Below are 44244 nucleotides of genomic sequence, written 5' to 3' on the forward strand. Positions count from 1 at the left end.
CGAGTTCGACGTGCTGCTCTCGCACATCCGCGACACCACCGTGCACGCCGCCGGGGAACCGTTGCGCCTCGCCGACGAGCCGCTCGGCGAGGACGTGCACGGCGACGAGATCGAACTCGCCGAACTGTACGAAGGGCTGCGGCCCGGCCGCACGCTGATCGTCACCGGTGAGCGCAGCGACATCCCGGGCGCCGCCGGGGTCACCGCCGTCGAGGTGGTGACCGTGGCGACCGCCGATCCGGCCGTCGACCCGCACCTGCCGGGCGACCGGGTGCACACCCGGCTCACCCTCACCGCCCGGCTCGCCCACCGCTACCGGCGCGGGACCGTCCGCATCCTCGGCAACGTCGTCGAGGCCACCCACGGCGAGAGCCGTGAGGAGGCGATCGGCAGCGGCGACGCCGACCGCGCCGGCCAGACCTTCGCGCTGTGGCAGTCCCCGCTCACCTGGCTGGCGGACGACAGTCCGCTCGGCGCCCGGCCCGTGCTGGAGGTCCGGGTCGACGGCGTGCTCTGGCACGAGGCCGACAGCCTCGCCGGACGCGGCCCGACCGAGCGGGTCTACATCACCGGCACCACCGCCGACGGCCGCACCACCGTCACCTTCGGCGACGGCGTGCACGGCGCCCGGCTGCCGAGCGGGCACGAGAACGTCCGCGCCCGCTACCGCTTCGGCACCGGCAAGGCCGCCAACGTCCCCGCCGACCGCGTCACCCAGCCGCTGTCCCGCCCGCTCGGCGTCACCGCGGTCACCAACCCCCGCCCGGCGACGGGCGGTTGCGACGCGGACGGGCCGGGGCTGACCCGCCGGACGATCCCGCTCGCCGTGTCCGCCCTGGACCGGCTGGTCTCCGCCGCCGACTACGAGGACTTCGCCCGCTCCCGGGCCGGCATCGGCCGGGCCGCCGCACGTGAACTCTTCGACGGGCGGCGGCGCGTGCTGCACGTGACGGTGGCGGGCACCGACGACGTGCCCCTCGACCCGGACTCGGACACCCTGCGCGCCCTGCGCGGCGCCCTGACCGAGTACGGCGACCCGGGCCTCCCCGTCCGGGTGGACGTCCGCGAACTGGTCCTGCTGCTGATCTCCGCGAAGGTGAAGGTCGCTCCCGACCACACGTGGGAGATCGTCGAACCCCGGCTGCGCCGGGCCCTGCTGCGCCGCCTCGGCTTCGAGGGGCGGGAACTGGCCCGGCCCGCCCGGCTCTCCGAGGTGCTGGCCGCCGCCCATTCGGTGCCCGGCGTCGACTACGTCGACGTCGACGTCTTCACCGGCGTCCCCGCCTCCGCGGGACCGGCCGAACTCGCCGAACTGCTCCGCGACCCCGGCCCGCCCAGGGCGACGGTGGCCGCGCCCGCGGCGGCGTTCGACGAACGCGTCCACACCGTCCTCGCCGAGGACGGCGAGACCCTGTCGTCCGTCTGCGCCCGGTACGGCATCCCGCTCGCCGAACTGCTCCGCCTCAACCCCGGCATCACCGACACCCGGCGCCTGCCGCGCGGCCGGTCGGTGCATGTCTTCCGCGGCATCCGCCCGGCCCGGCTCGCCCTGCTGTCGCCGCGCACCGCCGACACCCTGATCCTGACGGAGGTCAAGTGATGTCCCCGGACGTCCGGTTCGAGAGCGCGGGACCGCCGGCGTCCCGCAACCCCGACTCCCTCGCCGACCTGCTGCCCCGCTGGCACCGGCTGCGCGACGCCGAGGAGGGCGAGCCACTGCGCGCCCTGCTCGCGGTGATCGCCGAACAGCTCGACCTGGTCCGCGACGGCGTCGAGCAGGGCTACGAGGACCTGTTCGTGGAGACCGCGGCGCCCTGGGTGCTGCCGTACCTCGGCGACCTCGTCGGCCACCGCACCCTGCCCGGATACGAACGCGTCCTCACCACCGGACTGCACACCGGCGGCCGGCCCGCGCTCGCCGAAGCGGTCGCCCCGCGCGCCGCCGTGGCGGCGACCGTCGCCAACCGGCGGCGCAAGGGCACCCTGCACCTGCTGGAGGAGATCGCCCAGCAGGTGGCGGGCTGGCCCGCGCGGGCCGTGGAGCTGTCCCGGCACGTCGCCCACCACCAGCCGGTCAGGCTGGGCGCCGCCGGTCACCGTGCCGCCCGCGGCCGGCTCGCCGACCTGCGCGACGGCGCGGCCCTCGACCCGGCCGGGGGCCCGTTCGGCGGCACCGCCCGCACGGTGGACGTACGGCGCGCCGACTCCGCGCGCCGGCAGGGCGGCTGGTCCCCGGCAGGCGTCGGCCTGTACGTGTGGCGGCTGAAGGCGCACTCGCTGACGTCCTCCCCGGCGTACTGCGTGGACCGCGCCCGCCACCTGTACACCTTCTCCATCCTCGGCAACGACACCCCGCTGGTCACCAAGCCGTTCCCGGAGCCGTCGCCCAGCCACCTCGCGACCATCGACAACGTGCCCGCGTTCATCCGGCGCAGGCGGCTCCGGGACCGGCTGCTCGACCACTACGGCCCCGGCAAGAGCTTCGTCATCCGGCGCGACGGCGAGGACCGGCCCGTACCGCCGTCCGACATCGTCGTCGCCGACCTGTCCGACTGGCGCTACCGACCCCGGCGCGGCCAGGTCGCAGTCGACCCCGAGCTGGGCCGGATCGCGTTCGGCGCGCGGTCGGCGCCCCGGCAGGGCGTGTGGGTCGACTACCACTACGCGGCCGCCGCCGACATGGGCGGAGGCGAGTACGACCGCCCCGACCGGATCGCACGGCCGGACGCCGCCCTCTACCGGGTCGGACCGGGCGAACCGTACCGGCAGATCATGGACGCCTACCGGGCCTGGCAGCACGACCGGCGGGCCGGACGCGCCACCGGGCCCGAGGGCATCATCGAGATCACCCACAGCGGCGCCCACCAGGAACAGCTCGACTTCGACCTCGACCCCGGCGACCGGCTCCAGCTGCGCGCCGCCGAGGGCACCCGGCCCGTCATCCGGCTGCTCGACTGGTACAGCAACCGGCCCGACGCGCTCAACATCCGCGCCGCCGCCGAGGACCGCGCCCCGCACGAGCGGCCCCGCGTCGTCCTCGACGGGCTGCTCGTCGCCGGGCGTGGCATCAACGTGACCGGGCCGATGGGCGCCGTCACCGTCCGGCACTGCACCCTCGTGCCCGGCTGGTCGCTGGAGCCCGAGTGCGAACCGCACTCGCCGGAGGAGCCCAGCATCGTGCTGGAACGCACCACCGCCTGCCTCCGGATCGAGCACAGCATCCTTGGCACCATCGAGGTCATCGGCGACGAGGTGAGCGAGGACCCCCTCGCCATCCACCTGCGCGACAGCATCCTCGACGCCACCGCCGACGACCGCGAGGCGCTCTCCGCGCCGGACTGCCGGCACGCCCACGCCGTGCTCCACCTGCACCGCACCACCGTCATCGGCGACGTGCACACCCACGCCGTGGAGATCGCCGAGAACTCCGTCCTCACCGGCCGGCTGCACGTGGCCCGCCGCGGCACCGGCCGGATGCGGTACTCGTACGTCCCGCCGGGCTCCCGCACCCCGCGCAGGCACCGCTGCCGGCCCGACCTGACCCCGGGCGTGCGGCCGCTGTTCGTGTCCCGGCGCTACGGGACGCCCTGGTACGGGGTGCTGTCCGACCGGTGCGCCGAGGAGATCCTGCGCGGCGCGGACGACGGCGCCGAACTCGGTGCCTTCCACGACCTGTACCGGCCGCAACGCGAGGACGGGCTGCGGGCGCGGCTCGCCGAGTACACGACCGCGGGCACGGACGCCGGGATCTTCTTCGTGACGTGAGCCGCGGCATCACCGACTCCAAGCGCTCTTTCCCGAACCAGGGGGACTCCCTTCATGCACGCTGACCTTTCCCGCCTCACGTTCCGTCCGGAACGGCACTACGCGGCGGTCGTCGCCCAGCAGGGCCGCGTCCAGCTCGACGCCGACACCAACGAGCAGACCGCGATCCAGCTCCACCAGACCCGCACCCTCGCCGCCGACCTGATCGGACCCCACGGCGGCCCCCGCGACGCGGCCGGCTTCCGCATCGACTACGTCGGCGGCCGGCACGACCTCGACACCCTGCACATCCACGGCGGCCGCTACTACGTCGACGGCATCCTGTGCGACGCCGACCGTCCGGCACCCGGCGTCCCCGTCCCCGACGAGGGCGACCAGGAGGCCACCACCCCCGAGACGCCCGCCCACTGGACGTACTGGGACCAGCCGGACGCCTTCCTCGACCCGGAACGCCCCGGCGACCGGCTCCCCTCGCCCGCCTCCGCGCCCTTCGTGGTCTACCTCCAGGTGTGGGAGCGCACCGTCACCGCCGCCGAGGACCCGGCGCTGCGCGAGGTCGCCCTCGGCGCCGCCATGCCGGACACCGCCGCCCGCGTCAAGGTCGTCTGGCAGGTGCTGCCGCTGCCCCTCGGCGCGCTGGAGATCGAGGAGAGCGAACCGTCCAAGGAGACCGTTCGGGCCGCCTTCGCACGCTGGGCCCGGCGCCGGTCCGCCCCCTCCGCCCGGCTCGCCGCCCGCGCCGAACGGCCCGGCCACGCCGACGAGGACCCGTGCCTGGTCAGGCCCGACGCCCGCTACCGGGGCGCCGAGAACCAGCTGTACCGCGTCGAGGTGCACGCGGGCGGCGAGGCGAAGGACGCCACCTTCAAGTGGTCCCGCGAGAACGGCTCCGTCGTCCTCCCCGTCGACGAGATCGACGGCACCTGGGTGCACCTGGCCACCCTCGGTCACGACGACAGGCTCGACCTGGACGTCGGCGACCACGTCGAACTGACCGACACCGCCCACGCCTCCCGCCTCGACACCCTGCCGCTGCTGCGGGTCGAGGAGCTCGACCTGCCCGGCCGCCGCGTCCGGCTCTCCGCCGAACCCGCGCCCGGCGTCGGCCGACTGCCCCACCTGCACCCCTTCCTGCGCCGCTGGGACCACCACGCGGGTCCCCGGCGCAAGGGTCGCACCACCGCCCTGCGCGGCGGCGCCGTCCCCGTCACCGAAGGGGAGTGGCTGGCCCTGGAGGACGGCGTCGAGGTGTACTTCGCCGCCGGCGGCACCTACCGCACCGGCGACCACTGGATCATCCCCGCCCGCACCGCCACCGGCGGCGTCGAGTGGCCCACGGACACCGCCCGCCGCCCACTGCTCCAGGCCCCCGCCGGAATCACCCGGCACCACGCCCCGCTGGCCCTGGTCAAGGGCGAGCACGGCGCGGTGGACCTGCGCCTCGCCTTCGCCCCGCTGGCCACCGGCGTGCCCGCCGCGGACGAGGCCGCGCTCGCCGCGGAGGAGCAGGCCCGCCGCGAGGAACAGGCCGCCGAGGCCCAGTCCGCCGACACCCCGCCCCAGCCCGGCGCCGACCCGGGCGACACCACGCGAGGAGACCAGTGATGGCCAGACCGATCAGCGCGTCCACGATGGTGGAGATCCTGCGGGCCGAGGGCCTGACGGTCCACGAGGTCCGCAACTGGCGCACCCACAACCGCAACGGCAAGGGCCCCTGGGGCCCGGTCAACGGTGTGATGATCCACCACACCGTCACCTCGGGCACGGCCCGTTCCGTCGACATCTGCTACGACGGCTACTCCGGGCTGCCCGGCCCGCTCTGCCACGGCGTCATCGACAAGAAGGGCCACGTCCACCTCGTCGGCAACGGCCGCGCCAACCACGCGGGCCTCGGCGACGGCGACGTGCTGCGCGCCGTGGTCAACGAGACCGCGCTGCCCCCGGACAACGAGGCCGACACCGACGGCAACCGGCACTTCTACGGCTTCGAGTGCGTCAACCTCGGCGACGGCAAGGACCCCTGGCCCGAGGCGCAGAAGGAGGCCATCGAGAAGGTGGCCGCGGCGATCTGCCGCCACCACGGCTGGTCCGAGCGGTCCGTCATCGGCCACAAGGAGTGGCAGCCGGGCAAGGTCGACCCGCGCGGCTTCACCATGGACGGCATGCGGCAGCGCATCCGCGAACGGCTGCGCGGCGGGGGCGGGACCCGGCCCGCGCCGACGCCGCCGAAGCCCGCCTACGAGCCGTTCCCCGGCAGCGGGTTCTTCCACGCCGGGCAGAACTCGCCCATCATCACCGCCATGGGCCGCCGGCTGGTCGCCGAGGGCTGCGGCCGCTACGAGGAGGGCCCCGGCCCCGAGTGGTCGGAGGCCGACCGCCGCTCCTACGCCGCCTGGCAGCACAAGCTCGGCTACCGCGGCAAGGACGCCGACGGCATCCCCGGTCGCACCAGCTGGGAAAAGCTGAAGGTGCCGGACGTGCGGAACTGAGCAGTTCCCTCTCGGGGCCGGGGTGAGATGCCGCGGCCGATCGGGGTGTGGGGGAGTGGCGGCCGGTCGCACAGCTCCCGCACCCCTGGGGGCGGGGTGACGCGGCGCGTGTGGTGGGTGCGGGGTGCCGTGGCTGGTCGCGCGGGGCCTCGCACCCCTGGGCGCCGAGGGGGCGGCTCTCGCGCGGCCCCCGGCCGGCCGGGCCCCCGCCGGCGCGGACGCGGGGACGGCTACGCCCGTGCCCCCACAGTGAGCTGTGCACCCCGGTGGTGAAGGCGTCGGCGACCGCGTCCGTCACCCCGGCGGGGGAGCGTCGTGCGGAGCCGCTGCCGCCGGCACCGACCCGAGCCTCCTCACCTTCACCCCGATCACGGATCGATCGGACGGAGTGAGAACGTTTCGGGAGTCCGGAAGTCACGCCACAGGGCTGAACAGCACCTCAAGCTGGAAGAACGACTCGGGCCTCTTCGGCGGCCTGGTGCCGGTAGCAGCCGGAGCGGAAAACCCCCAGGATCCGGCACAGCCGCTCGACGCCGAAGTCGGCGCGGTTCTCGGAGATGAAGTCCCAGCGGGGGGCCTCACTTCACCTCCCCGGCGAGACAGGCGGCCGCCCGGCGCAGGATTTCGCGCTCCAGTCGTCACTCCTTTTCGGCCTTCGCAAGCCTGGCGTTCCCTGTCCGCAGCCGGGTCAGCTCGGCGGCCTGACTCTCCGGGCCGCTCCCGCCTTGGACGGTCGGCATCTCCTCGGGACCGCGCGTCCTCGGCCGTACCGGTCCGTGCGCGCTCCGGGGCGCAACCGACGCCTGGCCCGCCGACCGTACCGGCCGGGGGACAAGGGGGAGGCGGACGAGGCCTTCATCAAGGTCGGCGGAAGGACCCGCCACCTGTGGCGGGCCGGCGTCCGGGACGGGACGGTTCCGGACACGCGCGTCCGGAACCGCCCACGACGGGCAGCGGCCGGGTACCTCCTCCAGGCGCCGCCGCCCCCCCCACGGCACCGTCTCACCGGCAGTCGGCAGTCGGCACCTGGCACCGCGACCGGATGACCGGTCGCTTCACCGCCTGTGACGAGGTCGCCGGTCTGCCTGCCACGGCCCGGGTGGGCTCCGTGCCTCCCCGGCAAGGCGACGACGCCGGGAAGTGGAAGGAAGCGGAGCGGGGCCGTGCCCGGGGAGTGCCGGGACGGTCCGCTCCGCTCGGTTCCTTCACGTGGCGGCCGGTGCTTTCGGCGCCGTCACGGGGGCCAGGCGCTCCTCCAGCGCGGAGCGGTAGGAAGCCAGCCGCCCTGTCCGTCCGATGGTCAGCGCTCCGACCAGCCGGCCCGCACGGTGGTAGCTGATCTCCAGTCGGCGGCCCGCCAGGTCGTGCTCCACGACCCGCGTCTCGTCGGCGACGCCGGGCAGGCCCACCGAGCGGATCCTGGCGCCGTGCAGGTCCGACCAGAAGGACGGCACGGCCGCGAACGGCCCGGGTGCCCGGGCCGGGTCCTGCGCGGCCAGGAGCGTGGCGGCGGCCGCCGCCCCCTGCTCGACGGCGTCGGTCCAGTGGCCGAGCGCCAGGCGTTCACCGTCGGCCAGCGGCTGCGGCACGCGCGCCACGTCACCGGCCGCCACCACGTCGGGCACGACCGAACCGTCGGCGCGCAGAACGCGCAGACGGGGGTCGCAGTGGACGCCGCCGTCGTGGGCGAGGCCGGAGCCGGCCAGCCAGCCCGTCGACGGCACCCCGCCCAGCGCCAGGACCGCCGTGTCGGTCCGGACCGTGGTGCCGTCGCGGAGGCGGACGCCGGCCAGCCGGCCGTCGGGCCCGGTCAGGAAGCCCTCGACGGTGGTGCCGGTCCTCAACACGATGCCCGCCTCGCGGTGGAGCGCGGCGACGTAGGCGCCCGCGGTGGTGCCGATGGCGCGCTCCAGGGGCTGGGACGCGGCTTCGACGAGCGTGACGTCCAGTCCGCGCTCGCGGGCGGCGGCGGCGATCTCGCCGCCGAGGAATCCGGCGCCGATGACGACGAGCCGCCCTCCCGCGGCCAGCGCGGCCCGCAGGGCGAGCGCGTCGTCCCAGCCGCGCAGGGTGACCACGCCGGCCGGTGGCGGGGGCTTCGCGGCCGGCCAGCCGCGGGCGGCCGATCCGGTGGCGATGACCAGCCCGTCGTACGGCAGCCGCGCGCCGTCCGCGAGGGTGACGGCCCTTGCCGCGAGGTCCAGGCGGACCGCCGCCTGCCCGAGCCGCCAGCGGGCCTCCAGCCCGTGGGGCACGGGCAGTTCGGTGCCGGGCGGCCGGTCGGAGGCGGTCAGCACCCGCTTGGACAGCGGCGGCCGGTCGTAGGGCGGATGCGGTTCGTCGCCCACGATGGTCAGGGCACCGGTGAAACCCCGCTCGCGCAGGGTCCGGGCCGCCCGCAGTCCGGCGAGCGAGGCACCCACGACGACCAGTTCGCGACGGTCTCCGGCTCTCATGAGGCGGCCGGTGGGGCGGCCGGCGAGACGGTGACGGCGCGGACCGGGCAGACGGCCGCGGCCTTCTCGGCCTTGTCGAGCAGCGTGTCGGACGGGGCAGCCTCGTGGACGAGGCGGTCGTCGTCGTCGAAGGAGAAGATTTCCGGCGCGGCGAAGACGCACTGTCCGTGGCTCTCGCAGAGGTTCATGTCCACGGTGATCTGCATGGTCGCTCCGTAGGGGTCCGGTGATGGTCGTCGGTGCGTGCGGTGCACGCGGTGGGTGCGGATGTCAGCCGACCGGGGGGTTGAAGCGCGAGTAACCGGGGCTGGTCCACCGCAGCGGCGAGGCGGCGGTGATCTCCCGTACGGCTTCGACGGAGAACTCGACCAGGCGTTGCGCGCCGGGCACCGTGGCGATCTCCTCGGCGTCCCACACGGTGCGCGCGGTGCCGGACAGGTGCAGGGTGGCGCCCGTCTCCCAGTCCGGGACCAGGATGCCCGCCGACGCGTTGAGCAGCAGGTTGCCCAGGGTCAGGAACATGGCGTTGCCGGCGTAGTCGGGCCAGCGCAGCAGGGTGGGGGAGGGTACCTGGACGAAGCCGGGGTTGCCGCCGCGGTGGGAGGCGTCCGCGTCGCCGCGGTCGGAGGCGGTGGCGACGAAGAACGTGTCGGCCGCGCGCACCGCCTGCTGCTGGGCCGGGCTGAGTTCGGTGCCGTCGGTGACGGTGCGGTCCGCCGCCCCGTCCTCGCCCGGCCCGGCCCGGCGGTGGTCCCGCTTCTGCAGGTACTTGGGGCAGTTGGCGATGACCTGGTCGAGGTCGACGCGCAGGCCGGCGCCCTCCCGGCGGGCCCGGCCGTTGATGCGCATCCGGCGCCGGGTGGCGGGCTCGATGGCGATCATCCCGATCCGGACGGCCGGTCCGCCGGTCAGGGCCTCGGCCAGCGGGTCCCCCGGCAGGGGCAGGGCGTCGATCATGACGGTGCGGGGGTCGGGCACCCGGAGGAACCCGGCATCGCCCGTCAGTTGGGTGGCCCAGACGCGGCCGTCTCGGTCGGCGCCGCCCAGCACGATCAACGGCTGTTCGGCGAGGAAGTCCTTCGCGACGGGCGGGATGCTCTCGCCGATGCCGCCGAGTGAGAACTCCGCCTGCCCGGTGAGGCCGGCGCGTTCCTGCACCGCGATCTCGCCGCTGTGATACGTGGCCACGGTATGTCCTTTCCGAGCGTGCCGTCTTGCGGTCGTCCGGCGTCCACGGGGGGTCGGCCGGGGTGCCGACACCCCGGTGGGCCGGAGGATTTCCTAGAAGAAGCCGCAGGTGGGGGCGCCGGGGGTCGGGGCGTGGGCCGGGTCGGCACCCGTGGGCGCGTAGATCTCCAGGCGGATGCCGTCGGGGTCGGTGAAGAAGATGCCGCCGGAGACGCCGTTCTCGCCGTGGGGGACGACACCGTCGTAGGTGAACTCCGCGCCCAGGCCGCGCAGCACTTCTTCGGTGGCCCTGACCTCCTCGACGGTCCCGACCTGGAACGACAGGTGGTGCAGCCCCGGCCGGTCGGTGGTGAACGAGCCCGTGCTCTGCTGCCACAGCGTCACGAGCAGCCGGTCCTCCCGGCCGAGGAACGCCCAGCGGCGGCCGTCCTCCTTGCCCTCCGCCATCACGTCGAAGCCGAACACGGCGCGGTAGAAGGCCAGGGAACGTTCGAGGTCGGTGACGTTCACTCCCACGTGCCCGGTCTGCAGGGTCTTCGCCTCAGTCATGGTCCCTCACATGCGTTCACTCAGTGTCACGAGCCCGTCTCGTAACCAGTGAAAAGAACTTTAGGGGTTAGAGGGGAGGGCGTCAACCGCTGATCAAGCGATGACCGGTTACGGTGGTCGTGTGACTCCGCCGTCATCGCCGAGGAAGGACGCCGCACCGTGCCGCCAGTTCCGGGGGTCGACCCCCGCCCCCTGACCGACGAACCGCTCGGCATCGACCTGCTCAACACCCGCTGGATCGACGCCGCCGGCCGTCATGACCTGCTGGACTCGCTCGACGGGCTGGCGGCCTGGCTCGCCGGCCCCCTGGTGAGCCGGGCCCTCGGTGGCGCACCGGCCCCGGTGGACCACGACACGCTGCGGCGGCTGCTCCAGGCGCGCGCCGCCCTGGACCAGGCGATCGCCGACCCGCAGCGCCCGGACGCCGACGCCGTCGAGGCCCTCAACGCCGTACTCGCGCACGGCCGCAGGGGACTCCTGCTGCGCCCCGACGGGCCGGACACCTACGTCGAGGTGGAGACCCCCTCCTGGCTTCCCGCGTGGCGGGCGGCCGAGGACTACCTGCGACTGCTCGCGGAGCGGCCCGAACGGATCCGGTCCTGCGGCAACCCCGAGTGCATCCTGTACTTCTACGACGTCTCCAAGAACGGCACGCGCCGCTGGTGCTCGATGGCCGGCTGCGGAAACCGGGCGAAGGCACAGCGCCACTACGCACGCCAGAAGAAGGTCTGACCGCCGGGGGCCGGGCCTTCTCGTGCGGCGCGATCCCGCGGGGGCGTCAGGGCGCGGGCGGCGGGGCGCCGGAGAGCTCCACCTCACCCGAGCCTCGGCCCCCGCACCGTGGCCGAACCGGAGGAAGCCGGCGATCTCGCCCGGCGTGCCGAGGGGGCCGGCGGCTCCGGGGCCGGGGCGTCCTCGCGGCCGGCGTTGGTGTGCTCGGGCGCGAGGTGGGCGACGGCCGTTCGGGTGGCACCCCGGCGTCGGCACCGGCCGTACCGTGACGTCAAGTCGTCGGAAGAGCGAGCTGTACCGACGAGTACGACGCGCTGACGTCACGCGACGGGCAACCACCGTGCGACCCGCTACCCGCCACGAGCGAACGGCCCGGCAGCATGAAGCCGGACGAACGCTCGCCGTTTGCGGCTGGTGACAGCGTTCTCACCGGCACCCCGGCCACGTCGCGGTCTTCGCCGAGGTCGTCGTCACCGACTACCAGCGGTTCCTCAACCACCGCCGCTCGCTCCGACTGGAGATCGAGTACAGCGAGGTCACCCCCGAGGAGTGGGCCGACTTCGAGGAGCACTTCGACAAGCGCAAGGTCGGACTCGGCGACTGCGCCCGCCCTTACGGCACCCCCCGCAACCACGAGCACGCGTGCATCCGCCGCCCGATGCTCCAGGTCGACCCCAAAATGCTGCCCCGCCTCGCGGAGATCAGAAGGACCTCCTCCTTCGCCGCGAACGGGCCCAGGAGGAGAGCTGGCTCGGCGAGGCCGAAGGCATCGACCCGACCCTGACCTTCCTCCGTGCCGAGCAAGCCGAGGCCGCACGCCTCGTCAGGAGACCGGTCACCGACCTCGGCATCCCAGCCCCGTCCTGAGGAGGCGCAGTGATCCGCAACGAAACCCGGCCCTGCGAAGGGCACAGACCTCGCGGGAGCCGCACCAGCCGGTCGTTCTCCACGGCTGCCGACTGGTCGACCACGTCACCACGGCTCCCCTCAGGGCGTGATCTGCCTGCACACCTCGGCAGCCAGCCCGTCAGCGGCATCGAGCACGGCGGACAGAACGCCTGGGGTCATGCCGGACATGGCGAACAACCCGTGAACCCGCACCGCGAAGTCCGCAGGGGCGGCCGGGAGCTGTGCCGCGGCCTGAACAGCTCCCTTTTCGTTCAACACCCAGCAACCCGCGTGAGCATGCAGGCCCTGCACAAGAAGCCCCACCGCGCGGAAGAGGCAGCCGGCGACATAGAAGGCGTCTCCACGAGCCGCTCCCTTGCGGGCGTTGGCCAGGGTGAAGGGAGCCTCCCACCGCACGTTGGCGATCAGTGCCTCGCGCAACGGCTCCGGATAACGGCGAGTCTTCTCTTGCAGGGCCCGCAGTTCACCACCGGGATCAGCGAGAACGCGTCCGACGGCCACCTCGCCGACATAGGCATGGGAGTACACCCCAAGCGGGTGACCGGCCTGAACGCCTACCTCGAAGCGCCCCGCCTGGCACTCTTCCCAGATCCGGTGAACGCGATCCAGATCGCGGTAGATCCAGTCGACACGGCAACCGTCAACGGTCAGCCATGCTCCACCGTCCACCCACGGCCCCCAGCCGCCCGGTTCCGTCACCTCGACCGATTCGCCAGTCAGCTCGGACGCGAGGAGACGCAAGGCAGCAGTGTCCAGCGGCGGCCGGTAGTACAGACCCAGATCGAAATCGGAGTCGGGCCGGTGTGTTCCCCTCGCTCGGCTGCCGCCCAGACACACGCCGACCACTCCGCCGACGTCGGTCAACCGATCCGCGATCTCCATCAAACGATCCACAGCCCAGAGTCTGCAGAACCAGATCACTCACTGCGACCCCATTTCTCCTCACCCTCCGCCCTCGGGCCCACCCCTCCGGGTGAAGTGCAGGGAGCCTCCGCCACCTTGAAGGCGCAGGTCAAGGAGCTGGTGTGACCGGTGCTCGGGTATCCAGCTCAGGCGGCCCTTCTCGTCAGTCGGGGCGAGGAAGTGCAGGCCGTGGCCGCGGTGCTTGCCGGAGTGGTTCCGCCGGTCGGCCTTGCCAGTGCGACGCTGGGTGCGGATGAGGGTGCCGTCGATCAGGACCACCTCCCCACCCTGCTGCACGACCTTCTTCGAGGCGCGGTCCAGGCGCGGCGCCTGGGCGGCGAGCAGCCCGATGAGTTCGTCGCGCCAGCGGCGGACGGTGGACTCGGACACGTCGTTTCCGCCGGCCATGTCGGCCAGACGCTGGTCATGGCGCAGCACGGCCGGCACGATCACCGCGATCTTCCCCGGCGGCAGGATCCGCCACCTGGACCGAGTCGCCTCCGGATGACGCCTGAGCAGGTCGGCGAGGTGGTCGACGGTGCGCGTGGACAGCGGCAGACGGCACTGATGGTCAAGCGGGCAGGTACCCTCGGCATACTCTTTGGTTTTCGTCACGCAATTCTAACGGCCGTCGGGGGCAACGGGGTTACTCGTGCCGCACCACTCCGGGCTGCTCCTGTCGGGCTCGCCCCGAGGGCCGACGCCAGTCAGCAGGTCCGTGGGGTGTCGCCGTCCTGATCGGCCGAGTGAAACAGTTCGATGACACGTTCCTCGTACCGGACGCGGGCCGGGGAGAAGTCGTACGGCATCTTGCCGATGGCCTCCGTCACGCTCATCCTCGCCCCGCCTTCTTCCTCGCCGGCGTGCTCGTCCTCCTGGTCCAGGAGGCCGTCGAGGACCTCGTCCAGGCCGGATCCTTCGATGGCGGCTGCCAGGGCGGTCTCGTGATCACATCGCCGGGTGGCCAGGTCTTCGATGCGAGGGTCGTCGGGGGACACGGTGTCGTCCAAGGCCGCCTCGGCCTCGGCCAGACAGTCTTCCTCGGCCCGCAGCTCGGGGTGGGTGGCCAGGACGATGAACCGGTCGGCCTGGACAGCGGCGCCCAGAGGGCCGAAGATGCGCTCCGTGACCAGGAGGGCATCGAGGTCGGCGGAGCGCAGGGCTCCGGGCGGTAGATCGCGCAGGCGGCCGGTGACCAGCGGTGAGAGCAGGCCCAGGGGACTGCCCACCTCACGGAGGCGGTGCACGGCGGCCCGCTGGGCTTCGATGGCGGCCGCCTTGGAAGCGAGGGACTCCTCCAGCCGGGCCAGGGACTGCTCGATGCCGGTGGTGCCCTTGAAGGCGGCCCGGATGTCGTCCAGGGAGATACCCGCATCGGCCATCTTGCGGATCCACAGCAGGCGGATCATGTCGTCGTGTCCGTAACGGCGGCGGTCGTCGCTGCCGCGTTCCGGTTCGGCGAGGAGCCCGATGGCGTGGTAGTGGCGGATGGCGCGGGGCGTGGTCCCGGCGAACGCGGCGGCATCGCCGATCTTGACCCGGCGGGGAATCGCAGGAAGGGGCATGCGAGGGAACCTCTCGATGTCGTGCTCGCCGCCTACTGGACCACATGCTGCTACGGCACATGCAACCAGCGTGCCCTGGACCGGATCATCCGGATCCGCGAACGCCAGGGCGTCCTCGTCCCCGTCCTCGCCGACCGCGCCTGCATCGGAGCCGGCCCCTGGGCGACCACACCACTCAGACGCCCGCCCCGCCGAGAACTCGCACCAGCCCAGCGCACGCCGGACCGGGCATTGTCAGCGGCCCGAGCACCGGTCGAACGGGGGCGCAAGGCTGAAGCCCTGGCGGATCTTCCGCAGAGCCCGATGCAGCCCGAACCGCCTGTCGCCGATCGCCGCAGCCGTTCTCACCCTGGAGCGTCAGCGCTGAAAACGCTCAGTGATGGTCGAGCCATCGGCGGGGCGCCGCAGGCGGGCGGCAGGTCCCGGAGTGGCATCCGCTCCACAGCGGACCTGCGGTTATCCCCAGGAGGAAAACTGAAGGTGGCAGGCTGCCCGGGACCTGCCGCCCATCGGCAGCCTTGATCCATGCCTGTATTTCACGGACCACATCGACTGCATCGGTTACTGCTGCTCCTGCTGGCGCTGACGCTCGGGGCCGGCACGCTGACGGTCGCCGCCCGGCCGGCGCACGCGAACGCGACGACCACCACCGATCCGGTGCGCGAACTGGCGCGCGTCGCGCAGCCGCTGCGCTCCACGGAGGCCGGCGCCCTCGGCAGCGACCTGCGCCCGCTCGGCCGCATGATCGGCTCGGCGAAGATCGTCGGCCTGGGTGAGGCTACGCACAGCTCTCGGCAGTTCTTCACGATGAAGCACCGCGTCTTCCGGTACCTCGTCGAGGAGCAGGGCTTCACCACCTTCGCGCTGGAGGCGCCCTGGTCCACCGGCCTGGTCCTCAACGAGTACGTGGTGTACGGGAAGGGCGACCCGGAGAAGCTCATGCGGGAGGAGTTCCAGAGCTCGTACCGGATATGGAACACCCGCGAGTATCTCCATCTGCTGAGGTGGATGCGCGCCCACAACGTTCGCCACCCCGACCGCCCCGTGCAGTTCATGGGTGAGGACAACGGCTACGCGGGACCTGAGCTCTTCGACGCGGTCACGGACTATGTGTCCGCGCACCACCCGGAGCTGCTGCCGGAGTTCCACCGCCTTTACCGCGAGCTCCGGCCGACGGGGAGCGTGGAGGAGACCGTCAACGAGAACCTGGCCAAGCCCGTCGCCGAGCGCGAGCGGACGGCCGCGGACGTGCGGCGCGCCTACGAGCTGCTTCAGGCGCAGGGGCCGGACGGGAACCGGCAGGCGTACGAGTGGATCCTCCAGCACGCCAGGGCCATCTCCCAGACCGGCACCCTCTACGCGTACTACGACTTCTCCGATCCGGAGAAGATCGCTCGGGCCATGCTCTACCGCGACCAGATCATGGCGGAGAACACTGTGTGGTGGCAACGGCACACCGGCCACCGGATGCTGTTGTCGGCTCACAACGGCCATGTCTCCTACGAGTCCGACAACCCTGAGCAGTATCCGAAGACCCAGGGGGAGTTCATACGCCAGACGGTCGGGACCGAGTACGTGAACATCGGTTACACCTTCGGGCAGGGCTCGTTCAACGCGATGGATCTGACGGATCCGGAGGAGCCCTACCGTCGCTTCTCCGTGAAGCCGCTGGGCGCGGGCAGCAGTGAGGAGGCGCTGGAGCGAGTCTCGCGCCGGGACTACTACGTCGATCTGCGGGCCGTGCCCGAGCCGGCGCGAGACTGGCTGATGGCGAAGCGGCTGACCCGCTCCATCGGGAACGCCTGGCCGGAGGACCCCTACCAGACCTCGCTCGGGCGCCAGTTCGACGTGCTGATACACCTCCATCGCGTCACGGCCGCGGATCTCCTGCCGGCGACCCGGGACTGAAGGTCCCGGGCTTGCACAACCGATCGGCTGTGATCATTCTCCGGTACCGAGTCCGCCAAGTCGCAACGACGACAGCTCAGTGGGGTCGAGGACCGGCAACGGAGCGTCAGCCACCGCACCGGTCCCCGACCCTACTGAGAGCAATGCTCAATACCTGTGGATCAGCCCTGACGGAAGGAGGCGTACCTTCCTGATGGATCGATCGATCGACAGGTCATCGAGCAAGGCCGGCGTTGCCGCGTCGGTCGGGAGGGCACGCCTGTGCTTGCGGTGGTCAACGAGGACGGCACCACGCCAAGCGGCAGTTCGCTGCTGAACGAGATCGTCCGGGAAGGCGCACGGCGGATGCCGGCCGCCGTGCTGGAAGCCGAAGCCAACGCCCGCATAACCGAGTTGGCCGATGAGCGCGATACCAAGGGGCGCCGCCTGGTGGTCCGCGACGGCCATCACCAGCCCCGGCAGGCCGATCACACCGCGTTCATGGACCGCGACCTCGCGGAGGTCGACTACGCGCACGTGGGGGCCGACGGCATCCGCCTCAACGTCCGTCCGGAGGAGGCCAAGGCCTGTGTCCTGGTGCTCATCGGGGTGCGCGCCGACGGCTCCAAGGAGCTGGTCGCGCTCGAGGACGGCTACCGCGAGTCCGGTGAGTCGTGGGCCGAGCTGCTGCGGGACTGCGCCCGCCGGGGCATGCGCGCCCCGGCGCGCGCGGTCGGGGACGGTGCCCTGGGCTTCCGGAAGGCGCTGGCCGAGGTGTTCCCCACCACCCGCGAGCAGAGGCGCTGGGTTCACAAGACCGCCGATGTCCTCGACTCCCTGCCGAAGTCCGCGCCGCCCGGTGCGAAGAAGGCCGTCCAGGACATCTACAGCGCCGAGGACATCCGGCACGCCGAGGCGGTGATCAAAACGTTCGCCGAGCTCTACGGGGCGAAGGGCTCCAAGGCCGTCAAGAGGATCACCGACGACCGGGCCGGGCTGCCGGCGTTCCACGCCTTCCCCGCCGAGCATCGGATCCATCTGCGGACCACGAATCCGATCGAGTCCACGTTCGCTACGGTCCGGCCGCGGACCAAGGCCACCCGCGGCGCCGGTTCCCGCACCGCCGCCCTGGCGATGGTCTTCAAGCTCGTCGAGTCCGCCCAGCAGCGGTGGCGGGCGGTGAACGCGCCCCACCTCGTCGCCCTCGTCCACCCCGGCCATCGGGCCTCCGCCGCCGTCGCCACTGCCACCGGGCTCACACCCCCCGACGAACGGCACGACGGCGAGATCCGGTGGCACCGGAGCATCAAACGATGACTTCCCCGGTCCACAGGTCTTGACCATTACTCGGGCGAAACGCGGTGGAGCGCGACGGCATCCTCCCTGAACTCCTCCGGATACGGAGACTTGCGTCCCACCTGGGCATCCCTCCCCGGACCATCAAGATCCATTGTCAGGGTGTCCACACCGAAGGATCATCCTCACAACCGCCACCACCCGACCCGGCCGACCTGTGCGGTCACGGCACTAGCCTTGCTCGCATGGCGGAGTTCAACGGGGTGGAGGTCGTCGCGTTCGAGGATGCGGCTGCCTTCGAGGAATGGCTGGCCGGGCATCACACCCGCCGTGAGGGCGTGTGGGTCAAGGTGGCGAAGAAGGCGTCGGGGATCGCTTCGGTCACGGATGGCGAACTGGTCGACGTGGGGCTGTGCTGGGGCTGGATCTCCGGGCAGCGCCGGGGTCTGGACGACCGGTACTACCTGCAGAAGTACGGGCCGCGGCGGCCGAGGAGCATGTGGTCGCGGGTGAACGTCGAGAAGGTCGCGGCGCTGGCGGCGGCGGGCCGGATGCGAGAGCCCGGCCTTGCCGAGGTCCGACGGGCCCAGGAGGACGGCCGCTGGGACCGCGCGTACGCATCGCAAGCGACCGTCGTGGTCCCGGACGACCTTGCCGCGGCGCTCGCCGCGGACCCGGCGGCGCGTGCGGCGTTCGACGCGCTCGACCGGACCGCCCGCTACCTCGTGATGCTCCCGCTGCTCCAGGCCACGACCCCGGAGACCCGGCGGACACGGCTGGAGCGGGCGGTACGGGACCTGGCGGAGAGGCGGCAGACGGGCGAAGGGTGATCGTCCCGCCTGGCGTGCCCGTGCTGTCCCTCGGACCGGGGGCAGCCGGCTGAGCACCGGGATTCAGGCGTCCATGGGATCGGCCGGCGACTCGTACGACGATGCCCTGGTCGCGCCTTCACCACCAGGGCCGAGGCGAATCCCCCGCTCTTCGAGTACATCGACGGCTTCTACACCAGCCGACGCATCCGGAAACGCCCCGGTCACCTCAGCCCGATCGAGGTCCGAGGAGAAGCACCACACTGGCCGGGCAACGGCCGGCTCACGTTCTTCGGCAGCAGGCCGCGCCGGGGCCGGACGGGACGGCCGGGATCCGCGTGACCTCGTGAAGCGCGGGGCCCGGGCAGGCCGGACCCCGCACAAGAGGGTGTTCACGATCCCTCGTACACCGTGCTCACGGCTTGTCGAGCACCGTTCCCGTCAGCACCGGCCCGTCGGGCAGCGGTTCGGCGTTGTCGTCGGTCAGTGCGAGACGCATCGACTCGGTCGGCTCGGCCACCTGGTCCCGCACGATCGGCACGACGAAGTCCACGCTGGTGCTCCCGGGCGGGATGTTCAGCCACACCCACAGGCTCGCGTCGGACAGCGGCCGCTCGGGGTCGGGCACGTCCCCGGACCAGTCCATGAGCCACTGCGGGTCCACGTCCTTGGTGGACAGCTCGGCGCCCTCGGTGACCGGAAGCACCCGCACCGGCTGCCAGATGTTCACCGCCGTGGGCGCATCCACGGACAACCGCCAGGTCAGCGTCTCTCCCTCGGTCACCCGGTCCGCGACCGGCGACAGGGTGATCACCGGCTCGGGGTCGTCGTTCTCGACGGTGAGTCCGCCCCGGTGCTTGCCGACGACGGCATGGTGGACGGCCTTGACGGCGATGTCGTGCGCTACGTCATAGCCGTAGACCGCGTCGCCCTTCACCTCGACCGGCACGTCGATCACGTCGCTGCCGGGCCGTACGGTCACGAGGCGGTTCTCGGTCCGGCCGCTGTCCGGGTCGAGGACGTACACGCGGACCTGCCCGCTGCCGTGCCCGGAGATCTCGACCGGGACCCGGTAGGTGCGGGTGCCCGAGTCGCCCTCCTTGACGATCGTGCGGCCCACGTCGACACGCGGCAGTGCGGTCGCCTTCACCGCCGAAGTGCCGGGCGCCCAGCCCCAGGCGTCCATCAGCCAGGCCCGCCCGGACTGCGAACGGGGCGTCAGTTCAAGGGACTTGACGTGCCTGAGATCGAGCCCGGCCCGGGTCGCGGCCGACAGCGGGACGCGCAGCTCCTGAGCCCAGTAGGAGGCGGTGCTCGCGGAGCCCGGGAGCCCGTCCACCCGGACCGAGCCCAGCGTCACCCGACGGTCGGAGGAGTCGGTGACGGACACGTCGAACTTCGTGCCGGTCGTGTTCGGCGGTACGAAGACCCGGAGCGCGAGCTTCTGGGAGGTGCGGAGGGAGAGCGGCTCGGCCGGAGTGATGCGTGCGGCCGTGCCCGGCGCGGACCACTTCAGGTCCACCGCGCTGCGGCCGGTCTCCTGTTCCGTCTCCCACCACGCGAAGTGCGGTGACGATCCGGAGGTCTCCGGGTCCAGACAGGCCACGGCCGGGTCGGGGTCGATCGCCGAACACAGCCGGGCCCCGGCCACCTTCACCCCGCCGTCCGGCAGGAAACCACCGCTGCGACGGCCGCCGACCGCGTGGGTCAGCACCCGGGCCGGGTCCGCGGACGGGGCCCGCTTGCCGGAACCGTCGAGCAGCGGACGCACCCGGTCGTCCCCGGCGAGGAAGAGCCGGGCCGCGGCGGCGATGTACGTGGCGCCCGCCTTGTGCTGCTGGGCGGCGGTCAGCCGGGTCGCGGCACCCGGCGTGCACACCGGGTCCGGCTGCTCCGGGTCGGTCCCGAAGTCGTCCCCGGCCGGTGCGACGGCCTCACCCGGGGTCCACTCGCTGTTGAAGTAGTTGTGGTTGGCGCCGATCATGTAGACCGCGCTGTGCAGGGCCGTGCCCCGGCTGATCCCGCGCGTCCCGTCGACGAAGTTCTGGCCCTGGAGGTCCGACACGTCGCCGTCGCAGCCCGGCAGCAGCGTCACGGACGGCACGTCGGCGACCGGGTTCTGGCCGAAGATCGTCGGTCCGATGAGCACGGTCCCGCGCACCTTCCAGCGCACCGGGCCTCGGTAGCCGTCCTCGGCGGCCGGCGGCGGGTAGAGGCTGTCCATGGCGGCTCGGTTGACGCCCTCGCCACCGCGTGAGTGGCCGACGAGCAGGACACGGGAGAGGTCCGCTCTTGCCGCCTCGCGTACGACGGCCGGGGCGGAGGAGCGATGGGCGGTCCAGTCGGCCCAGCGGGCGAGGTGCTGCCGTACCAGCGAGGAACGCGCCTGCGCGCCGGCGTCCTCGGCCTCCCAGTCCTGGGCGTTGATGCCGTTCGCCGAGATCGACACCGTCACATAGCCCTGGGAGGCCAGCAGTCGCTGGTCGCGCAGGTAGCCCAGGTGGCTCGGGATCGGCTTGTAGCCGTCCGCACAGGGCCAGTCGCCGGTCACGTCGTCCTCGGAGCCCGGCTTGTAACAGGTGCCGTGGCGGCCGTGCAGGAACAGCGCGAGCGGCCGGCTGCCGGTGGCGCCCTTCGGCGCCACCACCTCGGCGGTCATCTCCACCGGGGTGTCGAACCCGGGCAGGCGCACCGGGTCGAGGTCGTACTTCCCGGTGACCGTGCGGTACGAGCCGGGTCTGCCCGGATCAACGCCGTTCGCCGGTGCCTGCGCGGGCATCCGTGCCACGCGCGAGCCGGACCTGTGCGTGTCGTCGGCCGCCGCGTCCAGTCGGCGCCCCCCGGCCGTCACCTGAAGGTCCGTCAGCTCTTCGAGTGGCGTCCCGCCGAGGGCGAGCCGGAAGGTCCTCCCGTCCCTCGCCGGCTTCGGCGCCCCGAGCAGCCGGTCCCCGGTACGGAACTCGACCCGCGCGTCCCCCATGGGCACGGCCTCCGGCGTACGCCAGACCAGCTCACGCGCCCCGCCCTCCCCGGTGATCCGCCACCCCGGCGGAAGCGGATTGTCGTCCGTCGTGCTCAACGGACTTGATTTGTAAGGCTGTTCGGCCTGTGCCGGTCCGGTCGAGCCCGCCAGGGCCGCCAGCACCGCCACGGCGGTCACACATATTCGCCGGGCACGGATCAATGGTCCTCTCCTCAAAACCCCGTGCGCAGACGTCCCGTCGGTCTCGGGCGCCCCTCGCGTCACCTAGGACGGGGGAGGGGCATCCGCGGGTTGTCCGTGAGGAGACGCCGACAACGGGCGAGCGATGTGATCAAGCCAGTGCAGCTGTTCGCTCTCCGGTACGTCGTCGCGAAGCACGCCGGCTTCCACGTCCTCGCACACGAACCGGATCATCAGGAGGGAGTTGGTTCCATCCGTCCCAGCGGGCACTTGGGACAGGAGCGGTTCGGTCACATGGTCGTGATCAAGCAGAGGCACAGCCGTCCACTCGTACGCGTTGCCCACCACCGGCAGAGTCGCTCCTCGCCCGTCGACCAGGTCGGCCGGCTGAGGACGCAGCATGCGTACGGTCCCCTTTGGCGCTCCAGTCGCAGCTGACTGTTTCTGCCGGCCGGACACGGTGAGGGCCGTAAGGCCACCGGAACCGTTTCTGTGGCCACCCTTGCCGCTGTCGAGGTGGCGGACATGGCTGAGAGGAACGCGTGGACCGGCATGACGAGGGTGATGTGCCGGTACCAGCCCGGATGGCGTCGAGTCACATGATCAACGGGGTACCGGACGGCGGGGCCACGGTGGAGGTCTCGGTTCGGGGAAGGCCACACAAGAGCGTGGAGATCGACACCACCGTCACCATGGCGGTGCTGATCGACCTCGGCGTCCAAGAACCGGAGCGCATGCCCGCCTCCTGCGCCCGAAAGGACGGGACACATCCTTTTGCCCATACCCGGCCCGCCCATCAGGGAGTGGCCGCGCCTGTCGACGTGCGGTCGGCCGCTGTTGTGCTCCTTGCTGTTCCACCCGTCACCGTCCCCTCGTTCCTGAGACCATGACCGCCAGCCCATCCGGGCCCGGTCCGGTCTCTTCCAGGGACGAACGGAGACCGCAGTGCCCAACGCCGAGCTCGCCGTGCGCATCCTGCGCACCATCACTGAAGACCCTGACCACTATGACCAGGCCGACTGGCTGGAAGACGTCGATATTCTGCACCCCGCCGACACGCTCAGCGATGGTGCCCCTGAGTGCGGCACCACGCCGTGTGTCGCCGGGTTCACCGCCCACCTCGCCGGCTGTACCCTCACCGCCGCCGGGATCCCGCGCGTCCACAAACCCGGCCACCCCCGCCCTCGTCTGCGACGTCACCCGCGACGAGCTCGGCTTGAGCGGCAGCGACGCCTTCTGGCTCTTCTGGGGCGCGCGCCGTCCGGAGCATGCCCGGGCCGCCCTGCAGCAGCTCGCTGATGGCGCGGAGACGATCGACCGGTTCGCCACCGGCGCCCACCCGGGCACGACCACCGGCTGACCGCTCCGTCCCGCCGCGCACGGCCCCGCCCAGCACACCGCCCGCAGGGCGGGGCCGCGAACGACTGTGCTTGCGGCTCATCCCGCGCCACCGGCCTCCACTCAACCCCTCAGGGGACTGGTGGCAGGTGATACGCGAGCCCACCAGTATCAGCCTCCTTCTCCGGCTCGCCCGTCGAGGGCACCGGATTGCGGCGCGTCAGACGGTTTGCGGCCTCCAGGTCTTCGGCGACGGGTTGTCGGCTGTCGGCTGTGGAACCTTCGCGCAGGAGGTGTAGCCCGACAGGAAGAGGGAGGTGGCCAAGTTGTTCCACGCCAGGTCGAACTGGTCACCCGTCGCCGGATCCTGGACGCGGAAGCCGAACTCGACGAAGTCCTTGCCCCGGCGGTTGCCGTCGTGGATGAGGGCCCAGCCCGCCGAGGTGAACTTCCGGCGCAGGCGAGCCTCCGTGGCACGGGCGACATCGGCTGGGATGTCTTCGACCGTCCAGCTGAGGTCGAAGGCGACGACGTCGGGCAGAGTCTTCTCGATGCTGAGGCCACCCGCATAGCAACTGTGGCTGGGGATCACCCGGACGGGCCTCACTGCCTTGTGGGGCGGCAGGGTCATGCCGTCGTACGCCCACTGCGCGCGGTCCGTCAGACGCTGGGAGAGCGTCGCAGGGTCGGCGGAGGGGTACTCCCGCTCCAGCACGGAGCAGCCCGTGGTCGTCAGGGCGGCGAGCAACAGGGCCAGGAGTGTGGCGGTCTTCCTCATGGAGGCGACCGTACGAACGAGACGGCGCCGACCGCATGAGCACGGGTACTCAAACCCGCAGGAAGGATCTGGGGGCGAGGTGACAGTCCTGGCAGCGACAGCGGGATTCTTCGGGGAACTGACGACAGTTGAACGGCGAGCCCACCAGTACCGAGGCCGTCATCACCGCAGTGATACCGCCGACGCCGGCCTCGCGCTGATCCCCGCCCACTGTGCCACGTGTGAGGCTGCCTAAGTCCTGGCCGTCACGGTCCTGGCCTTCTGGCCACTGACGATTCCGGGTACCGTCCCCGGGCCCTGTCCACCCTCGCCCCCAGCACTCTCGCAGCCCTCGCGACCGACTACCCCGTCGCTATCACCACCGCCGCGAGGGCTCTTGAAAACCTGGACGGAAATGAGGACTTCGGTACCGTCCGCGACCACGGTCCGAACTGGCTCACCGAGGCTGCGGACGATGTACGCGAGTGTGCCCATCGCGGGCTGGCTCGACCAGCTGACGCTCACGCATCTGTTCATGGCGGCACTCGTCTGCGGCACCTGGGCTGTGTTCTTCAACACGGCTTGCCACACGTACGTTCCGGCCATCCCGGTACAGCCGGATCTCGCGGACGGTAACGCAAAGCTGCAGGCAAGCGAAGCGGGAACCCGGGTGCTGGGCAGGAGCGCGGCCGGCTTCACGGCCCAGGCCCTCGGTGCGACGGCGGGACTTCTGCTGGATGCTCTCACCTTCCTTGTCTCCACGGTGTGCCTGCTCGGTATCCGAACCCGAGAGGAGGAGCCCGCACGTCAGGCAGGGGCAACGCGTCTGGTCCGGGAGATAGCCGTGGGGCTGCGCTTCCTGAGCCGTGACCCGTATCTGCGGCCCATCGTGGTCTACGGCGCCACCCTCAATCTGCTGCTGATGGGCTACCAGGCCGTGCAGGTCATCTTCCTGGTCCGGACGATCGGTGTCAGCGCCGGCGCTGTGGGCCTGCTCGTCATGTGTGCCAGTCTGGGCGGAGTTTTGGGTGCGTTGCTTGCGTCTCGTCTTTGTCGCCTGTGGGGCAACGCACGGGCCCTGGTGCTCACTCAGGCTCTGGCCTGCCCCTTTGCGCTGCTCCTGCCCCCCACCACCCCCGGCCTGGGCCTGTTGCTGTTCGCCCTGGGAGCATTCGTGCTCGGTGTAGGAGTGTCGGTAGGCGACGTCGTCGTGGGCACGTTCCGCCAGAGTTACCGTCCGCCACACCTGCTGGGGCGGGTCTCGTCGGTTTGCATGGCCACCGACCAAGGCACGATCGCGATCGGCTCGGCACTCGGCGGCGTCCTCGGACCGGCCATCGGTATTCGCCCCACCATGTGGGTGCTGACGGCACCCCTTGCTCTCACGTGGCTGCTTCTGGTGTTCAGCCCTGCGGGCAAGGCGCGTGAGCTGCCGCTCGCCGTCGGCCCGGGACGTCGAAACGGCCAGTCAGCTGGTGTTGCTTCGCTGCCTGGGGCTGTTGGGGGACAACCGTAGGCCGCACCCTCGGATGGAGCGATCGCCGCTCAGTGCCAGCTCCTGTACTTTCGTCCCTGAACATGCAGGTCACAGGCCCCTTGCGGTGGTTCTGCGGCGAGTTTTTCGACTCGCGTCCGGCTGTGGTGTGTGGTGCGCTTTCGGGAGTGTTCGAGGTGCCTTGCCCGGTTGCTCAGGACGAGGGTGGCGGTGTGGTCCAGTGGCGCTCGAGAACGAAGATGTGCCACTGGCCAGCCGGCCGATCCTGTCGGCTCTGGCCTTCGCCGGCAGTGAGCTGACGGCCGAGGCCAGCCGCGGACGGAACGCACGGTCGGAACACCGCCTCTTCGCCAAGAGAACGCGCTCAACGGCAAGACAGCGTCGGCCCCGTCCGGAAGCCGGGCGGGGCCGATGAGCCGGGTGATCGTGAAGGGCGGTCGCCTACGCGGCGAAAGGCTCCATGAGGCTTCAGCCGAACGATCGTCCTCATGGGCGATAAGTGAGGCCCGGGGACACTGTCCCCTCCACAACCACGCCTCGTCCAACCACACCCGGCGCCTGATTGTTCCCCGGCTCCCGGACTGCGGCAGCGCCGAAGCGGGAAGTGGCTCTGCATCCCGGCTCGGGGGACCGCGGAGCGCGGAGCCGCGCACCGTTCTCCCGCGCCCCGTCCACTGAGGGGCGGCGTCACGCGCTGCGGCGCGGCTTCCGGCCGACCGCCTGCGCTCCATGGTGGCCCGATAGCGGTCCTGACCCCGCCGAAGCCGGGATCACCCGAGTACGACGCTGCCCGCCTCGGCGCTGATCTGTCGCAGTGGAGCGGAACGCCCGCCGGGCCGGCGCCCAGGTGAGGCGCCGGCCCGGCGGTTCGCCGTCGTCGAGGTCCGTTTCTGGGGACTTGCCCACCGTCCCCGTCCTCCCGGCCGCTCACTCCTGTCGCACGGCCTGGCGCATCCAGCGGAGGCGGTCCAGGGAGCGGCGGCGCATCCACAGGACCCAGAAGCACAGCGCGAGCATGCCGACCGCGAAGAGAAGGGGGAAGACCAGGGACCCGCTGACGGCCCCCAGGACGAACATGCCGACCGCGACGAGGCCCATGGCGCCGAACCAGTACGGCAGCCACTTGCCCGCCCGCTCCATCTGGCCGAGCTGCTCGGCGATCAGCCGTCGCATGGCCGCCTGCTCCGCGGGGTCCTGCGGCACCTCATGGTGCCGGATCTTCCGGCTCAGATCGGCGAGTCCGCCCGCGTCGGTGCCCACGGCTCGGGCGGCCCGGCGGCGCTGGACGGCCAGGACCGCGACGGCGACCCCGGTGTAGAGAGCGCTCTGGAACACCCAGACAGCCGGGTGCTCGTCCCTGCGGAGCAGGGCCGTGGCGCCCAGCCCCAGCAGGAAGACCAGGATCGCCTGCGCGATCAGACTGCGGTCGAGTAAGCGCTTGAGCGAGAGCACAGCGCAGACCTCCTCGAAGGGGAGTCGGGACAGCGTCGTCGTCTCCCGGTTACCCCGTGTTCTCCCGCTCATCGAGGCCGTGGGCAGCCGCGCTCACCGACGGCGGCTGTGCACGCGCCCGAGAGCGGGTCACGGCCTCCTGGTGCCGACCGAGCTGCCCTGAATCGACTTGTACGCAATCCGTACGGCAAAAGTGCGCTCTTCGTACGGTTCGGAGAGGTAGGGTGTTGATCAGGAGGTGTTTCATGTCCGAGTTGTTCAAGGCGGTCGACGCCCTGGTGGCGTCCCGTGCGCCGCTGCCGTCGGCGCAGGAGCGCAAGCGGCTGCGCACCGCCCACGGGCTGACGCTGGACGAGGTGGCCGCCGCGCTGAAGGTGCGCCGGGCAACGGTGTCCGGCTGGGAGTCGGTCAAGAAGACGACCGAGCCGCGGGGTCCGGAGCGTGAGGCGTATGCGCGGCTGCTGAACAAGCTTGCGGACCTCTACCCCGCACCCTCAGCACCGGAGGAGCCAGCCGCCCCGACGACATCAGCCACCTTCACCGCCGCGCCCGTCCCGGCAAAAGCACAGACTCCGCCCCCGGGCCCGGCGCCCGACACCGCGGCCACGACTCCAGCCGGGACCACCCGGATCACCCCTGCCCCTCTCCCTCCTGCTCCGGCGACCGCGCCGCGTCCGACGCGCACCACCGGGAGCACGTCGACGTCGCGCCGCCCCGGCGCGCGGAAGGCGGCCCCGGCCGGCACCTCGGTCGGCACCCCGGCGGGCGGTGTCGACCCACGCTTCGAGAACGGGCCGCTCGCGGTCGTCGACGTCGACGCCGACGGCCAGGTCCTCGCGCACTGCACCGGCGGCCTGGTCCTGGACGTGCCCGCCAAAAGCCTCCCGGCCCTGATCGACTGGACACTGAAGGAGGCCAAGCTCGGGCAGCCGAAGCTGTCCGGTCCCGGCAAGGACGCCGACCCGCTGCTCGTGCTCACCGAGGCCGTACTGGAGCGCTACGGCCTCCCCGCGGCCCTCACCGAGGAGGAGCGGCTGGCCGGACGGATCCCGGAGGGCCACAAGGTCATCAAGCAGCTGGCCCGCGCCGACTGGAAGCTCACCAAGCGCGGCTTCGGACCGTGGGCGCGGATCTACCGCCCCGCGCAGGGCTCGGAACGCAACTGCGTGCAGCTGTGCATCCCGTCCTGGCACGCGCTCGACTCCCGCCACTGGGGCGACGCCGCACAGCTTCCGCCGGCGGACCTCGCCCACGTCCTGGGCACCTACGCCTCCCGCGTGATGACCCCCCGCGGCTCCACCGCCGTGACCGGCCTGGAGCTGATGACCGCGCTGCACCCGCCGACCCGCGCCTCGGAGCCCGACACCGACGGCCGCAGGCACTCCGAGCACAACCCCGGCTCGCTGGGCAAGGACCCGGTGGACTGCGCCCCGTGCGAGGCACCCGACGGGCACCCGCTCCTGGCGGACCTGCCCCGCTTCCACGTCCGCGGCCCCGCCGAGAAGCTGTTCGAGGAGGCATACGACTGGGCGCGCCCCATGACCGACGACGAATGCGCCCTGCGGTACCTGGTCGGCATCGACGTCAACATGGCCTTCGCCGCCGGCGCCAACGGCCTGGTCGTCGGCCTCGGCGCACCCACCCACGTCAGGACCCCGGCGTTCGACCCGAAGCTGCCCGGCTCATGGCTGGTCGACCTCTCCCACGTCGACCTGTCGAGGGTGAAGGTCGGCAAGGAGTGGGCGGACCTGAACGGCGACCTCCTGCCCAGCCCGTTCACCCCGAAGGGCGACCGCCCCGAGGGGCCGGCCTGGTACGCCACGCCGACCGTGGCGTACGCCGTCGAGCTCGGCTACGAGGTCCGTCCGCTGGAGGCGTATGTCCGCCACGACAGCGGCCGTTATCTGGATGCCTGGTACAGCAGGTTGCGGGATGCCTACCTCGCCACGATGGCCGATCTCGGCGTGTACGCCGACGTGCCGCCGGCCGATTTCCTGACGGCGATGGACGGCTACCAGGAGCGTGACCCGCGGTTGGCGACCGTGGTGTCGGCGATCAAGGCGACCGTGAAGGGCGGTCTGGGCAAGCTGCGTGAGCGCCCGCGTGGGGAGGGGTGGCGGCCCGGGCGGCCGTGGCGGGCCCTTGCCCGGCCCACCTGGCGGCCGGACATCCGTGCGGCGGTCATCTCCCGGGCCCGGATCAACCTGCACCGCAAGATCGTCAGGCATGCGGCGTTCACCGGGCAGTACCCGGTGGCGGTCCTGTCCGACTGCGTCGTCTACGCATCCGACGGGCCGTCGCCGCTGGACTTCCTGCCCTACCGGGACGGCAGGCCGCTGCCCGGCGGCTTCAAGCTCGGCGTGAACCCCGGGCTGGTGAAGCACGAGGGCACCCAGAGCGTGCTGTGGGGCGAGGGGGTGCGCGAGCGGTTCGGCGCTTGGGAGCTCAACCTCGCCCGGTACATCAAGGACGGCACCGTCACCGATGTCGACAACGGAGAGTAGGGGGAAGGCGACGATGAGCCTGTTCGGGGACGGCCTGGACGCCGCGGTGCACAAGGCGTTCACCCGCCCGGTGCCCAAGAGCGCGCCCGCGCAGATGCGGTACCTGGTCAAGCAGCTCAAGGGCACCAAAGCCGTGGCGCGGATGTTGCGGATCTCCCAGCGCACCGTCGAGCGGTATGTGAAAGGGCAGATCAAAAAGCCCCGCCCCGAGCTCGCCGCGCGCCTGGAGCGCGAGGTGAAGAAGCGGTGGCAGCCGCAGATCCGTGCCAAGGCCCGGCAGAAGGCGGCGACCACCGGCGGCATCGTCATCGACACCCGCGCCCGCCTCGGCTACACCGCGCCGATCGGGTCGACGGACCAGGACCGCGTCCGGCACCTGACCGTCGCCCTGCCCCCGCAGCACGCCGCCCGCCTCCTCGACGCCCAGCAGGCCGGCGCCACCGACCAGCAGCTCCAGCAGATCACCGCCGACGCGCTCCGCGAGGTGTACTTCCAGGACGGCGGCCGCCGCGCCGGGAACCTGGAGGAGGTCCGCTTCACGGACATCGAACACCTCGAGTTCGACCTGTAGGCGCCACCGCGCACCACGCACCGAACTCGCGCAGACGGCAGGCCGCACACCCAGCACAGGCACCAGGAGCACGACCTGGCCGTGCCCGAGCAGAAGGCCGGTGGCACCTGGCTCTCACGCTTCCTCGGCTGACGCGGCCGGACGCGCGCTGTCGAAGGCCGTGCAGACGGCTGGCGGCGGCCTCAGCCCTTGGGACGGGCACGCCCGGGACGGCCCCGAGCGCGCCCGCGCCGCTGCACCGCTGCACCGCATCCCCTTCAGACGGCAGACTTCGCGCTGCGCCCCACGGTTGGTGGGCCGCGCGACGAGGCCCGCACCGCGACATCGTCGCCGCTCTGCCGCGGCAGGGCCCGGCTCGGCGTGGGCCCGGGCGGCCCGGCCACAGCTCGCTCTCCGGATGGCCTGCCGCGCGGTGCAGCCGACGGCAGGGTGACCGGGGCCGTTACGACTCGGCGTGCGCCGGATGGCGCTCACGACCGCCGGGATGCCGGTGCCGCCAGATCCAGAAGACCGCACACGACAACAGGGCCCATCCGCCCAGCACCAGGAACGGGAACGCGTGCTGGTGCCCCTGGAAGTACACCGCCGTGTGCTGCGCGTTGACCGAGGCACCAGGCGGCAGCCACTTGCCGATCTCGCCCAGTGGGGAGGGCAGCAGCGGCCAGGACACCGCGCCGCCGGACGAGGGGTTGCCCAGTAGGATCATCAGCCCCCATGTCGGCAGCATCGCCCAGCGTCCGAACAGGGTGTTGAACATGGTGAAGACCATGCCGCTGGCGAACAGGGTGAGCGCCAGGATCAGCCACGACTCCACGAACGGCAGGTCGAGCGCGCCGAGCAGCCAGTCCACGGTCGCGGCGATGGCGAATCCGCCGAGCAGCGCGTAGGCGAGGGTGAACAGGATGCGTTCGAAGGGCGTCAGGGACCGTGCGTGCACGCTGAGCTGGATCGCCCCGACGAAGCCGATGATGACGGCGGCCAGCGAGATGTAGAAGATCGCCAGTCCGCGTGGGTCCCCCTCCTGCAGCGGATTGAGGTCCTGGACGGTGACCGCGACGCCGGTTTCCTCCCCCACGGCCGGCGCCGTGTCGGCCAGTACCTCCGCGACCGAGGCCCCGGAGGCACCCGACAGGTCGAGGACCGCGGTTCTCCCGTCGTCGCGGATATCGAGGATCGCAAAGACCTCCTGGTCGTCCATGGCCTGACGGGCCCCGGCGGCACTGCCGTACACGTGCACCTTCACGGACGCGTTCAGTGCCTTCTCCAGGCCGTCCAGGAAGGCCTGCCCGCGGGCCTGTTCGTATGATCCGACCACGGCCGTGGGGATCGAGTGCGGCGTCGGATTGGCCATGGAATAGGTGTACGAACCGGCGAAGAGGCCGGCCGCAGCCGCCAGGATGAGCACCAGCACGGTGGCCGGCCACAACGGTGACTGCCGGAACTCGGACCACCGCTGTCCGCGCGTCGGAGGCTGGGCATGGGCACCATGGGACATGTCGGCCATGGTCAGGACGTTTCCACAAGCAAAGCGAAAGGGCACCCATAGCGCCGTCACCCGTGGGAGCACCCAGGGGGAGTATGTGCCGCCCTTGCAGGCGTCCTGGTGCGGAGGGAAGTCGGGCACCGCCGTGCGGTGAACCTGGACGGCTGGACCCTTCAGGACGAGGACGGCCGCACCTGCACCCTCCACCATCTGCCGCCTGGATGGCCCGGGCCACCGTCCGCAGTCGTACCGGTGTCAGCCGCGACACTCGCACCGACCTCTACCAGGACCGCCGCCACGAAGTGTCCCCGGGCCTCACCCATGGCCCATGAGGACGATCGTTCGGCTGAAGCCTCATGAAGCCTTTCGCCGCGTAGGCGACCGCCCTTCACGATCACGCAGCTGATCGGCCCCGTCCGGCACTCGCCGGACGGGGCCGATGTTGTGCTGACTGCGCCCTGGCGCTTCCGGAGACCAGATGATCAATTCCAAGAGGTCAGTGGATGCTCGGGAAGATGTGGCGTCCGGCGACCCGTTTCGATCGATCCGGTCCGGCGGTTACGCGTCGGCCCCGTACGTCCCGTACTCCGGAAGGCCCATCGACTCGTAGACGTGCACCGCGATTCCGCTCGGCGTCGTCTCATGGTGCAGCAGGCGCAGGCCGGCCGGGGTGCCGCCGTCCGGGAACAGGCGTCGTCCGCTGCCCACGACCACCGGGGCAATCGCGAGCCGCAGCTCGTCGATCAGGCCGGCGGCCAGGAGGGACTGGCCGAGCCGGGCGCTGCCGTGGACCTGGAGCTCGCGGCCGGGCTGCCGCTTCAGTTCGGCGACCTGGGCGGGGATGTCGCCGGACAGGATCGTGGTCGGCTCCCACCCAGCCTTGGTCAGGCTCTGGGAGGCGACGTACTTCGGTGAGCCGTTCAGGATGCGGGCATTCGGGTGGTCGGTCATCTTCGGCCAGTCCCGAGCGAAGTTCTCGTACGTACGGCGGCCGAACAGGAACGCGTCCGCCTCGCCGAGCCAGAGGGCGGCCATCCGGTCGAATGCCTCGTCCAGGTGCGGCACGAACCAGCCGCCCTGGGTGAACCCGTCGCTGGTGTCCTCGTCCGGGGAACCGGGCCCCTGGGAGACACCGTCCAGAGACAGAAACTCCTGCAGTACCAACTTCATCGCGCACCACTTCCCTCTCGAGCGAGGAGACATCCGTCCCCGCCCTTTCAGACTTCGTGACGTGCGGAAAATCATCGGCCGTCCCGCGGCGCGTCCTCGGACGACCAAGGGGAGGCTGCGCACACTTCGCCGCGCTGCTGGATCCCGCCGACGGCAACGCCGCCCTGCTGAGCACCTGGATCACCTCGGCCCAGGCCGAGGACCTGCCCCACCCGCATGCCCTCACCCGGGGCCTCGAGAAGGACCGCGCCGCAGTCGACGCCGGCCTCACCCTGCCGCACCACAACGGCGGCACCGAAGGAGTGAACAACAAAACCAAGCTGATCAAGCGCCAGATGTACGGCCGCGCGAGCTTCCCCCTCCTCCGCCACCGCATCCTCCTGGGCTGACCCACCCTCCGTCACCACCGACTACGGAACAGACCCGAATACAGGACAGACCCGCCTGCGGCACGCCGCGCGACTGCTGCGGAGCACCGGGCTGCCGGTCGCCCGGATGGTGGAGGCGTCCGGCTGCACCGGCCCTTTCCACTTCAGCAGTGCCTTCCGCCGGCGCCACGGGGTGCCTCCGAGGGCCTGCCGAGCGGCAGGCCGGGTCACTTCTTGACCGCGACACCGCAGACGGAGACGTCGGCCGTGTCCTCCTCGGCCCGGTCGGCGTCCGGGCGCCAGGTGGCCGTGGACACGACCCCCGGCTCCACCAGCTCCAGCCCGGCGAAGAAGGAGGCGATCTCCTGCGGTGACCGCAGGTGGTAGGTGTTGGCCGACTGCCCGTTGTAGACCCCGACCGCGGTGTTGAGTGCCTCATTGGTGTTCGTGCCGTCGCTCAGGGCCAGGTAGCTGCCCGAGGGCAGGGCCGAGAGCAGCGTGCTCACCAGGTCGGCGGGGCGCTCGGCGTCGGAGATCTGCCCCATGATGCCCAACATGGTCAGGGCGACCGGGCGGCTGAGGTCCAAGGTCTTCGCTGCTTCGGCGAGAATGCGTTCCGGGTCCCTGACGTCGGCGTCGACGTAGGCGCAGGCGCCCTCGGTGCTGCTGGTGAGCAGGGCCTGCGCGTGCACCAGGACGAGGGGGTCGTTGTCGACGTACACGATGCGGCTCTCCGGCGCGATGCGCTGGGCCAGTTCGTGTGTGTTGTCGGCGGTGGGCAGTCCGGTGCCGATGTCGAGGAACTGGCGGACGCCGGCCTCGCCCGCGAGGAAGCGCACGGCGCGCGCGAGGAACCTCCGCTGCAGCCGCGCGACGGCGGCGAACTCCGGGAAGGTCTTCAGGACGACCTCACCGGCCTCGCTGTCGACGGGGTAGTTGTCCTTGCCTCCCAACAGGTAGTTCCAGACACGGGCGGAGTGCGGGCGATCGGTCCGCAGCGCGGCCCTGACTTCTTCACGCGGGTGAGTCACGGGGAAAGCTTCACACAGAGCTGTGGCCCCGTAGACCAACTACCGCGGCATCGACTCGACTTCGCCCGGACTGAGGAACGCCGCAAGGGCCGCGACGGGCCGCCGTCATCCGGACTGGTACCGGCCCATCACCCTGGCCGTGCTCGCCCATGCCTTCCTGGCCGTCGTCGCAGCCCCGGCCACCGGAAGGGGGCCGCGGGAACGACACCACCAGCACCTTCCGCTTCACCGTGGCAGAAGTCCGCCGGCTCTCGGGGGCTCTGCTGCCCCGCCCCACACCCCGCCCCGGACCAGCTGTCCATGCCCTGGACTTTCAACCGACGTTCGCCGAGAGGTCATGTGGGGTACACCACCATCGCCGACGATCCTGGCCCGGCCACACGGGGAGAACGCAGGCGTCAGGGGGGAACGCAGGTGCCCGAGAACAGACCCGCTGCCGAAGAGCCGCGGTTAACCGTTACCAGGCCCCCGCGCCGCCATTTGCGCAGAGCGCTGGCAGCGGCGCTGCCCGTCCCGGTCATCGGGCTGGTCCTGCTCGTGGCCTCCGGGAACCTGCTGCTGCCGGTGCGGCCGGTGATCACCATTGAGGCCAAGATGGCCTCCAAGAGGGACTTCTTCCAGGACCCCGAAGTCGAGCGGCTGCTCATGAAGCACGGCTTCCGCGTGCACATCACGAGCATGGGCTCGCGTGAGATCGCCAAGCAGGACTACGACGGGTACGACGTCGTCTTTCCCTCCGGCCAGCCGGCCGCCGACCTGATCAGCCGGGAGCGCGCCCGGGCGAACCGTCCGGTGCTGCTGTACCGCCCCTTCGTCAGCCCCATCGTGCTGGCCACCTACCGGGACTACGCCGAGGTGCTCGCGGCGGAAGGCGTCGCGAAGCGCCTGCCGGGCTCGGGCGGCCCGCCGATGTACTACACCCTCGACATGCGGAAGTTCCTCGACCTCGCGCTCGGCAAGAGGAACGGCGTCCAGCGTGATCCGGAGGACGGCTACCGCTGGGACGAGATCGACGACAAGAACCACGTCCGCAACGGCAACAAGATCCTCGCCCAGACCTCGGACATCTGCGAGGCCAACTCCGCCGGTACCTACCTCGGACTGGTGGCCTTCGTCGAGCACGGGAACGACGCGCCGGACAGCGAGGCCGAGGCCGAGCAACTCGCCCGGAAGATCAAGCCGCTCCTCGTCGAACAGGGCCTGCCGTCCTCCGAACGGGCCGAGACGTATCTGTCCCCCGACGGGCAGGGCATCGCCCCGATCTCGGTGATCTACGAACACCAGTTCCTCGCCCACCAGCTACGGCACGAGGCGCAGAAGGGCGAGACCGACGACGAGCGCGTCCTGCTCTACCCGTCCACGCGCTTCGTCACCGAACCCCAACTCGTCGCGCTGACCGGCGACGGCGCGCGGCTCGGCGAACTGGTCAGCGAGGACCCCGAACTCCAGCACCGCGCCATGGAGCTGGGCTTCCGGGCCCGCGGCGCCGGCAGCGGTGCGAGCAGCGACGAACTCACCCGGTTCCTCACCGAGCGGCGGATCCCGGTGCCCACCACCTCCTCCGACGACACCCGCGCGGTCCTGCCCAGCCTGCCCCTGCTGGAGAGGATGATCGAGATCGTCGGCGACTGCCCGGACCGGACCGGTAGCCCGTGAGGCGCGGCGTGGGCCTGCTGGCGCTCTGCCTGGCGCTCGTCGCCACCTTCCTCACCGCCTGCTCGGGCGACGCCGACGACGACACGGTCCGGCTGCGCGTCCTCGCCGGCCCCGATCTCGCCGTACTGGAGCCGTTGCTGGGCGAGTTGAAGGACGAGACCGGCGTCGACCTGCGCCTGTACCACCGGGCTGACGCCGAGACGAAGACCCCGGACCGCGACCGGTACGACCTCGCGTGGCTGTCCTCCGACCACTATCTGCGCCTCACCGACAGACACGCGCTCCGAGGGCTGCAGCGCACGGTCACCATGACGTCCCCCGTCGTCATCGGCCTGAAGCCGGATGTGGCACGCGAACTTCGCGCCAGGGTGCCCGGTTCCCGGCTCACCTGGGCGGACATCGCGGACGCTGCCGCCACCGGCACCGTCCGCTTCGGCATGGCCGACCCCCGGCACGCCGGCAGCGGGCTCGCCGCCCTCGTCGGCGTCGCCACCGCCGCGGCCGGCACCGGAGCAGCGCTACGCCCCGAGGACGTCTCCTGCGACCGGCTGCGCGGCTTCCGCTCCGGCCAGGCCCTCACCGCCGATACCGGCCCCGCCCTCGTCGACACCTACGTCGACCACCAGGACGAGGCCAACGCCCTCATCACGTACGAGTCCGATCTGCTCGCCCTCAACGCCTCCGGCCGCCTCGACGACCCCCTGGAGGTCATTCGCCCCGAGGACGGCATGGTCCTGGCGGACTTCCCGCTGCTCCTGCTGAACCCGGCCCACCGCGCCGCGTACGACAAGGTCACGCGGTGGCTGCGGCGCGAGTCGGTGCAGCGGCAGATCATGCGGCACACGGTGCGCCGCCCCGTGACCACGACGGTCACCCGGGACGCGCGGCTGCGCGAACCGGTCGGCAACGCGCTCTTCTACCCCGACCAACCGGCCGTCGTCGAAACGCTGCTGGCGGACTACGGCGACCCCGACCGCCGCACCACGAGTCAGGTGGTCTTCCTGCTCGACTTCTCCGGCTCGATGCGCGGCGCCCGGATGGCCGCCCTGCGCGAGGCATTCGCCGGACTCAGCGGCGCGGACCCCTCCGCCTCCGGCAAGTTCACCCGCTTCTACCGGGGCGAGCGACTGACCGTCGTCCGGTTCGGCGGCCGGGTGCTGGAGCAGACGACCGTCACCGTCACCGGCCCGAAGGATCTGACCGCCCTCGCCGGCACCGTCGCCCGGGGCGGCTACGGCGACGCCACCGCCGTATGGTCCGCCCTCGACCACGGCTACCGCACCGCCGCCCGTGAACTGGCCGCCGACCCCGACCGCTCCGTATCACTCGTCCTGATGACGGACGGCGAGAACAACACGGGCCTGTCCTACGCCGAGTTCGTACGCCGCCACAAGGAACTGCCCGCCGTCGTGCGCGCCGTCCCCACCTACCCCGTCCACTTCGGCGAGGCCGACGCAGGCGAACTGCGGCGCGCGGCGGCGAGGACGGGCGGACGGATGGTGGAAGCCGCCGACTCGTCCCTTTCCGAGGCTTTCAAGGAGATCCGTGGCTGTCACTGACGCACTGTGGTGGAGCCTTTGGTGGCCGTGGATGACGGTCTGGCTGGTGACGGCCGCCGGCGCGGTGGTGCTCGCGGTGATCCTGGTGCGCCATGCCCGGGAGCGGCGCAGGCACCTGCGACGCTGGCAGTCGGCGTACAGCATCTGCCTGTACCTCGACGAGCAGGCCGTGATGGACCTGTACGAGCTCGGCAACTACCGGTCCGCGCTGGAGGAGGCCGTCGAGCTGCGGACGAAGGTCGACACGAGCGTCGGCTTCTGGAGCCGGGTGCTGACGTGGCTGTTCCGGTTCCGGCTGAAGCGGGACGTCAGCCAGGAGACGTTCCGCAAGTTCGTGCGCAAGGACAAACCGATCAACGTGGTCGGCGTGGTCATGGAGGCCTTCGACCGGGCCGACGCCATCGTCCACGCCGACCTGATCACACTGACCGTCGTCCCGAACCGGAACCTCGCCGACAACCTGGCCGACGGCCGTGCGGTGACCCTGAGCCGCATCGGCGAATTCGTCTCGGTCAAAGGCATGTTCTCGCGCGTGCCGGACGTGACGGAGGGATTCGTCCTGCGGGCCGAGTACGGCGACGAGCAGCCCCCCGTCCACATGCGCGTCGTGGCCCCCGGGAACGCGCGCCGCTCCATCCCGGACGGCACGTTCACGGCCCGCTGCCTCGGCAAGATGACCGGCTGGCGGGAGGACACCCGCGAGGTGACGCTGGAGGCGATCGCGATCTTCTGGTGACCGCCGACCACCGGTGGTTCGGTTCGGCGGGGACGCGCAAGGCGTGCGGGGCGGGCGCGAGGGCCAGGAGGCCGGTCACCGGCCCCTCCCGCCACAACTCCAGCCGCCCGGCGATCCTCCCGCGCGGCCCACCAGGCAGATCTCGTCGACGAACGCGTCCGGGACCTGTGCCGTTCAGGAATGTGTCGCTGCGGGTCGTGGAGGTCTGGTGGCGCTCGGGCCGCCTGCGGCGATGCCGTGGGTGGTTGTCTCGCTGGTGTACCGGGTGACGAGGAAGCTGCTGTCGGTCCCGGCCGTGCTCCTGCGCCGGCAGGTGGCCGAAGACGCCGAGCTTTCGGTCCTGCGGCACGAGGACGCGGTGCCGCGTCGACAGCTCGCGGGTCCGGTGCGCTACGAGCCGGCGGACCGGTTGTGGTTCGCGGCCCTGTCCTCGCTGATACCCCGGCGGCGCTGGACGGAGGTGTTCCCGGTGACACCGGGCACCGTGCCGGCGTGGCATCGAAGGCTCGTCGCACGCCGATGGGACGACGGCAAGCGCCGGAACAGGCCTGGCCGATCACCGACTGCGCAGGCCGTCAAGGAGCTGGTGCTACGGCTGGCCGAGGAGAATCCGCGCTGGGGCTGTCGCAGGATCCAGGGCGGGCTCGCACGGCTCGGGCATCGGATCGGAGCGTCCACGGTCTGGCAGATCCTGACCTCCGCCGGCGTGGACCCGGCTCCCCGCCGGAGCGGCCCGACCCGGCGAGAGTTCCTGCCAGCGCAGGCCGACGGCATCATCGCCCGTGACTTCGCCCCTGTCGACCTGGTGGACCTTCGTCGGGTCCACGCACTGGTCTTCCTCGAGCACGGCACGCGCCGCCCGCACATCGCCGGCGTGACCGCTCACCCCACCGCGCAGCGGAGCGTACAGCAAGCCCGCGACCTCGCCGCCGACCCGGGCGTGCGCTTCGAGTCGCTGCGCTTCCCGCTCCGCGACCGGGACAGCCAGCACACCGAGGCCTTCGACGCGGTCTTCGCGGCCGAGGGCATCGAGCCTCCGAAGACCGCGCCGCGGTCCCCACGGATGAACGCGCACTGCGCGAGGGCCATCGGCACACTTCGGCGCGAGTTCCTCGATCACCTGCTGACCTTGAACGAGACCCATGCTCGATGCGTGCTCGACGCCTACGTCCTCCACTGCAACGGCCATCGCCCCCCCCACCAGGCCCGGGGACAACCTGGGGCAGTGCGTCGACCCAGACGAACGAGTACGCCCCGGCGTCCAGGGGGACGGTTGCGGAACGCGGCAACCTGCTCGTCCAGGTGCTCGGCCATCGCACGGACACGGGACGTCGACAGCTGGGTGACCCAAGGGACTCGGCGAGCTTCTCGACCCGGCGAGTGGAGACACCGAGCAGGCCCTCATCTCGGTGGTCGCCACCGAGATGAGGGCCTGCTCGGCCCGGCGACGGCGTTCGAGGAGCCGGTGCGGGAAGCGACTGCCCTGCCACAGCTTGAGGGCGGCCAGTTCGACGGTGCCGGCCCTGGTGTCCCACTCGCGCGGGCGGTAGCCGTTGCGGTGATTGACGTGTTCGTCGCCGACCTGCCCGTGTTCGGCGCCGCAGAGGGCACCGGCCTCTGCGGACATGAGCACGGCCGGTGGCCGTTCATCTATGCGGGCACCATCCCGATGCCGGAGCAAACCCCCGCATCAGGTCGAACCCGTACACCGCTTCCCGGGACGCAACCGGCGGCCGCTCTCGCTTCCGCCGAACTGCCCCGGGCGCGGCGAGTGGCAACCGAACGGGGCGGGGGAGTGGCGCACAGGTGCGAGGGGTGCTTTGTCTGGATGGTGCCAGCGGCCTGCCTCCCTGGCAGCGGAAGGCCGGCTCAGGATTGAACACTGAGACATGAACGGCGGCCCCGGGGTCAGAGCAGGGCTTCGACGGTGATGGGCAGGTCGCGGACGCGGCGGCCGGTGGCGTGGAAGACGGCGTTGGCGACGGCGGGCGCCACGCCGACGGCTACGACCTCGCCCAGTCCCTTGACGCCGATGGGGGCGGCGTCGAGGTCCGCGCCGCCGTCCAGGTAGATCGCCCGCAGGTCGGGGACGTCGGCGTTGACGGGGACGAGGTAGTCGGTCAGGTTCGCGTTGACGATCCGGCCGTCGCGGTGGTCGGTGACCGTGTGCTCCAGCAGCGCCTGACCGATGCCGCCGACCATGGCGCCCAGCGCCTGGCTCTCGGCGAGCTTGGGGCTGATGATGCGGCCCGCGTCGTACACGCCGAGCATCCGTCGCACCCGCACCATGCCCAGCCGGGCGTCGACGGCGACCTCGGCGAACGTCGCGCCGAAGGCGTACATCGACGACCGCTCCGGCTCCGAGGGCGGCGTGAAGGAGCCGAGCACCTCCAGGTGGGTGCGGTGGTTGCGGGCCAGGAGCCGCTCGTAGGTCTCCGTGCGCGCCGGGTTACCGCGTACGCGCAGTCGGCCGCCGAGGACGACGACGTCGTCGTCCTCGGCGCCGTACAGCGGGGAGCCCTCGTCCCCGACGGCCAGCCCGATCGCCTGCCGCCGCAGCCTGTCGCATCCGTCCTGGACGGCGGAGCCGACGCTGGCCATGGTGAGGGAACCGGCGTGGGGCGGGGACCCCGGCATGAGGGAGTCGCCGAGTCGGAAGGTCACCTTCCGCATGTTCAGGCCGAGGGCGTCCGCGGCAAGCTGGGTCATCGAAGTGTAGGTGCCGGGGCCCATGTCACTGGACGCGGACTCCACCAGGGCCGTGCCGTCGGCGTCCAGCCTGACCCGGGCCTGGGCCCCGAGCCGCAGGGTGTCGTAGCAGCCGACGGCCACGCCGGTACCGATCAGCCAGTCGCCGTCGCGGGTGGCACGCGGCGCGGGGGCGCGCCGGTCCCAGTGGAAGGCGCCGGCGCCCACCCGCAGGCACTCGCGCAGCCGCCGCGTGGAGAACGGCAACCCGTTGGAGGGGTCCTGCGCCGTCTCGTTGCGCAGCCGCATCTCGATCGGGTCGATGCCCAGTTCGTGGGCGAGTTCGTCCAGGGCCGACTCGACGGCGAACGCGGCGGTCGCGTAGCCGGGGCCGCGCATGTAGGTCGGCGTATTCACGTCCAGCGGTACGGTGCGGTACGTCTGGCCGACGTGGGGAGTGGCGTAGAGCATCCGGCCCGGGGTCACCGTGCCCTCCAGGAAGTGCTCGTACGCGGACGTCTCGGCCCTGATGCCGTGGACCATCCCGGCCAGCCGCCCGCGCCGGTCGCTGCCCAGGCGCAGCGTGTACGTGTAGGCGGGCCGGTAGCCGACCCCGTGGTAGAGCTGCTCGCGGGTCAGCACGAGTTTCACCGGGAGCCCGGTCACGCGGGCCGCCAGGGCCGCGATGGTGGAGTGCGGCCAGACCCGCGCGGCGTTGCCGAACGCGCCGCCGACGAAGGGCGAGATGACGCGCACCGAATCCGGCGGGATGCCGAACACGGCGGCGAGTTCGTTCTGCGTCCCCTGCACCCACTGGGTCTTGTCCCAGACGATGAGCCTGTCGCCGTCCCAACGGGCGATGGTGGCGTGCGGCTCCATGGCGTTGTGGTGGACGCGGGCGAGCCGGTAGACGGCCTCCAGCCGCACCTCCGCGGCGGCCAGTGCCTCCTTCGGGGTGCCGCGCTCGTAGTCCTGCGGGGGCAAGGGGTCGTTGACCGGGAGGTCGGGGGCGGTCAGGTCCGTGGAGGGCCGCTCCGCACGGTACGAGACGCGCACCAGGTGCGCGGCGTGCCGCGCGGCCTCCAGCGTCCGGGCCACGACCACGGCGACGGGCTGCCCGCAGAAGCGGACCCGGTCGTCCTGGAAGACGCGCAGCCGTTCGCCGACCGGTGGGTCCATGAACGCCCCGGGGTTGTCGCGGTACGCCAGCCGGGGCGCGTCGAGGTGGCTGATCACCCTCAGGACGCCGGGCTGGGCCAGGGCGGCGCGGATGTCGAGGGCAGTGATGCGGCCGAGGGCGACACGGCTGCCGACGACGACCGCGTGGACCGCGCCCCTGACGTCGTGATCGGCGGTGTAGTCGGCCTTGCCGGTGACCTTCAGCCGCCCGTCCACCCGGGAGAGCGGTGCCCCGACGGCCGCCTGCGGCTGGGGGCTCATCCGGCACCCCCCACGGTGCGGAGCTGGCGCTCGACGGTGCGTTCGAGCAGGTCGACCTTGAAGCGGTTGTGCTCCAGCGGACGGGCTCCCTCGGTCGCCCGCCCGGCGGCCTCGGCCCACAGGGCGTTTGAAGGCCGCTCGCCGACGAGGTGCCGTTCGACCCCGGGGAGCCGCCACGGGACGGTGCCGACGCCGCCGGCGGCGACCCTCGCCTCCCGGATCACCCCGCCGCGGACGTGCAGCACGACGGCCGCGGAAGTGAGGGCGAACTCGTACGACTGCCGGTCGCGCACCTTCAGATAGCCCGACCGTAGGGGGCGCGGATGGTCCGGGACCTCTACTGCCGTGATCAGCTCGCCCGGCTTCAGGGCCTGCTCACGGTGGGGGGTGCGGCCGGGCCGCAGGAGGAAGTCGGCCAGGCGTACACCGCGTGCGCTCCCGTCCGGGGCCAGCAGGTGCACGGTTGCCTCCAGGGCCGCGAAGGCCACAGCGGCGTCGGAGGGGTGGGTGGCCACGCAGCGGTCGGAGGTGCCGAGGATGGCGTGCGTGCGGTTGAAGCCGCCCCGTGCCGCGCATCCCGCGTCGGGGTCGCGCTTGTTGCAGGCGGCGGTCACGTCGCGGAAGTACGCGCAGCGGGTGCGCTGCATGAGGTTGCCGCCGATGGTGGCCATGTTCCGCAGTTGCGGGGAGGCGCTGAGCTCCAGTGCCTGCGAGAGTATCGGGTAGGCGGTGCGCACCTCGGGGTGGGCGGCGGCCTCGGCCATCCGCACCAGGGCGCCGATGCGCAGGCCCCCGCGTTCGGTACGGGTGACCCCGCGCAACGGCAGGCCGCTGATGTCGACCAGCGTGCGGGGGCGTTCGACGGTCTCGCGCATCAGGTCGACCAGGGTGGTGCCGCCGGCGATGTACCGGCCGCCGCGCCGCCCGGCGGCCAGCGCGCCCCGGGTGTCGGAGGCCCTGGTGTAGGAGAAGGGGTACATGGTGGCCGACCTCATTTCCCATGTGCGGTCTGGTCGACCGCCTTGACGATCCCGACGTAGCAGCCGCAGCGGCAGATGTTGCCGCTCATCCACTCCCGGATCTCCTCCGCGGAGCCGCTGTGGCCTTCCTGGATGCACCCGATGCCGGACATGATCTGGCCGGGCGTGCAGAAGCCGCACTGGAAGGCGTCCTGCTCGATGAACGCCTCCTGCAGCGGGTGAAGTTCGCCGCCCTCACCCGGGGCCAGGCCCTCGACGGTGGTGACCTCGGCGCCTTCCAGGCGTATCGCCAGTGTCAGACAAGCGTTGACGCGGCGTCCGTCGACCAGGACCGTGCACGCCCCGCAGGCACCGGCGTCGCAGCCCTTCTTGGAGCCGGTCAGACCGAGCCGCTCGCGCAGCAGGTCCAGCAGCGACGTCCGGTTGTCGATCGCGACGGCGTGCCGCTCACCGTTGACGATCAGTGAGATACGGCCGCCGGGCGGTCCGCCGACGGCAGCCGGTGCGGCGCTGAGCGCGGGCGTGCCCGCGGCCAGGCCGCCGGCGACGGCGGCACCGCCCACCGCAGTGGTCGTCGCGATGAACGTGCGCCGGGACGGCGGCGGGGACTCGGCAGGGGGAGAAGCGGCCGGCCCGGTGGGTTCATTGGGCATGTGGGTGCCTTCTGCTCGGTGGTGGGGTGACGGCGGGCTGTGCGGGGCGGCGCGCACGCGGACCGGGGCCGCGTCGTCGCCCCCCTCGGCGGTGAGCCGACCAGTGGGCCGGGGCCGCCCCCGTGACGTGGTCCTGAAGGCGGCGGTGTGCGCGTAATCCGGCGGTCGGCTCCTCCAGGCGCTCCTCGCTGCGGGCGAACCCGGTGCCGGTGCCCGGTGCCGGTGCCCGGGCTGTCCCGACTCCCGACGTTCCTCGAGTCCTTCCGCTGCGCGGGTCTGGAGGTGTCGGTGCACCGGAAGGGCACGGCCAGGCGGCTGCCGCCCGGAGTGGAGCTGACCGCCTACCGCATCGTCCAGGAGTCCTTCCGGGGGAGGTGCTCGCCGGCGAGCGCCGAGCGGGTCGCATGCAACGACGCCAGGAGCTGCAGCCGAGCTGCGTCGATGCTGCCCGGTTCGGCGGTGTGGACCAGCATGAAGGAGCCGGGGCCGCCGGACAGTTGATAGGTGTCCCGGTCCAGGACGATGTCGCCGGCCCCGGGGCCCGGAAGGTCTTGGTCCCGTTGACCGAGACCCGTACGTCGTGCCGGGCCCACAGCCGCCGGAACTCGGCGCTGCGGATGCTCAGTTCGCCGATGATCGCGGTGGCGCGCGG

The 44244-nt window shown here is 71.8% G+C and carries 34 protein-coding genes and 8 pseudogenes (1 of these 42 only partly in view); 22 read left to right on the top strand and 20 right to left on the bottom strand.

Translation table 11 applies throughout. The annotated features are described in order from the left end of the window. The 4 genes in view from AB0A94_RS15805 to AB0A94_RS15820 are tightly spaced (at most 54 nt apart) and all read left to right on the top strand, a layout consistent with a single transcriptional unit that may run on beyond the window. Positions 1 to 1600: the 3' portion of a putative baseplate assembly protein gene (locus tag AB0A94_RS15805; RefSeq protein ID WP_361744571.1), read on the top strand. It extends 2213 nt beyond the left edge of the window; 1600 of the gene's 3813 nt are visible here — the last part of the coding sequence; the start codon falls outside the window, past its left edge; its stop codon occupies positions 1598 to 1600. Further along, a complete protein-coding gene (locus AB0A94_RS15810; protein WP_361744573.1) occupies positions 1600 to 3765 on the top strand; it encodes a hypothetical protein in 2166 nt (721 codons plus the stop codon). Before AB0A94_RS15805 ends, AB0A94_RS15810 begins: the two co-directional genes overlap by 1 nt. Before the next feature lie 54 nt (positions 3766 to 3819). Next, a complete protein-coding gene (locus AB0A94_RS15815; protein WP_361744574.1) occupies positions 3820 to 5370 on the top strand; it encodes a DUF6519 domain-containing protein in 1551 nt (516 codons plus the stop codon). Then, a complete protein-coding gene (locus AB0A94_RS15820) occupies positions 5370 to 6254 on the top strand; it encodes a peptidoglycan-binding protein (protein WP_361744576.1) in 885 nt (294 codons plus the stop codon). Before AB0A94_RS15815 ends, AB0A94_RS15820 begins: the two co-directional genes overlap by 1 nt. Positions 6255 to 7459: 1205 nt before the next feature. On the opposite strand, the gene AB0A94_RS15825 is transcribed toward AB0A94_RS15820, so the two are convergent. From AB0A94_RS15825 to AB0A94_RS15840, 4 genes are all read right to left on the bottom strand, one after another. Further along, positions 7460 to 8710: an FAD/NAD(P)-binding oxidoreductase gene (locus AB0A94_RS15825; protein ID WP_361744578.1), complete on the bottom strand. Its 1251-nt coding sequence runs from the start codon at positions 8708 to 8710 to the stop codon at positions 7460 to 7462. Next, positions 8707 to 8916 carry a ferredoxin gene (locus AB0A94_RS15830; protein ID WP_361744580.1) on the bottom strand — a complete coding sequence of 70 codons (210 nt, stop codon included), beginning with the start codon at positions 8914 to 8916 and terminating at the stop codon, positions 8707 to 8709. The genes AB0A94_RS15825 and AB0A94_RS15830 overlap by 4 nt, the downstream gene beginning before the upstream one ends. A gap of 64 nt (positions 8917 to 8980) precedes the next feature. Then, complete coding sequence (locus tag AB0A94_RS15835; protein ID WP_361744582.1) at positions 8981 to 9898, bottom strand: pyridoxamine 5'-phosphate oxidase family protein; 918 nt, start codon at positions 9896 to 9898, stop codon at positions 8981 to 8983. 93 nt (positions 9899 to 9991) lie between these two features. Continuing rightward, positions 9992 to 10447, bottom strand: a complete 456-nt coding sequence (locus AB0A94_RS15840; RefSeq protein WP_361744584.1) for a VOC family protein — start codon at positions 10445 to 10447, stop codon at positions 9992 to 9994. Positions 10448 to 10606: 159 nt separating this feature from the next. On the opposite strand from AB0A94_RS15840, the gene AB0A94_RS15845 reads away from it, so the two are divergent. Next, positions 10607 to 11179 carry a CGNR zinc finger domain-containing protein gene (locus AB0A94_RS15845; protein WP_361744586.1) on the top strand — a complete coding sequence of 191 codons (573 nt, stop codon included), beginning with the start codon at positions 10607 to 10609 and terminating at the stop codon, positions 11177 to 11179. A 271-nt stretch (positions 11180 to 11450) separates the two neighbouring features. Here the strand turns inward: AB0A94_RS15845 and AB0A94_RS15850 are convergent, their stop codons facing one another. From AB0A94_RS15850 to AB0A94_RS15865, 4 genes are all read right to left on the bottom strand, one after another. Beyond that, the gene (locus AB0A94_RS15850; RefSeq protein ID WP_361744588.1) at positions 11451 to 11819 is read right to left on the bottom strand and encodes a hypothetical protein; all 369 of its coding nucleotides are present in this window, start codon (positions 11817 to 11819) and stop codon (positions 11451 to 11453) included. 347 nt (positions 11820 to 12166) lie between these two features. After that, positions 12167 to 12970 (bottom strand): nucleotidyltransferase domain-containing protein, encoded by an 804-nt coding sequence (locus AB0A94_RS15855; RefSeq protein WP_361744650.1) that lies wholly within the window; start codon positions 12968 to 12970, stop codon positions 12167 to 12169. Between the two features lie 60 nt (positions 12971 to 13030). Next, positions 13031 to 13606 (bottom strand): hypothetical protein, encoded by a 576-nt coding sequence (locus AB0A94_RS15860; protein ID WP_361744590.1) that lies wholly within the window; start codon positions 13604 to 13606, stop codon positions 13031 to 13033. Between the two features lie 92 nt (positions 13607 to 13698). After that, complete coding sequence (locus AB0A94_RS15865; protein ID WP_361744592.1) at positions 13699 to 14556, bottom strand: MerR family transcriptional regulator; 858 nt, start codon at positions 14554 to 14556, stop codon at positions 13699 to 13701. A gap of 81 nt (positions 14557 to 14637) precedes the next feature. Here AB0A94_RS15865 and AB0A94_RS15870 point away from each other — a divergent pair. From AB0A94_RS15870 to AB0A94_RS15885, 4 genes and pseudogenes are all read left to right on the top strand, one after another. Next, a pseudogene (locus AB0A94_RS15870) lies at positions 14638 to 14923 on the top strand (transposase family protein); the annotation flags it as partial. A gap of 158 nt (positions 14924 to 15081) precedes the next feature. Then, the gene (locus tag AB0A94_RS15875; protein ID WP_361744594.1) at positions 15082 to 16464 is read left to right on the top strand and encodes an erythromycin esterase family protein; all 1383 of its coding nucleotides are present in this window, start codon (positions 15082 to 15084) and stop codon (positions 16462 to 16464) included. Between the two features lie 261 nt (positions 16465 to 16725). Continuing rightward, a complete protein-coding gene (locus AB0A94_RS15880) occupies positions 16726 to 17760 on the top strand; it encodes an IS256 family transposase (RefSeq protein WP_361744596.1) in 1035 nt (344 codons plus the stop codon). A 224-nt stretch (positions 17761 to 17984) separates the two neighbouring features. Then, positions 17985 to 18569, top strand: a complete 585-nt coding sequence (locus tag AB0A94_RS15885) for a YdeI/OmpD-associated family protein (RefSeq protein WP_361744598.1) — start codon at positions 17985 to 17987, stop codon at positions 18567 to 18569. Positions 18570 to 18963: 394 nt separating this feature from the next. Here AB0A94_RS15885 and AB0A94_RS15890 read toward each other — a convergent pair whose 3' ends face one another. Further along, entirely contained in the window at positions 18964 to 21708 is a 2745-nt protein-coding gene (locus AB0A94_RS15890) for a hypothetical protein (RefSeq protein WP_361744652.1), read from the bottom strand. A 671-nt stretch (positions 21709 to 22379) separates the two neighbouring features. Here AB0A94_RS15890 and AB0A94_RS15895 point away from each other — a divergent pair. Beyond that, positions 22380 to 22601 carry a hypothetical protein gene (locus AB0A94_RS15895; RefSeq protein WP_361744600.1) on the top strand — a complete coding sequence of 74 codons (222 nt, stop codon included), beginning with the start codon at positions 22380 to 22382 and terminating at the stop codon, positions 22599 to 22601. Between the two features lie 326 nt (positions 22602 to 22927). Continuing rightward, entirely contained in the window at positions 22928 to 23071 is a 144-nt protein-coding gene (locus AB0A94_RS15900; RefSeq protein ID WP_361744602.1) for a hypothetical protein, read from the top strand. A gap of 198 nt (positions 23072 to 23269) precedes the next feature. Here AB0A94_RS15900 and AB0A94_RS15905 read toward each other — a convergent pair whose 3' ends face one another. Beyond that, entirely contained in the window at positions 23270 to 23827 is a 558-nt protein-coding gene (locus tag AB0A94_RS15905) for a hypothetical protein (RefSeq protein ID WP_361744604.1), read from the bottom strand. Between the two features lie 454 nt (positions 23828 to 24281). On the opposite strand from AB0A94_RS15905, the gene AB0A94_RS15910 reads away from it, so the two are divergent. Beyond that, positions 24282 to 25322 (top strand): MFS transporter, encoded by a 1041-nt coding sequence (locus AB0A94_RS15910; RefSeq protein WP_361744606.1) that lies wholly within the window; start codon positions 24282 to 24284, stop codon positions 25320 to 25322. Between the two features lie 906 nt (positions 25323 to 26228). Here AB0A94_RS15910 and AB0A94_RS15915 read toward each other — a convergent pair. Continuing rightward, on the bottom strand, positions 26229 to 26753 hold the full coding sequence (locus AB0A94_RS15915; protein ID WP_361744608.1) for a hypothetical protein: 525 nt from the start codon (positions 26751 to 26753) through the stop codon (positions 26229 to 26231). Between the two features lie 245 nt (positions 26754 to 26998). Here AB0A94_RS15915 and AB0A94_RS15920 point away from each other — a divergent pair, with 245 nt between their 5' ends. Together AB0A94_RS15920 and AB0A94_RS15925 are read left to right on the top strand one after the other, a co-directional pair. Further along, complete coding sequence (locus tag AB0A94_RS15920) at positions 26999 to 29257, top strand: helix-turn-helix transcriptional regulator (RefSeq protein WP_361744610.1); 2259 nt, start codon at positions 26999 to 27001, stop codon at positions 29255 to 29257. Positions 29258 to 29270: 13 nt separating this feature from the next. Next, a complete protein-coding gene (locus tag AB0A94_RS15925; protein WP_361744612.1) occupies positions 29271 to 29828 on the top strand; it encodes an XRE family transcriptional regulator in 558 nt (185 codons plus the stop codon). 442 nt (positions 29829 to 30270) lie between these two features. Here AB0A94_RS15925 and AB0A94_RS15930 read toward each other — a convergent pair whose 3' ends face one another. After that, positions 30271 to 31332 (bottom strand): ABC transporter permease, encoded by a 1062-nt coding sequence (locus AB0A94_RS15930; RefSeq protein WP_361744614.1) that lies wholly within the window; start codon positions 31330 to 31332, stop codon positions 30271 to 30273. Between the two features lie 120 nt (positions 31333 to 31452). Between AB0A94_RS15930 and AB0A94_RS15935 the strand changes: the two are divergent. Further along, positions 31453 to 31616 (top strand): annotated as a pseudogene (locus AB0A94_RS15935) (lamin tail domain-containing protein); the annotation flags it as partial. Between the two features lie 253 nt (positions 31617 to 31869). On the opposite strand, the gene AB0A94_RS15940 reads toward AB0A94_RS15935, so the two are convergent. Next, positions 31870 to 32481, bottom strand: a complete 612-nt coding sequence (locus tag AB0A94_RS15940) for a dihydrofolate reductase family protein (protein ID WP_361744616.1) — start codon at positions 32479 to 32481, stop codon at positions 31870 to 31872. Positions 32482 to 32606: 125 nt separating this feature from the next. On the opposite strand from AB0A94_RS15940, the pseudogene AB0A94_RS15945 reads away from it, so the two are divergent. Beyond that, positions 32607 to 32870: pseudogene (locus AB0A94_RS15945) on the top strand (transposase); the annotation flags it as partial. A gap of 55 nt (positions 32871 to 32925) precedes the next feature. Beyond that, on the top strand, positions 32926 to 33087 hold the full coding sequence (locus AB0A94_RS15950) for a helix-turn-helix domain-containing protein (protein WP_361744654.1): 162 nt from the start codon (positions 32926 to 32928) through the stop codon (positions 33085 to 33087). On the opposite strand, the gene AB0A94_RS15955 is transcribed toward AB0A94_RS15950, so the two are convergent. Further along, positions 33077 to 33880 carry an SAM-dependent methyltransferase gene (locus AB0A94_RS15955; protein ID WP_361744618.1) on the bottom strand — a complete coding sequence of 268 codons (804 nt, stop codon included), beginning with the start codon at positions 33878 to 33880 and terminating at the stop codon, positions 33077 to 33079. The genes AB0A94_RS15950 and AB0A94_RS15955 overlap by 11 nt on opposite strands. 480 nt (positions 33881 to 34360) lie before the next feature. Here AB0A94_RS15955 and AB0A94_RS15960 point away from each other — a divergent pair, with 480 nt between their 5' ends. The 3 genes from AB0A94_RS15960 to AB0A94_RS15970 are packed head-to-tail and all read left to right on the top strand — an operon-like array spanning position 34361 to position 37831. Continuing rightward, positions 34361 to 35536, top strand: a complete 1176-nt coding sequence (locus tag AB0A94_RS15960; RefSeq protein WP_361744620.1) for a hypothetical protein — start codon at positions 34361 to 34363, stop codon at positions 35534 to 35536. Beyond that, a complete protein-coding gene (locus AB0A94_RS15965) occupies positions 35533 to 37095 on the top strand; it encodes a VWA domain-containing protein (RefSeq protein ID WP_361744622.1) in 1563 nt (520 codons plus the stop codon). The genes AB0A94_RS15960 and AB0A94_RS15965 overlap by 4 nt, the downstream gene beginning before the upstream one ends. Beyond that, positions 37082 to 37831, top strand: a complete 750-nt coding sequence (locus AB0A94_RS15970) for a hypothetical protein (RefSeq protein ID WP_361744624.1) — start codon at positions 37082 to 37084, stop codon at positions 37829 to 37831. Before AB0A94_RS15965 ends, AB0A94_RS15970 begins: the two co-directional genes overlap by 14 nt. A gap of 16 nt (positions 37832 to 37847) precedes the next feature. Here AB0A94_RS15970 and AB0A94_RS15975 read toward each other — a convergent pair. Then, a pseudogene (locus AB0A94_RS15975) lies at positions 37848 to 37996 on the bottom strand (LLM class F420-dependent oxidoreductase); the annotation flags it as partial. 76 nt (positions 37997 to 38072) lie between these two features. On the opposite strand from AB0A94_RS15975, the pseudogene AB0A94_RS15980 reads away from it, so the two are divergent. Beyond that, positions 38073 to 39047 (top strand): annotated as a pseudogene (locus AB0A94_RS15980) (integrase core domain-containing protein); the annotation flags it as partial. Between the two features lie 7 nt (positions 39048 to 39054). Here the strand turns inward: AB0A94_RS15980 and AB0A94_RS15985 are convergent. The 4 genes and pseudogenes from AB0A94_RS15985 to AB0A94_RS16000 all read right to left on the bottom strand — a co-directional run. Further along, positions 39055 to 39461, bottom strand: a pseudogene (locus AB0A94_RS15985) (transposase); the annotation flags it as partial. Between the two features lie 278 nt (positions 39462 to 39739). Then, positions 39740 to 41959, bottom strand: a complete 2220-nt coding sequence (locus AB0A94_RS15990) for a xanthine dehydrogenase family protein molybdopterin-binding subunit (RefSeq protein WP_361744626.1) — start codon at positions 41957 to 41959, stop codon at positions 39740 to 39742. Further along, positions 41956 to 42939 (bottom strand): xanthine dehydrogenase family protein subunit M, encoded by a 984-nt coding sequence (locus AB0A94_RS15995; protein ID WP_361744628.1) that lies wholly within the window; start codon positions 42937 to 42939, stop codon positions 41956 to 41958. The genes AB0A94_RS15990 and AB0A94_RS15995 overlap by 4 nt, the downstream gene beginning before the upstream one ends. 11 nt (positions 42940 to 42950) lie before the next feature. Further along, positions 42951 to 43592, bottom strand: coding sequence for a (2Fe-2S)-binding protein (locus AB0A94_RS16000; protein ID WP_361744630.1), 642 nt, complete (start codon positions 43590 to 43592; stop codon positions 42951 to 42953). 219 nt (positions 43593 to 43811) lie between these two features. Here AB0A94_RS16000 and AB0A94_RS16005 point away from each other — a divergent pair. Further along, a pseudogene (locus AB0A94_RS16005) lies at positions 43812 to 43955 on the top strand (sensor histidine kinase); the annotation flags it as partial. 220 nt (positions 43956 to 44175) lie between these two features. On the opposite strand, the pseudogene AB0A94_RS16010 reads toward AB0A94_RS16005, so the two are convergent. Then, positions 44176 to 44229 (bottom strand): annotated as a pseudogene (locus AB0A94_RS16010) (hypothetical protein); the annotation flags it as partial. Between the last annotated feature and the right edge of the window lie 15 nt (positions 44230 to 44244).

Source organism: Streptomyces sp. NPDC044984 (assembly GCF_040646935.1).
Classification (GTDB): Bacteria; Actinomycetota; Actinomycetes; order Streptomycetales; family Streptomycetaceae; genus Streptomyces.

Coding starts and splice junctions, on each gene's coding strand:
- AB0A94_RS15925 (WP_361744612.1), top strand. CDS start 29,271: ATGAGCCTGTTCGGGGACGGCCTGGACGCCGCGGTGCACAAGGCGTTC.
- AB0A94_RS15885 (WP_361744598.1), top strand. CDS start 17,985: ATGGCGGAGTTCAACGGGGTGGAGGTCGTCGCGTTCGAGGATGCGGCT.
- AB0A94_RS15875 (WP_361744594.1), top strand. CDS start 15,082: ATGCCTGTATTTCACGGACCACATCGACTGCATCGGTTACTGCTGCTC.
- AB0A94_RS15930 (WP_361744614.1), bottom strand. CDS start 31,332: ATGGCCGACATGTCCCATGGTGCCCATGCCCAGCCTCCGACGCGCGGA.
- AB0A94_RS15825 (WP_361744578.1), bottom strand. CDS start 8,710: ATGAGAGCCGGAGACCGTCGCGAACTGGTCGTCGTGGGTGCCTCGCTC.
- AB0A94_RS15830 (WP_361744580.1), bottom strand. CDS start 8,916: ATGCAGATCACCGTGGACATGAACCTCTGCGAGAGCCACGGACAGTGC.
- AB0A94_RS15940 (WP_361744616.1), bottom strand. CDS start 32,481: ATGAAGTTGGTACTGCAGGAGTTTCTGTCTCTGGACGGTGTCTCCCAG.
- AB0A94_RS15815 (WP_361744574.1), top strand. CDS start 3,820: ATGCACGCTGACCTTTCCCGCCTCACGTTCCGTCCGGAACGGCACTAC.
- AB0A94_RS15990 (WP_361744626.1), bottom strand. CDS start 41,959: ATGAGCCCCCAGCCGCAGGCGGCCGTCGGGGCACCGCTCTCCCGGGTG.
- AB0A94_RS15905 (WP_361744604.1), bottom strand. CDS start 23,827: ATGAGGAAGACCGCCACACTCCTGGCCCTGTTGCTCGCCGCCCTGACG.
- AB0A94_RS15865 (WP_361744592.1), bottom strand. CDS start 14,556: ATGCCCCTTCCTGCGATTCCCCGCCGGGTCAAGATCGGCGATGCCGCC.
- AB0A94_RS15920 (WP_361744610.1), top strand. CDS start 26,999: ATGTCCGAGTTGTTCAAGGCGGTCGACGCCCTGGTGGCGTCCCGTGCG.
- AB0A94_RS15910 (WP_361744606.1), top strand. CDS start 24,282: ATGTACGCGAGTGTGCCCATCGCGGGCTGGCTCGACCAGCTGACGCTC.
- AB0A94_RS15855 (WP_361744650.1), bottom strand. CDS start 12,970: ATGGAGATCGCGGATCGGTTGACCGACGTCGGCGGAGTGGTCGGCGTG.
- AB0A94_RS16000 (WP_361744630.1), bottom strand. CDS start 43,592: ATGCCCAATGAACCCACCGGGCCGGCCGCTTCTCCCCCTGCCGAGTCC.
- AB0A94_RS15840 (WP_361744584.1), bottom strand. CDS start 10,447: ATGACTGAGGCGAAGACCCTGCAGACCGGGCACGTGGGAGTGAACGTC.
- AB0A94_RS15995 (WP_361744628.1), bottom strand. CDS start 42,939: ATGTACCCCTTCTCCTACACCAGGGCCTCCGACACCCGGGGCGCGCTG.
- AB0A94_RS15810 (WP_361744573.1), top strand. CDS start 1,600: ATGTCCCCGGACGTCCGGTTCGAGAGCGCGGGACCGCCGGCGTCCCGC.
- AB0A94_RS15820 (WP_361744576.1), top strand. CDS start 5,370: ATGGCCAGACCGATCAGCGCGTCCACGATGGTGGAGATCCTGCGGGCC.